The sequence below is a fragment of the Rothia koreensis genome, assembly GCF_004136575.1.
GTDB classification, from domain to species: domain Bacteria; phylum Actinomycetota; class Actinomycetes; order Actinomycetales; family Micrococcaceae; genus Rothia; species Rothia koreensis.
In genome coordinates this window covers 1-50,986 of record NZ_NOIQ01000017.1, presented here as the reverse complement: position 1 = coordinate 50,986, position 50,986 = coordinate 1, and the positions used below count along the sequence as shown (strand labels likewise).

General features: G+C 58.7%; 53 protein-coding genes and 7 pseudogenes. 21 read left to right on the top strand and 39 right to left on the bottom strand.

Translation table 11 applies throughout. The annotated features are described in order from the left end of the window. The 9 genes and pseudogenes from EWU68_RS10630 to EWU68_RS10600 all read right to left on the bottom strand — a co-directional run. Positions 1 to 284: pseudogene (locus EWU68_RS10630) on the bottom strand (polysaccharide deacetylase family protein); the annotation flags it as partial. A 296-nt stretch (positions 285 to 580) separates the two neighbouring features. Next, a complete protein-coding gene (locus EWU68_RS10625; protein WP_129316104.1) occupies positions 581 to 859 on the bottom strand; it encodes a hypothetical protein in 279 nt (92 codons plus the stop codon). Between the two features lie 188 nt (positions 860 to 1,047). Next, positions 1,048 to 1,320, bottom strand: a complete 273-nt coding sequence (locus EWU68_RS10620) for a hypothetical protein (protein ID WP_129316103.1) — start codon at positions 1,318 to 1,320, stop codon at positions 1,048 to 1,050. A gap of 97 nt (positions 1,321 to 1,417) precedes the next feature. Then, positions 1,418 to 1,810, bottom strand: a complete 393-nt coding sequence (locus tag EWU68_RS10615) for a hypothetical protein (protein WP_129316102.1) — start codon at positions 1,808 to 1,810, stop codon at positions 1,418 to 1,420. Between the two features lie 403 nt (positions 1,811 to 2,213). After that, positions 2,214 to 2,549 (bottom strand): histone-like nucleoid-structuring protein Lsr2, encoded by a 336-nt coding sequence (locus tag EWU68_RS10610; protein WP_129316101.1) that lies wholly within the window; start codon positions 2,547 to 2,549, stop codon positions 2,214 to 2,216. A gap of 86 nt (positions 2,550 to 2,635) precedes the next feature. Continuing rightward, positions 2,636 to 3,082 carry a hypothetical protein gene (locus tag EWU68_RS10605; RefSeq protein ID WP_129316100.1) on the bottom strand — a complete coding sequence of 149 codons (447 nt, stop codon included), beginning with the start codon at positions 3,080 to 3,082 and terminating at the stop codon, positions 2,636 to 2,638. 30 nt (positions 3,083 to 3,112) lie between these two features. Continuing rightward, complete coding sequence (locus EWU68_RS13065) at positions 3,113 to 3,265, bottom strand: hypothetical protein (protein ID WP_156265585.1); 153 nt, start codon at positions 3,263 to 3,265, stop codon at positions 3,113 to 3,115. An 85-nt stretch (positions 3,266 to 3,350) separates the two neighbouring features. Continuing rightward, on the bottom strand, positions 3,351 to 3,476 hold the full coding sequence (locus tag EWU68_RS13450; protein ID WP_274542748.1) for a hypothetical protein: 126 nt from the start codon (positions 3,474 to 3,476) through the stop codon (positions 3,351 to 3,353). Beyond that, a complete protein-coding gene (locus EWU68_RS10600) occupies positions 3,473 to 3,769 on the bottom strand; it encodes a MerR family transcriptional regulator (protein ID WP_129316099.1) in 297 nt (98 codons plus the stop codon). Before EWU68_RS10600 ends, EWU68_RS13450 begins: the two co-directional genes overlap by 4 nt. Before the next feature lie 139 nt (positions 3,770 to 3,908). On the opposite strand from EWU68_RS10600, the gene EWU68_RS10595 reads away from it, so the two are divergent. The 3 genes from EWU68_RS10595 (at position 3,909) to EWU68_RS13545 (ending at position 6,408) form a co-directional block, all read left to right on the top strand. Beyond that, positions 3,909 to 4,343: an Hsp20/alpha crystallin family protein gene (locus EWU68_RS10595; protein WP_129316098.1), complete on the top strand. Its 435-nt coding sequence runs from the start codon at positions 3,909 to 3,911 to the stop codon at positions 4,341 to 4,343. 637 nt (positions 4,344 to 4,980) lie between these two features. Continuing rightward, positions 4,981 to 5,874 carry an alpha/beta fold hydrolase gene (locus tag EWU68_RS10590; protein WP_129316097.1) on the top strand — a complete coding sequence of 298 codons (894 nt, stop codon included), beginning with the start codon at positions 4,981 to 4,983 and terminating at the stop codon, positions 5,872 to 5,874. A gap of 159 nt (positions 5,875 to 6,033) precedes the next feature. Then, positions 6,034 to 6,408, top strand: coding sequence for a DUF4190 domain-containing protein (locus tag EWU68_RS13545; protein ID WP_129316096.1), 375 nt, complete (start codon positions 6,034 to 6,036; stop codon positions 6,406 to 6,408). A 152-nt stretch (positions 6,409 to 6,560) separates the two neighbouring features. On the opposite strand, the gene EWU68_RS10580 is transcribed toward EWU68_RS13545, so the two are convergent. The 4 genes from EWU68_RS10580 to EWU68_RS10565 all read right to left on the bottom strand — a co-directional run bounded on the left by EWU68_RS10580 (position 6,561) and on the right by EWU68_RS10565 (position 10,391). Next, the gene (locus EWU68_RS10580) at positions 6,561 to 7,028 is read right to left on the bottom strand and encodes a hypothetical protein (RefSeq protein ID WP_129316095.1); all 468 of its coding nucleotides are present in this window, start codon (positions 7,026 to 7,028) and stop codon (positions 6,561 to 6,563) included. Between the two features lie 295 nt (positions 7,029 to 7,323). Then, complete coding sequence (locus tag EWU68_RS10575) at positions 7,324 to 7,890, bottom strand: recombinase family protein (RefSeq protein WP_129316094.1); 567 nt, start codon at positions 7,888 to 7,890, stop codon at positions 7,324 to 7,326. A 144-nt stretch (positions 7,891 to 8,034) separates the two neighbouring features. After that, positions 8,035 to 9,099 carry an ACR3 family arsenite efflux transporter gene (arsB, locus tag EWU68_RS10570; RefSeq protein WP_129316093.1) on the bottom strand — a complete coding sequence of 355 codons (1,065 nt, stop codon included), beginning with the start codon at positions 9,097 to 9,099 and terminating at the stop codon, positions 8,035 to 8,037. Continuing rightward, entirely contained in the window at positions 9,096 to 10,391 is a 1,296-nt protein-coding gene (locus EWU68_RS10565) for an NAD(P)-binding domain-containing protein (protein ID WP_238692432.1), read from the bottom strand. The genes arsB and EWU68_RS10565 overlap by 4 nt, the downstream gene beginning before the upstream one ends. A 75-nt stretch (positions 10,392 to 10,466) precedes the next feature. Between EWU68_RS10565 and EWU68_RS10560 the strand changes: the two genes are divergently transcribed. After that, entirely contained in the window at positions 10,467 to 10,790 is a 324-nt protein-coding gene (locus tag EWU68_RS10560) for an ArsR/SmtB family transcription factor (RefSeq protein ID WP_129316092.1), read from the top strand. 423 nt (positions 10,791 to 11,213) lie between these two features. Here the strand turns inward: EWU68_RS10560 and EWU68_RS10555 are convergent, their stop codons facing one another. Both EWU68_RS10555 and cmtR read right to left on the bottom strand, forming a co-directional pair. Further along, positions 11,214 to 11,816 (bottom strand): cadmium resistance transporter, encoded by a 603-nt coding sequence (locus EWU68_RS10555; RefSeq protein WP_129316091.1) that lies wholly within the window; start codon positions 11,814 to 11,816, stop codon positions 11,214 to 11,216. Beyond that, a complete protein-coding gene (cmtR, locus tag EWU68_RS10550) occupies positions 11,813 to 12,172 on the bottom strand; it encodes a Cd(II)/Pb(II)-sensing metalloregulatory transcriptional regulator CmtR (protein WP_006590980.1) in 360 nt (119 codons plus the stop codon). Before cmtR ends, EWU68_RS10555 begins: the two co-directional genes overlap by 4 nt. 144 nt (positions 12,173 to 12,316) lie before the next feature. Between cmtR and EWU68_RS10545 the strand changes: the two genes are divergently transcribed. Further along, on the top strand, positions 12,317 to 13,639 hold the full coding sequence (locus EWU68_RS10545) for an ISL3 family transposase (RefSeq protein ID WP_129316090.1): 1,323 nt from the start codon (positions 12,317 to 12,319) through the stop codon (positions 13,637 to 13,639). Positions 13,640 to 13,683: 44 nt separating this feature from the next. Here EWU68_RS10545 and EWU68_RS10540 read toward each other — a convergent pair whose 3' ends face one another. Further along, positions 13,684 to 14,265, bottom strand: coding sequence for a hypothetical protein (locus tag EWU68_RS10540; RefSeq protein ID WP_156265583.1), 582 nt, complete (start codon positions 14,263 to 14,265; stop codon positions 13,684 to 13,686). A 321-nt stretch (positions 14,266 to 14,586) separates the two neighbouring features. Between EWU68_RS10540 and EWU68_RS10535 the strand changes: the two are divergent. Beyond that, positions 14,587 to 15,225 (top strand): annotated as a pseudogene (locus EWU68_RS10535) (ISL3 family transposase); the annotation flags it as partial. Here the strand turns inward: EWU68_RS10535 and EWU68_RS13540 are convergent. The 3 genes from EWU68_RS13540 to EWU68_RS10520 form a co-directional block, all read right to left on the bottom strand. Continuing rightward, on the bottom strand, positions 15,162 to 15,497 hold the full coding sequence (locus EWU68_RS13540) for a single-stranded DNA-binding protein (RefSeq protein ID WP_420852881.1): 336 nt from the start codon (positions 15,495 to 15,497) through the stop codon (positions 15,162 to 15,164). The pseudogene EWU68_RS10535 and the gene EWU68_RS13540 overlap by 64 nt on opposite strands. Positions 15,498 to 15,623: 126 nt before the next feature. Then, complete coding sequence (locus tag EWU68_RS10525; protein ID WP_129316088.1) at positions 15,624 to 15,917, bottom strand: hypothetical protein; 294 nt, start codon at positions 15,915 to 15,917, stop codon at positions 15,624 to 15,626. Between the two features lie 23 nt (positions 15,918 to 15,940). Next, positions 15,941 to 16,588 carry an AAA family ATPase gene (locus EWU68_RS10520; RefSeq protein ID WP_162421516.1) on the bottom strand — a complete coding sequence of 216 codons (648 nt, stop codon included), beginning with the start codon at positions 16,586 to 16,588 and terminating at the stop codon, positions 15,941 to 15,943. A 559-nt stretch (positions 16,589 to 17,147) separates the two neighbouring features. Between EWU68_RS10520 and EWU68_RS13340 the strand changes: the two genes are divergently transcribed. After that, positions 17,148 to 17,291, top strand: coding sequence for a hypothetical protein (locus tag EWU68_RS13340; RefSeq protein ID WP_238692431.1), 144 nt, complete (start codon positions 17,148 to 17,150; stop codon positions 17,289 to 17,291). A gap of 579 nt (positions 17,292 to 17,870) precedes the next feature. Here EWU68_RS13340 and EWU68_RS13535 read toward each other — a convergent pair. The 3 genes and pseudogenes from EWU68_RS13535 to mobF form a co-directional block, all read right to left on the bottom strand. Then, positions 17,871 to 18,392: pseudogene (locus EWU68_RS13535) on the bottom strand (replication initiation protein); the annotation flags it as partial. A gap of 592 nt (positions 18,393 to 18,984) precedes the next feature. Continuing rightward, complete coding sequence (locus tag EWU68_RS10510; RefSeq protein WP_129316085.1) at positions 18,985 to 19,341, bottom strand: hypothetical protein; 357 nt, start codon at positions 19,339 to 19,341, stop codon at positions 18,985 to 18,987. Between the two features lie 161 nt (positions 19,342 to 19,502). Further along, positions 19,503 to 24,731, bottom strand: a complete 5,229-nt coding sequence (mobF, locus tag EWU68_RS10505; RefSeq protein ID WP_162421514.1) for a MobF family relaxase — start codon at positions 24,729 to 24,731, stop codon at positions 19,503 to 19,505. Between the two features lie 452 nt (positions 24,732 to 25,183). Here mobF and EWU68_RS10500 point away from each other — a divergent pair, with 452 nt between their 5' ends. Continuing rightward, the gene (locus tag EWU68_RS10500) at positions 25,184 to 25,627 is read left to right on the top strand and encodes an RNA polymerase sigma factor (protein WP_129316083.1); all 444 of its coding nucleotides are present in this window, start codon (positions 25,184 to 25,186) and stop codon (positions 25,625 to 25,627) included. Here the strand turns inward: EWU68_RS10500 and EWU68_RS10495 are convergent. Next, on the bottom strand, positions 25,592 to 26,077 hold the full coding sequence (locus tag EWU68_RS10495; RefSeq protein ID WP_129316082.1) for a hypothetical protein: 486 nt from the start codon (positions 26,075 to 26,077) through the stop codon (positions 25,592 to 25,594). The genes EWU68_RS10500 and EWU68_RS10495 overlap by 36 nt on opposite strands. 250 nt (positions 26,078 to 26,327) lie before the next feature. Between EWU68_RS10495 and EWU68_RS10490 the strand changes: the two are divergent. Beyond that, a pseudogene (locus EWU68_RS10490) lies at positions 26,328 to 26,456 on the top strand (IS5/IS1182 family transposase); the annotation flags it as partial. 23 nt (positions 26,457 to 26,479) lie between these two features. Here EWU68_RS10490 and EWU68_RS10485 read toward each other — a convergent pair. Together EWU68_RS10485 and EWU68_RS10480 are read right to left on the bottom strand one after the other, a co-directional pair. Further along, positions 26,480 to 27,604, bottom strand: a complete 1,125-nt coding sequence (locus EWU68_RS10485) for a phosphotriesterase family protein (RefSeq protein WP_129316080.1) — start codon at positions 27,602 to 27,604, stop codon at positions 26,480 to 26,482. Positions 27,605 to 28,256: 652 nt separating this feature from the next. After that, positions 28,257 to 28,814 (bottom strand): TetR/AcrR family transcriptional regulator, encoded by a 558-nt coding sequence (locus EWU68_RS10480; RefSeq protein ID WP_129316079.1) that lies wholly within the window; start codon positions 28,812 to 28,814, stop codon positions 28,257 to 28,259. Positions 28,815 to 28,915: 101 nt separating this feature from the next. On the opposite strand from EWU68_RS10480, the gene EWU68_RS10475 reads away from it, so the two are divergent. Both EWU68_RS10475 and EWU68_RS10470 read left to right on the top strand, forming a co-directional pair. Then, the gene (locus tag EWU68_RS10475) at positions 28,916 to 29,692 is read left to right on the top strand and encodes an SDR family oxidoreductase (RefSeq protein ID WP_129316078.1); all 777 of its coding nucleotides are present in this window, start codon (positions 28,916 to 28,918) and stop codon (positions 29,690 to 29,692) included. 29 nt (positions 29,693 to 29,721) lie between these two features. Continuing rightward, complete coding sequence (locus EWU68_RS10470) at positions 29,722 to 30,123, top strand: GlcG/HbpS family heme-binding protein (RefSeq protein ID WP_129316077.1); 402 nt, start codon at positions 29,722 to 29,724, stop codon at positions 30,121 to 30,123. Between the two features lie 220 nt (positions 30,124 to 30,343). Here EWU68_RS10470 and EWU68_RS10465 read toward each other — a convergent pair whose 3' ends face one another. From EWU68_RS10465 to EWU68_RS10455, 3 genes are all read right to left on the bottom strand, one after another. After that, positions 30,344 to 31,258: a tyrosine-type recombinase/integrase gene (locus EWU68_RS10465; RefSeq protein ID WP_129316076.1), complete on the bottom strand. Its 915-nt coding sequence runs from the start codon at positions 31,256 to 31,258 to the stop codon at positions 30,344 to 30,346. A gap of 535 nt (positions 31,259 to 31,793) precedes the next feature. Then, positions 31,794 to 32,363, bottom strand: coding sequence for a YdhK family protein (locus EWU68_RS10460; protein ID WP_156265582.1), 570 nt, complete (start codon positions 32,361 to 32,363; stop codon positions 31,794 to 31,796). A gap of 78 nt (positions 32,364 to 32,441) precedes the next feature. Next, on the bottom strand, positions 32,442 to 33,005 hold the full coding sequence (locus EWU68_RS10455) for a DUF4396 domain-containing protein (RefSeq protein ID WP_238692430.1): 564 nt from the start codon (positions 33,003 to 33,005) through the stop codon (positions 32,442 to 32,444). Between the two features lie 353 nt (positions 33,006 to 33,358). Here EWU68_RS10455 and EWU68_RS10450 point away from each other — a divergent pair, with 353 nt between their 5' ends. Next, positions 33,359 to 33,772, top strand: a complete 414-nt coding sequence (locus EWU68_RS10450; protein WP_129316074.1) for a hypothetical protein — start codon at positions 33,359 to 33,361, stop codon at positions 33,770 to 33,772. A 304-nt stretch (positions 33,773 to 34,076) separates the two neighbouring features. Here EWU68_RS10450 and EWU68_RS10445 read toward each other — a convergent pair whose 3' ends face one another. Next, complete coding sequence (locus EWU68_RS10445) at positions 34,077 to 35,135, bottom strand: LacI family DNA-binding transcriptional regulator (RefSeq protein ID WP_162421512.1); 1,059 nt, start codon at positions 35,133 to 35,135, stop codon at positions 34,077 to 34,079. Between the two features lie 170 nt (positions 35,136 to 35,305). Here EWU68_RS10445 and EWU68_RS10440 point away from each other — a divergent pair, with 170 nt between their 5' ends. Together EWU68_RS10440 and EWU68_RS10435 are read left to right on the top strand one after the other, a co-directional pair. Beyond that, positions 35,306 to 37,666 (top strand): FAD-dependent oxidoreductase, encoded by a 2,361-nt coding sequence (locus EWU68_RS10440; protein ID WP_129316072.1) that lies wholly within the window; start codon positions 35,306 to 35,308, stop codon positions 37,664 to 37,666. Positions 37,667 to 37,723: 57 nt separating this feature from the next. Beyond that, complete coding sequence (locus EWU68_RS10435) at positions 37,724 to 39,148, top strand: MFS transporter (protein ID WP_129316071.1); 1,425 nt, start codon at positions 37,724 to 37,726, stop codon at positions 39,146 to 39,148. Positions 39,149 to 39,320: 172 nt separating this feature from the next. Here EWU68_RS10435 and EWU68_RS10430 read toward each other — a convergent pair whose 3' ends face one another. Together EWU68_RS10430 and EWU68_RS10425 are read right to left on the bottom strand one after the other, a co-directional pair. Then, positions 39,321 to 39,695, bottom strand: a complete 375-nt coding sequence (locus EWU68_RS10430) for a hypothetical protein (protein WP_129316070.1) — start codon at positions 39,693 to 39,695, stop codon at positions 39,321 to 39,323. Then, the gene (locus tag EWU68_RS10425) at positions 39,692 to 39,907 is read right to left on the bottom strand and encodes a type II toxin-antitoxin system HicA family toxin (protein ID WP_129316069.1); all 216 of its coding nucleotides are present in this window, start codon (positions 39,905 to 39,907) and stop codon (positions 39,692 to 39,694) included. Before EWU68_RS10425 ends, EWU68_RS10430 begins: the two co-directional genes overlap by 4 nt. A 513-nt stretch (positions 39,908 to 40,420) precedes the next feature. On the opposite strand from EWU68_RS10425, the gene EWU68_RS10420 reads away from it, so the two are divergent. The 6 genes from EWU68_RS10420 to EWU68_RS10395 all read left to right on the top strand — a co-directional run bounded on the left by EWU68_RS10420 (position 40,421) and on the right by EWU68_RS10395 (position 47,237). Next, positions 40,421 to 40,948: a formaldehyde-activating enzyme gene (locus tag EWU68_RS10420; RefSeq protein ID WP_129316068.1), complete on the top strand. Its 528-nt coding sequence runs from the start codon at positions 40,421 to 40,423 to the stop codon at positions 40,946 to 40,948. A 293-nt stretch (positions 40,949 to 41,241) separates the two neighbouring features. Then, entirely contained in the window at positions 41,242 to 41,829 is a 588-nt protein-coding gene (locus EWU68_RS10415; protein ID WP_129316067.1) for a glycerol-3-phosphate responsive antiterminator, read from the top strand. Between the two features lie 234 nt (positions 41,830 to 42,063). Next, complete coding sequence (locus tag EWU68_RS10410) at positions 42,064 to 43,332, top strand: MFS transporter (RefSeq protein ID WP_129316066.1); 1,269 nt, start codon at positions 42,064 to 42,066, stop codon at positions 43,330 to 43,332. A 161-nt stretch (positions 43,333 to 43,493) separates the two neighbouring features. Further along, on the top strand, positions 43,494 to 44,213 hold the full coding sequence (locus tag EWU68_RS10405) for an SDR family oxidoreductase (RefSeq protein ID WP_238692428.1): 720 nt from the start codon (positions 43,494 to 43,496) through the stop codon (positions 44,211 to 44,213). A 52-nt stretch (positions 44,214 to 44,265) separates the two neighbouring features. Continuing rightward, complete coding sequence (locus EWU68_RS10400; protein ID WP_129316065.1) at positions 44,266 to 45,813, top strand: FAD-binding oxidoreductase; 1,548 nt, start codon at positions 44,266 to 44,268, stop codon at positions 45,811 to 45,813. Then, the gene (locus EWU68_RS10395) at positions 45,810 to 47,237 is read left to right on the top strand and encodes an FGGY-family carbohydrate kinase (protein WP_129316064.1); all 1,428 of its coding nucleotides are present in this window, start codon (positions 45,810 to 45,812) and stop codon (positions 47,235 to 47,237) included. Before EWU68_RS10400 ends, EWU68_RS10395 begins: the two co-directional genes overlap by 4 nt. A gap of 57 nt (positions 47,238 to 47,294) precedes the next feature. On the opposite strand, the pseudogene EWU68_RS13445 reads toward EWU68_RS10395, so the two are convergent. The 3 genes and pseudogenes from EWU68_RS13445 to EWU68_RS10380 form a co-directional block, all read right to left on the bottom strand. Then, positions 47,295 to 47,414 (bottom strand): annotated as a pseudogene (locus EWU68_RS13445) (recombinase family protein); the annotation flags it as partial. Continuing rightward, positions 47,414 to 47,659 carry a hypothetical protein gene (locus EWU68_RS13330; RefSeq protein WP_129316063.1) on the bottom strand — a complete coding sequence of 82 codons (246 nt, stop codon included), beginning with the start codon at positions 47,657 to 47,659 and terminating at the stop codon, positions 47,414 to 47,416. The pseudogene EWU68_RS13445 and the gene EWU68_RS13330, both read right to left, overlap by 1 nt. A gap of 124 nt (positions 47,660 to 47,783) precedes the next feature. After that, on the bottom strand, positions 47,784 to 48,227 hold the full coding sequence (locus tag EWU68_RS10380) for a MarR family winged helix-turn-helix transcriptional regulator (RefSeq protein WP_129316062.1): 444 nt from the start codon (positions 48,225 to 48,227) through the stop codon (positions 47,784 to 47,786). Positions 48,228 to 48,288: 61 nt separating this feature from the next. Here EWU68_RS10380 and EWU68_RS10375 point away from each other — a divergent pair, with 61 nt between their 5' ends. Beyond that, positions 48,289 to 48,660 carry a VOC family protein gene (locus EWU68_RS10375; RefSeq protein ID WP_129316061.1) on the top strand — a complete coding sequence of 124 codons (372 nt, stop codon included), beginning with the start codon at positions 48,289 to 48,291 and terminating at the stop codon, positions 48,658 to 48,660. Positions 48,661 to 48,758: 98 nt separating this feature from the next. Here EWU68_RS10375 and EWU68_RS10370 read toward each other — a convergent pair. The 5 genes and pseudogenes from EWU68_RS10370 to EWU68_RS13060 all read right to left on the bottom strand — a co-directional run. Continuing rightward, a pseudogene (locus EWU68_RS10370) lies at positions 48,759 to 49,154 on the bottom strand (recombinase family protein); the annotation flags it as partial. An 8-nt stretch (positions 49,155 to 49,162) separates the two neighbouring features. Further along, complete coding sequence (locus EWU68_RS10365; protein WP_129316059.1) at positions 49,163 to 49,561, bottom strand: hypothetical protein; 399 nt, start codon at positions 49,559 to 49,561, stop codon at positions 49,163 to 49,165. 12 nt (positions 49,562 to 49,573) lie between these two features. Further along, positions 49,574 to 49,774, bottom strand: a complete 201-nt coding sequence (locus tag EWU68_RS10360) for a type II toxin-antitoxin system HicA family toxin (RefSeq protein WP_129316058.1) — start codon at positions 49,772 to 49,774, stop codon at positions 49,574 to 49,576. A 52-nt stretch (positions 49,775 to 49,826) separates the two neighbouring features. Next, positions 49,827 to 50,114 carry a tyrosine-type recombinase/integrase gene (locus EWU68_RS10355; RefSeq protein WP_129316057.1) on the bottom strand — a complete coding sequence of 96 codons (288 nt, stop codon included), beginning with the start codon at positions 50,112 to 50,114 and terminating at the stop codon, positions 49,827 to 49,829. Positions 50,115 to 50,774: 660 nt separating this feature from the next. Then, positions 50,775 to 50,986 (bottom strand): annotated as a pseudogene (locus EWU68_RS13060) (polysaccharide deacetylase family protein); the annotation flags it as partial.

Below are 50,986 nucleotides of genomic sequence, written 5' to 3'. Positions count from 1 at the left end.
TAGCCCTTGGCCTCGTCGTCGCCGTCGAAGGCTCGTTTCGGGTCCGCGACCAGGGAGTGGAAGAACAGGTGCGAGACCATGGTGTTATCGGCCCAGGTGACCAAAGGACCCTGCGGAGACGCCGACGACGACGCAGACCCCGAGGCCGAACCCGAGGCACCCGACGAGGCGGAGGGCGAAGCATCATTGGCGGGTTCGGAATCCTTGGACCCGCACGCGGTCAGTATTGCGGCACCTGCGAACGTTGATGCGGAGATGACGGCGGTCCGGCGGCTGATCTTCACAAGCAATTCTCCTCGGAGCTAAACCAGGGCGGTACAGGCATGAGCCCATTGGAGGCTCACCCAGGGTGATACAGATTTATATACCAAGAGTACGTGCGAGAGCGCCACTTCACCACCGAACCACCGCGGTGGCCCAGTACGGCTTGGAGCAGAACCCGCGGGAATCCAACGCCACCGGGTCACCGACCGCGCACAACGTCGTGGAAACTGAGGCCATCGAAGGCGCAGGACGTTGAGAGCCTCTGCCGGCTCCATCAGCAGTGCTGGGGTCTTTCCGATAACGGTGTGTTGGTGGCTTACTGCCAGTCGCCTTCGGCCTGATCCTGAAGCCGCACGATGCGCTTCGAGGCTAGTCTCATGCCATTTTCGCCTCGATGGAGGTAGCCCAGGGTCTCTGCGATTCCCTTGTCTGCGACGGTACATAGAACCGGGTCGGCATCTGACCTGTCTTGGAGATACTCCCGTAGGATCTCCAGCTGCCGGATTTGCTGCTCATATTGGTCCATCAGCTCCGCCAATTCATCGGCTGCTTCCCCTAAAGCATCGATGACCCATGCATTGTCGTAACTGCCCATCGTCTCTCTCCTTGATCTCCATCGGCCTGAGAAAGCGCAAAGAACGATCTCCTCGCGTTGCGAAGCTTGTTCTACCCCTTCTTGGCGTCTCGTGATGAGGATATTCCACCCAGAGCCACCACAGGATCCGCTACCCCCCCGTTCTGGAGCCGACCGGGGCTGAGCCACAGAATGCAGCAGATAAGGGCTCAGTCGGGAGGAGGCAACGGGGACGGGAAACTGACCCGAGGCAGGTCTCCCCGTTGCTCTCGACGAACCAACAGCAGCCAGTGCAATCTGAATTCGACATCACGGAGTTCTTCCTCCAGAGCTTCGGCTTTGCTCTCCGAACGAGTCCTGATGAAGCGCTGTTCCAGGCTCACTCGTGTCTCCTCCAGCCGCTGTGCCTGGCTGATCACGTAGCCAGGGTCGAGGCGCTGTGCGTCGTCTTCGAGCGCTGGGTATTCATGCGGAAAGACCATCAACACTGCTAGTTCCGGTCGAGGGCGAACCTGTGGTTTCGAGACTCGCTTTCGACAAAACACGACAACCTTCCATCTTACGGTTCTCTGCTCGGGACTATTCGTTGGTTCGCATGTGGGTGTTTTCTGTGGCTATGACTTCCCATTGACCGGCGTTCTTTTCCAGATACACGATATCTTGGGCTCTCCCGCCTGGTGCTTTCTGCCCGTCATCACCTACCCATGTCCAGGTGATGTCTACCGTTCGTTGGGTTGTCTCGGCGTCGGTGCCAGCGTCCATACCGTCGCCGGCCGGGGATACTGTCACGTCGGTGACCCCGTTGAAGTGCGCGGCGGTGTCGAATTGTTCCTGGAAGGCATTGGGCGGCTTTGCTTCCGCCTGCGTATCTTTCCAGGGGCCAGAAGCCAGGGCCAGGGCTCGGGTCGTTGCTGCTTGAGCGCTCGGGTCCTTGGTGGAGTCCCAGCAGTAGGCGATGTTTTCGTAGGTCACGGCCACAGAGGTGGCATCAGCGCGGACCGCTTCATCCGGATTAGGACACTTCTCCAGCGCTTGTTCAGCTGTGTGGGCTGACAAGCTCGATGGTGACGCGGTGCTATTGGTAGCTTCGTTGCCCCGGTGACACCCGGTGCTCATCAGTGTCAGTAGCGCCAGGAGGGGAATGACAGATCGTCTGGCTATGCTCATCTGCGTATCCGTGTCTCTTTCATTGATTCAGGCGCTGCTTAGGATCCACGACTGCGCCGCTGTCACGGGGTGGGCAGTTGCATAAGAGGGGCGTCTCCCACCGTTGGGGAGCCTCATGGGACTGGTGACCCTCGAAGTCCAGACAGTCGGATGTTCTGCTCGTTGCATACTGTGGATCCGGATGGGTCATGGCCGCTGGAGGAATGGGCTAGTTCTTGGGGTTGGCCGCGTAGTATGCGTCCTTCACCTCGGCGTTGATGCTTCCGTGGTTGGCCACCGTGTAACCGTTATCCCGCGCCCACCGTCGAATTTTGGCTGTTTCCGGATTCCGGCGGGGAGACCTCTTCCCCGACTTGCCGGCATTGCGCTGGGTGTTTCGACGGGCAACGGCAATAAACGGCTGCAGCGTCGAACGCAACCAAGCGGCGTTGTCCGCAGAGAGGTCGATTTCGTAGTTTTTGCCTTCAAGACTGAAGCGGACGGTCTCGGCAGCTTCGGTCCCATCCAGATCATCGGTAAGGCGAACTTCAACGTGACGGGCCATGGGATACTCCTCAAGGGTAGGCCAACGCTGAATGCAGGTCGGCTTTGCAACTTGCGACTACCTTAACTCGATAGCTCGACTGGATCTCAGGTGCAGAGGAGCGTGTCATCAGTCCTCCGGGCTGAATCTGGATGTTGAAGCCGATGCAACTCGTCGAGGATCGCGCAGACCTGGTGGTCCACAAGCCGGACACCCAACAGGGGCCCGATCACCGTAGAGAATTCTTCGTCAGCCACTGAGTGGGCTCCGTGCTGGCCTAGGTGCTGGTTGTACTCAACCCAATACGTGTATAAAGCCTCAGCGGCCATCCATGCACCATGCCGGTAGAATAGTTCCCCGGCGATGACGATGCAGGTATCACTGATGATCTCGGAGCAGACAGCTGTTCTGGCGTGAGTCTGGGCCGTGGTCAGGGCCTCTGCCCTGATAATCCGCAGCAGGGAAGAAGTCGGTGTGCCGGCATACTGTTGTTCTGGTCTCAGAACAGACAAGAGCACTCCTCTCTGTACAATCCCTGTTCTCTCAAGCCTCATGACAAGCCCCTCCGCGAAGAGGCGGCACGGTCACGGGTCGACGCTGAGAGCTTCTATAGCGTCTTCGATCTGCGCAATGGACTGCTCGGTCACCACGAGACGCTGCTCCAAAGTAATGATCTGAGCTTGCATCGACTCGATGGCCTCCTTCAGCTCCGCGAAGTCTTTGTTAGTCTCTGCCATCGTTGCTCCTTCTCCGGCAAGGATGTTCAAGCCCTGCCCGACCATACGTGCGGGTGCAGTCGCGTTAGCCCAGGAATCCCCTGGGCTAGAAGATGTCGTCAATCATGTTCTGCCAGATCGTTCCCGAGGGCCGATTCACCGGCAGATCATCAACAACCGGGTAGTCGTATTCAGGAGCTTCGTAGTGTGGGTTCTTCGCCTGCGAGTTCATGATCGCGCCTCCTTGAGAGCTTGCTTTAACTGTTCGTTCTCATCTTCAAGGTCCATGACCTGGCTCACCCCGGCCAAGTTCAGTCCCTCTTCTAACAAAACGGTGATGCGGTGGACCCGGGCCAGATCCTGTCGACTGTAACGACGCGTACCACCACTGGTTCGTTGCGGGTCAAGCAGTCCGCGCTGCTCATACATGCGCAGAGTCTGGATTCCCGCACCGGTCAGTTCCGCCGCCACTGATATCCCATAGATGCCCTGGTGGGCCGGCGGACCCGTAGCGCTTCCTGCCATAAGGACTCCTTGTCTAGAGGGAGCTTGCCACAGTCAACATCTGGTGATAGACATTATCTACATCAGATGACATAGATTCAAGGTTGTCTGAGATCACTGGAAAGAACACGTGCTACTTGTTTGAGGAAGGTGATGACAGATGCTGTTGCGCACCGATCCATTCCGTGATCTGGAACGCCTTTCACAGCAGTTTTTCGGGTCGCAAGGAACCCTGGCGCATCCGACGATGATGCCGATGGATGCTTGGCGAGATGAGGACCAGTTCCACATTGAGCTGGATCTGCCAGGGGTCAGCGCAGAGTCCATTGACGTCGATGTCGAACAGAATATTCTCACGGTCGAAGCACGACGAGATGGGCCGGATGATTCCCGGGAGTTGACCACCGCAGAGAGGCCTCGAGGGGTCTTCCGCCGTCAATTGAGCCTGGGCCAAGGCTTGGATACCTCGAGGATTCAGGCCACTTATCAGAACGGTGTGCTGTCGTTGACGATTCCTGTTGCTGAGCAGGCTAAACCACGCAAAGTTGCAGTCCACCCCGGTGCAGGACAGAACCAGACCGCTATCAACGCATAGTTTCAAGCAGATATGAGGTGATGGGTCGTGCTGGTCAGAGACGCTACCTGCGATACCCACATCGGTCAGGTATCTGTGGAGAGGCAGTTCTGGCAGATCGTCCTGGCTGATCAACAGTTGCGCGAGCTTGAAGGCCTGGGCGACCCGGCAGGGACTTGCCGATCGTTGCTGTTTCGGCCGATTGCCACCGGTTTGACGGTCACCGGGCCTGCACCAGCAAAGACTGCGATGAGTTCGTCTCGATTCAGGGCAGGCTGTCGAAGTCGCCCGCCTGAACAGCCTGTGGCCGATCAACGCTCCCCTCCGTATAATTGAGCCTCAATCTATCGATTCCTCCTTTACTCAGGCATGGGCCCCTTCGTCGAGGGGGCCCGTGCCCTATTTTGTCTATCGGGCGTCGTGAGAGCACTCCACCCTTCAGGGTGGAGTGGAATCACAGCCTGTGGTCACAACGCGGGGACAAAACATTGTGTACTGTATCGTAGCTACAGTTCGTGGGCTCTAACCACGTAGTTAGCTGTCCTGTCAGTTCGAATGTTGTTATAGGAGCGCGTCCGTGTCGGGTGGTACCAGCCTCAAACGATCCCAGTTGCCTCGCCTTGCCCTTACTGGTATCGCTTCGATAACTTGCCTACTGATGGCTTCGTGCTCGGGCTCGGCTCCGGGTGCGGAACGAAAGCCTCTATCCATCGATGAGTCCTCTCTGGCCCAAGCACAAGCCCCGGTATCACAACGATCCGGCCCGGAGATCAGCAGAGTTCCATATCCGGTTGCAGGCAACGGGGATGCATCGCAGAACTGGGGCGATCTATATCTTCCTGCCGGTGTCCATAAGGCTGATTCCGTGCCCTTGGTGGTGCTCATTCATGGAGGTGCTTGGCACCGATCGATTGGAGCCGGAGACTTCAGCTATTTTGCACAAGACCTCGTCGGCCGCGGTGTAGCGGTGTATAACATCGAGTACCGCCGTGTCGGCTCCGGCGGTGGCTGGCCCACAACGTTTACCGATGTGGCATCCGCGCTGGGCCATATCCCCGATATCGTTGATCAGACCCCTGAACTATCCGGCAAGACCGAAGTCGTCGGCCATAGCGCCGGAGCCCAACTTGCTACGTGGGCAGGATCCCAAACAGCGCACCCCGAACACCAGCTAGGCAAGTACCCATCGTTTAAACCTGACCGGATCGTGGCCCTGTCCGGTCCACTGGACATGACCAACGCAACCAACCTCTCCGACCTCGACATGGTCAATGCCGTAGGCGGGACTCCCCTCACCGCAGCGAGCAGATACGAGGATGTCGACCCCATCCAAAACATCGACCCCAGCATCCCCGTGGTCGCTGTTCATGGCACAGCCGATACCACGGTGTCCTGGCAGAATTCCCAGCGATACATACAAGCACTGCTCCAGGCAGGCGGGAACGGTCGATTGGACCTGCTGTACGGGGACACCCATGGATCGTTGATCACTTCAGGAACCGTCCATTACCAGTACGTGATGGAAACCATTACGGATAGTTTACTGGAGTAACATCAAGGATGAGAATAGGATAGTGCGTGAGCTTGAAGTGACCCCATGGGGCTCTGTGGATTGGTTTTCATTAGAGGTATAATTCTAAAATACCCAGGTTATACGGACGAATATTACATGACCTACACCTGGTCAAGTAAATTCTGAAAGGATGTTCTCATGGAAAATCAAAACGACTCGACACAGCATCAGACACAGGGCTTCACCCCACAGCATAGCCAGAACCAGTCACAGAGCACCTTCCCTAGTCACATGACCCTAGTACAGGCTCCGTCGCAGCCAAAGGGGATGTCAATTGCATCTATGGTCATCGGGTTGGTAAATATCCTAATGGGGTGGACTATCATTCTCCCAATTATCGGTCTCATCTTTGGCATAGTTGGTCTCCGAAAAGAGCCCGCCGGCCGCGGGATGGCCATCACTGGTATTGTCCTATCGGGAGTTATTGTTGCTTTCTGGGCGTCCCTTACGATTGCTGGATTCGGCATACTCGGCAGCCTAATTGGAAGTGTCAGCACTGAAGGTAGCTACTAGTCGTAGTAAAGCTTATCATTCACTAGATAGTTGATCCTTCATCTCACTTTCAGGCGAGAGAAGGCATGAATGGCCCGACAAAGCAACCGGCGTCCATCCTAACTAGTCCACCCGTCCAGCGGAGGCGCCTCTTTTCCCCTGTGCTGGCCATCTCAGGGGTCCACGAGCACACACGAGGCGGTAGCTTTGTGAGGACCGAAGTGGCCGCCGGTGGTACATGTCTTCTTATTATCGGCGCGGGCCAGGTTCCATCTTCCGGTGTCATCAGCGTTGAGGCTGATCAAACCGAGTTCACGGGCCGCGGACCGTTTGGGGCGTTCGAAGGAAACCGCTCCATTATTACCGGGGGTGAGGTGGTCGTTATAGGTCGGACCGTCATCGCAGTCGATGACGATGTGCACTTTCTCGCCCGGATTCCAGGATCCTCCGCCAAGAAGATCGACCCCACATCCAGTACTGACTTCACCCACGCCAGTTTCATCCATAGACTCCTGGATGAGATGTGCCCTGCCCCATCGGGCGGAGCCGTGCACGAGGATGATGGCTACGATCACGACAATCACTAAGAGTATAAACAGCTGGGCGTGATGGTCTTTGGGGCGCGATTTCCCAGATTCCATCCACACCTTCCTTCGTGATGACCGCAGCCGCTCGGACAAGTAAGTCTTCGACAGTTGTTGGTACCTCGGATGAGGAAACCTCCAGAACCCCCGAGAATGGAGGAGCCCCTACTGGGAACTTACTCCTATGGCTAGAGTAACTGCTGTCTAGCCAGATTTCCTTGTTCGCTGACAAGGCTAGACACGGTGGGGTCCCCTGTTTTGTGGTTCGGCAGGGGGCCTCATCTCTTATGACCCCCTGCCTTCAGCGGATCGCACACTCAGACCTCGATGAGAGGGGGGGCATGTTTTCCGATCATGCTCCAGCGCGTTGCACGGCACGATATACCGTTGATCGGGCCACCCCGAATAACTCAGCAATCTCGGCCGTCGTATGCTCACCACCCCGATACAGAGAGACCAGATGCTTCTCCTGCGAAACAGACAACTTCGGCTTCTTGCCCCGCAGCCTGCCCTTGGTCTTAGCTACAGCCATGCCCTCACGGGTGCGCATGCGGATCAGGTCGGCTTCGAACTCGGCAACCATACCCAGCACATTGAACAACAACCGACCAATCGGGTCCTCAGGATCATAAACACTGCCACCGATATTGAGGGTTACCCCTTTGGTCGTCAGTTCGGCAGCGAGGTCACGGGCGTCCGGCAACGATCGAGCTAAGCGGTCCAGCTTGGTCACCACAAGGGTGTCTCCGGCACGGACGGCTGCCATCGCTTCCCTGAGTCCTGGGCGTGACCGGTTAGTGCCGGTCAGCCCGTGGTCGACGTACACGTCTGGCTCGGCCACACCGAGTCGTGCCAGACCGTCCTTTTGGGCGGTGAGGTCTTGTTCAGTCGTCGAGACTCGCGCGTAACCGATCAACATGTCAACAACTGTACCGTTTGACCCACCTTCACCGGGCTTTAATTCGGGCGGGGCTTATGGGAATCTGACAACCGCGGGAACTAGCGATCACTCGACCTAACCCGGAGCCTTCGTCAGGTGTCCCAGTGAGGGACCGGCAATCGGTCATGTGGGGACTTCCTGGTGGGGGTATCGACGTCGCAGGGCGAGGGATATATAAACCAGTCCGATGAGGACAGGTACCTCAATCAGGGGACCGATCACTCCAGCCAAGGCCTGACCGCTGGATACGCCGAAAGTCGCGATGGAGACAGCGATAGCCAGTTCGAAGTTGTTCCCCGCGGCGGTGAACGCCAGCGTCGTGGTGCGTTGATAGGAAAATCGCAGGGACCTGCCCGTCAGGTATCCAACACCCCACATGATCGCGAAATATGCCAGCAGAGGCACGGCTATACGTGCGACATCTGCCGGTTGGCGGGTGATCCGGTCACCTTGGAGAGCAAAAAGGATCACGATGGTAAACAGTAGACCGTACAAGGCCAGCGGACCGATTTTCGGCAGAAAAGATGTTTCGTAGGCTTGCCGGCCCCAATGGCGTTGGCCAAAACGTCTGGAGAAGAACCCGGCGGCTAGAGGAATTCCCAGGAATATCAGAACGGACCCGGCGATACTAGCCGCAGAGACTTCAAGGCGGGCCTGCGACAGCCCGAGCCATCCAGGGAGAAAATCGAGGTAAAACCAGCCCAGACCGGCGAAGGCAATGACTTGGAAGATGGAGTTGATAGCGACTAATACCGCGGCTGCTTCTCGATCGCCACAGGCGAGATCGTTCCAGATGATGACCATGGCAATACAACGAGCCAAACCGACAATGATCAACCCGGTCCGGTAGGCCGGAAGATCCGGCAAAAACACCCACGCCAGTATGAACATCACCGCTGGGCCAACCACCCAGTTCAGGATCAAAGATGACACCAACAGACGCTTATCCGAAGTAACGTGACCGAGCCGGTCGTAGCGAACTTTGGCTAGCACCGGGTACATCATCACCAAAAGCCCCAGCGCGATCGGCAGAGATACTCCTTGGATCTCGATTGCAGATAAGGCAGAGCCTAGACCGGGGGCAAGTCGCCCCACACCGAGTCCGACCAGCATGGCCAGGATGATCCACACCGGCAAGAACCGATCCAGGACAGACAGTTGCGAAGCCGCCGTTGCATCATTCCTCACGCAATGGCCTTCCCGTCGGAAGTGCTACAGCAGGGCCCTGACTGCGCATCGAAATCTCCAGATCCTCCGCACACTCCAGTCTCCGGGACATCTAATTGAAGGCTTCTGGCAGCCTGAAGGTCTCCTGCCAGGTATGCAGCGATAGAGCGGACTTGTTCGAAACCAATCATCGCCAGAAATGAGGGGGCCCGGCCGTAGGACTTGATCCCGGCGATAAACAAACCCATATCTGGTTGCTCCAAGGCTTGATACCCGTGGGCAGGCACTGACCCACACGAGTGCCAATTGGGGTCGATGTCTCCGGCAATGCCGGCGGGAGCTTCCAGTTGGTGGTCTAAATCCAGTCGGACTTCGGAGAGAAACGACAAGTCCGGACGGAACCCGGTTGCACATACAATACGGTCGAGCCCTTCGACCACCTCACCGTTCGAAGAAACCAGGCCCACTGTGCCCGCAGAACCCGAGCGTACTTCAGCAGCCCTGAAACGAGTCACGACCGTAATCCTGCCGTCGGCAACCGCGCGACGCACCTTATCCCCCAGCGCTGCCCGAGCGGGCAACTCATCGTTCTCCCCACCCCCGAGGGCCTGATCGGCAGAACCTCGTCGCAACACCCACAGCACCGATGCCGAAGCATTGGGGCCCTGACGAGTCAATGCCACCAGTGAAGTCAACGCCGAAGCTCCAGAACCGAGGACCGCTACCTTTTGCCCGGACCAGGTGGCATCAGTAGGATCCGGCATCGTGTGAACGATCTGGTCGGCATGGTAGTTTTCCCCGGTGACCGGGTAGCCTTCGGAGCCGAGCGGGTTCGGCCGTTGCCACGTTCCGGTCGCATCTACGACCGCGCGGGCCAGAACCCGCTCGATTGTTCCGTCAGGCCGATAGGTGTGCACTACATAGGGCTGTTCGGACCGACCTGATTCAACGACGAGGTCCCGATCCAGGCGGGCGACTCCGACAACGCGTCGGTCGAAGCGGATCCACGGGGATAGGGCTTGACCCAGTGGTTCCAGATAATCGCTAACCCATTGCCGACCAGTCGGATACACAGACTCTTTGGGCATGGTCCAATCCGATCCCAGTTGCCTGGCCACAGCCGCCGAGACGAGCTCGCTCCAGGGGGAGAACATACGTACATGCCCCCACTGGCGCACGCTTTCGGCAACGCGGTCCGATTTTTCAAGCACTAGAACGGCCTGGTCTCGGCCACGTAATTCAGCCGCGCACGTCAGACCAATGGGGCCAGCCCCCAGAACGATGACCGGCAAGTCCGCGGTGGGTGATTGCACAGAACGCCTCCTACTTTGATGCATATCGATATAGCGATTGTTGCCTCGTGATTCGATAGTTGTCAAACTAGGAGTATGTCCGCCTTACCAACTCCACCGCCACCCCGTCCTCCGTCCAATATCCCCGCCACAGAAGATCGGATCCGGGAGGCTGCCGAAATTTTCAAGGCATTAGCAGACCCGGTTCGATTGCGCTTGTATCTGGCAATCCGGGCGGCATGGCCTGGGGATGTTTGCGTCTGCGACCTGCCAGACCAGGAGGTTTCCCAGGCCACCGTCTCCCACCACCTGCGCAAACTCAGAGAATCAGGCTTAGTGACGGCCGCGCGCAAGGGGACCTGGGTTCATTATTGCGCCGTCAGAGACACCGAAATAGATGCGATCAGCATCATCAGGTAAATAGAGGCGTGACACCGGGTCGATCCTGCACCGCTCTCCGCTTCGACGAGGGTTCTACTACACGAAGGCCGGAATTCTGTGGATCGTTCTTCGCCGCGTTCCGTGCTTAATTCGGTGCATGTTCTATATGTGCAAGTTTACCGTCGGTTGATGAATTGTGCTACACCTGGTGCCCGAGCCCTATAACGGCGGCCGGGCCTACGATGATGAACAGCGTCGTCCCCAGGGCTTTAAGGTTCGGGTGTTGTGTCGCTTCGCGGGTGACCATAGGGCTGTGGCTTCGTTCGCTTGGTGGCGGGGTTTTTGCAGCGCTCCGTGGCGGTCTTGTTGCCGCGATCACGCAGGACTGGCTGCAGGTAGGTGTCGCGGTCTGAACCGAGAGGGGTGCGCCCGGTCGGGGCCGTTTGGATCGCTGCCGCTACGTCAGAGTCCGAAGGCTCCGCCGCTGACGAGGATCACGATGCCGAGGCCGATGAGAACGATGGGGAAGAGGATGTGCTCCCAGCGTTCGAGCACTTCGGCGATCGGGGAGCGGGTGGCGACGAACTTTGCCAGGGCCACCAGGACCGCGACGAGCGCGAGGAAGACGATGCAGTAGGCGACTACTGCGAGAGGTTCCACGCTGAGGAAGACAGGGGTGTAGACGCCGATGTTGTCGCCGCCGTTGGCAAGGGTGACGCCTGCGACTGTCCACACGCCGACCTTCTTGCCGGCAACCTTGGCCTCGTCGTCATCGTCGTCATCGTCTCCGCGCCAGGCCTGCCATGCGGCCCAGAGGCCGAGGCCCAGTGGGATGAGACCGAAGTACGGGATGGCTGCCGAGGGCAGGAATGCTCCGGCGCCGATGGTCACCAGGACCGCGGCACCGAGGATGCCGGCGAATCCGAGGTACTGGCCGGCCAGAATGCGGGCGGTAGTGCCGCGCTGGCCTGCCCCTCGCGCGAAGAAGAGGGAAAGCACGATGATGTCGTCGATGTTGGTCGCTGCGAACAGGCCCATCGCCTGCAAGACCGAGGTGAGGATCATGCGCCCTCCCCAGCTGCGTCGCATCCGGGAAGCGAGCAGGCGGGATCGATGCACGGGGCGTCTTCGTCCACTGCCAGGGTGGCATCGACCAGTGCCGTCAGCGCCTGCGCCAGGTGCGAATCGGCGATCTCATATCGTGTCCGACGACCCTCGGGCTCGGAGACGACGATCCCGCAATCGCGCAGGCATGCCAGGTGGTTGGACACGTTCGGGCGTGTCAGGTCCAGATCTCGGGCCAGTTCCGCCGGGTAAGCGGGATGGTCGAGCAGGGTCAAGATGATCCGGGATCGAGTGGGGTCGGCCAGTGCACGACCCAGGCGGTTCATCACGTCGAGACGCGAAGCAATAGTCAGCATGGAATGAACTATACAGCGCGAACTGAATACTCGGTCACAGGCGTCAGCCCAGATCGCATGCCCGTAAGGGGGTCGGTCCCCGGGTAGGGGTCGAGGTCTTCCGAAGATGAAGGTTCTGACGCCTGACATCTGGAAGACCTCGACGTGCCCGACGCTACCCCGCCGGCCGGCTTCGGCCGGCCTGACCTGACCATCTTCGCCCGACTCGACGGCCTCGGCCTGTCGGTGATCGGGCAGCGCCTCGAGCCCGATCGCGCGGTTCTATCCTGTCGGGTCGTCGAGCCCGACCGCTGGTGCCACGACTGCGGCGGAGAGGGTCTGGCACGTGACACCGTGATCCGGCGGCTCGCGCACGAGTCGCTCGGCTGGCGTCCCACCACACTCGAGGTCGCGGTGCGTCGCTACCGGTGCCGCGAATGCGGACACGTGTGGCGCCAAGACACCACCGCGGCGGCTGAACCGCGGGCCAAGCTCTCGCGCGGCGGGCTGAGGTGGGCGCTGGCCGGGATCGTGGTCCAGCACCTGACGGTGGCCCGCGTCGCCGAAGGGCTCGGGGTCGCTTGGGACACCGCCAACAACGCAGTCCTCGCCGAGGGCAAGCGCATGTTGATCAACGATCCGGCCCGGTTCGACGGCGTCGCCGTGATCGGGGTCGACGAGCACGTGTGGCGCCACACCCGCCGCGGGGACAAGTACGTCACCGTGATCATCGACCTCACCCCGGTGCGTGACGGCACCGGCCCAGCCAGGCTGCTCGACATGGTCGAGGGCCGCTCGAAGTCCGCGTTCAAGACCTGGCTCGCCGACCGGCCCGCAGCCTGGCGTGAGGCTGTGGAGGTGGTCGCGATGGACGGGTTCACCGGCTTCAAGACCGCCGCAGCCGAGGAGGTCCCCGAAGCGGTCGCGGTCATGGATCCCTTCCACGTCGTCCGGCTCGCTGGCGATGCCCTGGACCAGTGCCGGCGCCGGGTCCAGCTCGCGATCCACGGCCACCGCGGCCGCAAGGACGACCCGCTCTACAAGTGCCGACGCACCCTGGCCACCGGCGCCGACCTTCTCACCGACCGCCAAGCCGACCGGCTCAAGGCGCTGTTCGCCGACGACGGTCACGTCGAGGTCGAAGCGACCTGGGGCATCTACCAGCGCATGATCGCCGCCTACCGACATCAGGACCGCCGCCGTGGCCGGGAACTGATGGCCAAGCTCATCGCCGACCTCAGCGCCGGCGTCCCAAAGCCGCTGACCGAGCTGACCACGCTCGGCCGGACCTTGAAGAAGCGCGCCGCCGACGTGCTGGCCTACTTCGACCGTCCCAGCACCAGCAACGGCCCGACCGAGGCACTCAACGGCAGGCTCGAACACCTCCGAGGCTCCGCCCTCGGCTTCAGGAACCTGACGAACTACATCGCCAGATCGCTGCTCGAAACCGGAGGATTCAGACCGCAACTACACCCTCGATTCGGATGAGCCTCATAACCTGTCATGTTTCGCCGTGATAGAAAGGCCGACCATTACGGCCTGACAGATGTGCGTCTTCTGCGAGAGAATTTGTATGTGTCGAGGGCATCGTCGATTCGTCGGATCAAGTTTTGGCATGCAGCATGGTAGTCATCGATCTCCGCGCGTAGTTGGGTGATATCACTTTCAGTGCTCCCGTGTTGCGTCGAGGTAGCCAATACGTCGATGACATCGAGTTTCTCGGCAAGCTCGGCGATCGCGTCCATGACGTCGACAACGTCAGCACTCGCCGCGAGAAACGAAGACCATCTGCCGAGCACAGCAGCGACGCGATCTCGCTCATCCGAGGCTGCCTCGCGAAGATCTGCAAGTGAGCTTTGCGCGGTTTCCGGGGTCGGGAGCCGTCGCATTCCGGTCGTGACCTCAGGGATGTCCGCCGTGAGCATTCGTCGTAGATCACCGAGAGCAATCCTGGTCACCGGTGCCCACCTCTCATGGGTCGAACGCGCCACGACTCTATCCACGACGAGCGCAGTGAGCAGGAACGTCACGAGTCCACCGGCGAGACCGGAAATGATCGCATAGTCCTGCCAGATGCTCGTTGTGAGGTCGATCCAGAGGATGATCCCGATCACGGTGAGCGAGCCGATGAGGGTGCAAAAACGAAAAGCCAAAGAACTCATGATCCTCCCTTGACAGGCAGACCTTAGCAGTCATTGGGCCGCGTGCGGTACGGTCGCTCGTGGCAGCAGATCAGGGAGCGGACGAAGGGCTGGAACACGAAGCCCAGGTCGATCCAAAGCTAACCTGAGCCAAGTCGGGTCTGACCGACGGGCGATATCTCAATGAGACATCTGGGCTGAGCACCGGTGGCGCCACGCCCGTCGGGGCCGACCACCTCAGCTCATCGGTGAGACCTGTTGTCCCGCACGTAGCGTCACTCGCCGGGTTCGCCCGCCGTGATCGCTGCGGTCGCCATGGATGGGTTCGCGGGCTTCAAGACCGCCACCACCGAGGAGCTGCCGGACGCCGTCACGGTTATGGATCCCTTCCACGTCATCCGGTTGGCCGGGGACGCTCTCGATGAGTGCCGCCGCCGAGTCCAGCAGGAACTGCACGGACACCGCGGACGCAAGGGCGACCCGCTCTACACCGCGCGGCGGACCCTGCACACCGGGGCTGACCTGCTCACCGACCGCCAGCACGAGCGCCTTGACAAGCTCTTCGCTGGGGACCGGCACGTGCAAGTCGAGTGCACCTGGGGGATCTACCAGCGCATGATCTCCGCCTACCGTCACCCCGACCGGGCAGCCGGCCGCGTCGAGATGAGCTCCGTGATCGACGCCCTCGCCGACAGTGTGCCTGAGGCGTTGGTAGAACTGCGCAAGCTCGGCCGCACCCTGACCAGACGCGCCTGCGACGTCCTGGCCTACTTCGACCGGCCGCGCACGAGCAACGGACCTACCGAAGCCGTGAACGGTCGCCTCGAGCACCTGCGTGGCCTGGCCCTCGGCTTCCGCAACCTCACCAACTACATCGCCCGCGCACTCCTCGAAGCCGGCGGATTCAGACCACACCTACACCCCGAATTGTGAAGAGCCTCTTTGGCCTGGGTGACCAGATCACCGACGACAATCACATGATCCCCTCGGCGGAAGGTCTCCGCGAGCCGCTCAAGATATCCGTTGGCGGCTTCGCTGCCGCGGGAGGTGATCCAACACGGCATGAACGTCGTCTCTCCATCGACGTACTCCCGTTCGGCCTTGGAGTAGTAGCGTGGGGCGGAAGCCACCGTAAAGCGCAGAACTGCCTCTCCCCCACCTGGCCGGTATCTCAGTTCTGGATCTTTGGTGAGGTTGCCGACGATCGTCAGGGGGGGGGATCTCGTTGCTTATCAGTACTCCTCTGCATCAATTCCATACAGTATATGGAATGATATGATATGGAACCGTATGAAACAGGCTGATGTTGTATGGTGCGGTGTTATGCGGCATTATGCGGTATAGGGAACGTCGTCGCCATATTTATCTTCGAGGGTGACCAGCAGATAGCGGCGGACGATGTCCTGGGGTCGGCAGTCTTCCTGCTGGGCCGCATGATCGAGCAGTTCTTTCACGGATTCGTTACCCATGATGTTAAGGATGTTGTATCTCCGCCCGGTCTTGAAGCGTCCCTCGAGGCGTTCGGTCGCCTCGGTCGGCATCTGCCGAGTCCTGCGCTTTGCTCCACCTTGGGCGCCTTCGATGTAGTCATCGAGGCGTTGGTCTTTCGTCGTTCGGTCGCGCATCTTTGATCCTTTCGCGAGTGGTCTTAGTTAATAGTCAGGTGCGGGAGCAGTTCATCGGTCAATGATCGGAATTCGGTCCGAGCTTTCGAGGAACCAGCTTCGATGACTGAGCTACCGTCAGCTGCCGTAGTTCGGTAAATCTTCCTTTCATGGAGCTCCGTGGTGGCCAGAGGAAAATGACGTGTCAGGATCTCTCGCGCGCTGGAAGCTTCATCACCGAAGGGGTGAGTATCGACCTTGGTCAGGATGACCAGCTCCTTCAGGTCAGGGTTGAACTCTTCGGCCTGATCCAGGACATGACGCATCTCTGTGGTTGTGGTGTCCACGTCGAACTGGGACGGGAAGACCGGAACCAGCACCACGTCGGAGGCCAGGAGCGCGGTCCGCATCTCGGTGGAGTCGAAACCAGGGACATCGACGATTACGGCGTCGTAATCGTGACTGAGGGCTTTCAACTGTTTGGCAAGGTTCCCGGTCTTTTCCAAGACTGGGATGGTGTCCTGGCCCGTCTCCTGGCGGTCTTGCTCCCAACGCGAGACTGATTTCACTGAACTGTCTGCATCAATGAGCAGCACACGGTAATCACGGTGATGCAGTTCCACCGCGAGATTGATGGCCGAGGTGGACTTCATGCATCCGCCTTTGACGTTGGCAATGGTAATGACCGCCATCAGTACTCCTTCCATATTGTATTACTCCATACCGTATAGAATCGCATGACGTGATGCAATACAGAACGGCATAATATTATATTATGCTATGCGGTTTTATCCTTCTCCCGCACCGTTTGCTTCGTCATGCTGTTGCAAACAGTTCGGGGGGTCTAGCCGCTTGTTCACTACCGCATCGGATGATGCCTGCTTTCCTTCGGAGGGACACGTGGGTGGGTCTGTAAAGCAGACGAGATGATGGGAAACTGATGGCACTACATTCCCGCAAGCCCGAATTGCTTTGTCATCCCTCTCCGTAACGGAACCGGGGAACCGACAGTGGTGTGTGGAGCCGATGCGGAAGGGTGGTTTAGGGCATCGGGGGACAAGGGCCCCGATGTTGAAGTGTCATCTAGCCAGGGGAGAAGTCATGACACCGTAGCTGAGCTGGTGATGGATTTGCCGGAGATCGCATCGTGGAGGCCTGAGCGTCTCTCAGACTAGCGCAGTGGTGGTCGAGCCAGTGGACAAGGGTTCCCAATGGGAGCCCGCGGGGGACGCCCTTAACACCTGATGCTTTGTGAGTGTCACCCCTGTGGAGGGCGCGATCCAGCAGGAGAGCTTGGATACGGGCGGCCTCTTGCTGGAAGTAGCGCCGGATCGTTCGGAGGTGACACCCGAGGGCCTTAGCTATGGCTTCGGCGACTTCTCCTTGACGGCGTAGGCGGAGGGCCTCTTTTCTGCGTTCATTGCATCGACGAGATCGTTCCTCTCGCGCGGCTACCAGATTCGCAGTCACGGCGTTAATTTTCGGGAGTGTCCGGGCACGGCCGCCTCGGCGGCCCAATGCTGCCAGATAAGCGTTGGGTTCCTCTGCAGCGGCAGCACGGGGGCGGCCTCTGCCACGGTGGACCTGCCGAATCGCGGAAGCGGCGATTCCGTTGACCTCGCGGTCACTCAATGGCCTCGGTAGCTGGCTATTGATCTGGTGAGCGATGGCATGCGCGTGGTTTTCAATACGTTCTCCGCGGCTGTGTAGTTTCCAGAGCCGGATCCGGGTCGTATAGAAGATATGGCAGTTCCGGCCAAGGGAGTGGTCTCCAACGTGGTCGGTGAGGGCATGTTCCACCCGGGCGCAGGCACGGCCGGCGGGCACAGGGTTCCACATTTGGGGTTGTTCGTCCTGGTATCCCAAGGCTGCGAGGACGGGGTCGGTCCAGGTCGTCAGGTGAGATTTCAGCTCACCGAGCCGCCAAGGGGCAGTCCGGGAGGAGTATTCAACCGGCCCACTCGGGGACTCGGCGAAGGGATTGCGAACGATGTGGCCGGTGAAGTTGTGATCGCCGCCGACGGCGTTTGTCAGGGCAGTGGCCACGGCCCTGTAAAACAGGGCTGGGCCTAGTGTGGATTTGTTGCCGACATAAACGCTGTCGATCGCCCAACCAGCTTGGGCATGGCCGGTAGATGGATTGGTGATGATCCAGTCTGGTCTCGGGACGCCGGGGTAGAGCAACCGTTCGTAGGCATCAGAACGATCAACATCGACCACGATGAAATTTTTCCAGTCTGTTCCGTTGATCTGGATGAATGGGTATTGGCGGGGATCGCCTGAGGTGCGGAAACAGCGAGTCTTGCTGTGGCCTGCGTCGAAGCGTCTGATCCGATGGTGGTCCCGCAACCGCTGCTGTTGGTACGCAGCCTCGGGGAGGGACTGCTCCTTTGATGCCCCGATCTGCTCGGGGAGTGTGGAGCACGTGTCTGGCGTGGTGAACCAGACTCGCCTGCGAGGGGTGCTAATGGCGGTGGAGGTTGCTACACTAGACATAGCGCGCCTCCCTTGGCGGGGGTTGCAACATATAGATCGGCTCCTTGTTGATCACCAGAATCCCGTCAGGTCGCCAAACTAGAGCGGGATTCAGAGTCTTATAAGAAGAAGTGGTCCTCCCTTACTAGGGAGGGCCACTTCGCATTTAAGTGGTCTTCTTCGTGTTGGGCAGGTCATGCCCAGGCAGGCCTTTTTCCCGAGCTATCAGAAAACTGAGGTACCGGGCCTTTGTCGCCCCTGCCTCGGCTGCTAGCTCACTCAAGGCGTCTCGCACATCAGGATCGAAGCTAACGTGCATTGCAGGTTTCCTGCCTTGCCCGTTCGCGTTCCGTGCCTGCTGTGTTAATTTCATGCATTCACCGTACCAAAGAGTGGACAACGTGTGCTAGGTTCTCTGCTGCCGTGTTGCCGACATGCCCTTTATCAGGTGAGACGGATATAAATGGATGGGTTCAGGGCTCATGTTGCAAGGTCAGGTTTTCCCTGCGAGTCCTGAAAGTTCCACCTCGTCGTTGAGTGTCGCTGGAGCGCAGGGCTGAACTGTGTCGTGGGTTTTGGACCGTGGGCAGGCACAGTTGTACCTCTGAGCCATTTATCTGGCGAGGGGCGAGACTTTGACATCCTCCCCGCCCTGAGGGGCCGGGGGATTCCTACCACGCCGCTGTGCGGCGTCTCGATGGGTTCCTGTTTCCCGGTGGACGGGTGCTACCTGCCCAAAGCCGAAGTGCCTCGGCGGGAGGGCGATTTTGAGAATACGGGAGATAAGGTGCCTGCCCCTCCGGAAGGGACACCGGTCGAAGAATTGGATGGTGATCTGCTGCGCCGTGGCGATCAGCTTGTTCGTGTCCACGATCGGCATGTTCCCGGCGAACCCGTTGTCGCGTTCAATGACGGAAAACGTCTGCGGCTGATATACGAGGGTTTCTTCGGTGTCTCGGTAGCTACCCATGAGTTCACCGCCGGAGTACCGTGTGCCATCCGTCGAGGCACAGACGAGGTTGCCCGAACACAACCACCGGAGGACCAAGACTGAAAAACTACCGCCGTAGGGGCGCCGTCGCTGTCTTCTGACGGCGACGCCCCTACTGTGTTCTCATGTGGATGCTGCCCTCACAGTTTTCGGGACTGAGACTGCTTGGCCTCATCTTGCAAAGCTGCCGGACGCGCCGCATTGGTCCTGGTGGATGGATTGGCGGTTTTAGCCCGGGCCTGAGCGGACTGGACAAGGCTTCGGTTGTTCCGCATGGCATCCGTTGGACGAGTCCCCATTTGTAGCCGGGTCATGTCCTGGTTTCGCTGCCGGTCGAGCTTGTCCTGATTAACCTCTCCGTCCATACCCGGTCTCGCGACACGCGTGGCCGGGTTCTCTTCCCTGACCTCGGCGTAGGAATCATAGGCCTCTTGGGTGGACTGGTGGGCGGTCTCTAGCGCCTGCCCGGTCTCTTGAGCCCGCTGGTGGGCGGTCTCCAGTGCCTCGTCGGCTTCAGCCAGGGTGGTCTTCTGCGCGGAGTAGGTATCGTCCTTCTCGAGCCAGTCCTGGTTGTAGGCCGCGTCGGGATCATCGAAACCGTACTTGGTCTTGAATTTCTCGCGTTCTTCTTCCAGGTCCTTGGTCCGGGAGCCACGGGTAAAGAAGTTCGCTTCTTCCAGACCTTGTTCGGCACGGGCAACCGGGGCGTAGTCGCGGGTGACCTGGCCTTGCAGGTCCTCGGCGATGGTATCGAGCTTGTCTTTTTCTTCCTGGACCCGTTGCCGGGCTTCCTCGACGTGCTCTTCGGCCGTTTCGTGTTCGGTGCGTGCGGTTTCTTCCTGCTGCCATGCTGTGATGACCTCATCCCATTGGGTATCCATGTCCATCAGGGCCTCTTCCCACTTCTTCTCAGCGGCATCGGGTTGGGTGCCGATCTTGGTTTCGGCCTCGGTCGGTGTCTCGGCTGCCGATCGGGTGATGGCGGCTTCTTCGGCCACAACGTGGTTCTGGCCTTGACTGTGTCCGGTCCGGTTGGACAGTGCCCCGCGTTTGTGGACCTCGGTCACCTGAGCTTGCAGATACGCGCCTTCTTCGGAGCGGGCGTGCTGCTTCGGGATCGGGCGTTGCTCGGAGTCGGGGATGTTGTACTTCGCACGGTAGGCATCGACCTCACCGGCGACGCGGTGCCACTGGGCGGCGTTCTTCCGGTTGGCCGGTACTTCGCCCAGGGCCTCGGCCCAGGCAGGTTTCTCGGCCGCGATCTGTTTCCCACGCAACACGGTCAGCTCGCCGATGTCCTGGTGGTGGGCCTCCAGAATGGACCGGAAATCCTGGGGTGTGTGTTCATGGTTCATCCAGAACGTCGAGGCAGTATGCTCCGATACGCCGTGCGTCAGACTCTCGCCTGGTGCTTTCTCGTGCTGGTCCGTGGTGGGCAGCAGTGAGCCGCGGAGTTCCTTTTCCTGAACCAAGGCGTTCTGGATGGTGAAGTTGTGTCCGGAGCGGGGCCTTTCCCCGCGGGCGATTTCCTCAAACTGTTTTTGAGCGGGGGAGGACCACCGACGGCGCGATACTTCCGCGTCCATTTCTGCCATCAACCAGCGGTACTCCTGTTTGTCGTCATCACGCATGGTCTCGGCCAACCCGGTGCGCCTTCGGTTGAGCTGGTCAGTCGGTACCATGCCGAATTCGCGCTGATCCCAGTGGGGGTCTTCGAGCTGGTCCCGTTTCGAGTCGGTGTCCGTACTGGCCTTGGCGGTTTCGATGAGCCGGTCCAGGTGGTCATCGGTGATGTTCGCCAGCGGCCGCCCGGCGTGGGCATCCCGGATGTTCTCATGCCGGGCTCGTAGGTTCTTGATCCGGTAGTGCAGCACGGCCGCCTCGTCGTCGGCGTCATCGAAGCCGCGGGCATCGTGAGCGGTCTTGATCAATGCGGCCGGGTCCAGGCCGTGTTCGGTGGCATCGGCCAATTCATGAGCCAACGCACCCCAACCGTCGTTGGCCTTGAGCTCGTTCGCACGCGTCACGCCGAGTGCTTCCCCGGTTACATGCTCCATCGCCTTCTCCGAGGCGTGGACGCTCAAGTTGTTGTAGAGGTCGATCCGCTCGGCAGGGTTCCTGTTCTCGGCTCGAGCACGGGAGGCCAGTTCGTGGACGGAGAGATTCGTCTCGTAGGCCTGGCTGATGTTCTCGAGCACCTGGTCACGGGGCATCTCCGGGCCGGTTTCGACATAGGCGTGGTTGGCGTATTTTCCTCGCGACAAAGCGACGTAGGCATCAGAGCGTTCGGTGTTCTGGTCGACGACCGCTCGTGCTACATCGACCGTGGCACCCTGGGCCCGGTTGATGGTCGAGGCATACCCGAGTTCGACCCATTCGCTGACGTAGCTGGACGGCAAGGTGATTTTGCCGTGGTGGTTCCCGTGCTGGACGGTCAAACGGCCGTCGTCGTGGGTATCGAGGACGTTCCACAAGTCGCCGTTCTTGACGAAATCCTTGCCTCCGTTGAGGCCGAGCCTGTGGTTGTTGTTGCGGGTCAGCACCCGATCACCGGGATGGATAGTGACGTCGTTGTGGGTCGTGACTGTCCTGGACGGGTCCACGGCACCGGTGCGGATAGCGCGTGCCTGGGCGAGTTCGTTGAGCTCGGCGACGGTGGTGTTGGTCGGGGCCATCATCAACGACAGCTTCCCGGCCTCGGTATCGGTCACCCAGTCAGCGAAAACGGCTTGGACCATGGTCTCGTGCCCACCGGCCTGGACACGGTTGTTCTCGAGGTACCAGTCGAAGGGCTTATCCGGTCCCCGTTCTGGTGGTTCGCGTAAGGCCAGGGAAGCTGCTGCTTCCTCCAGGTTTGCTTCGGACGGGTTCTCCGGGTTGCGGAAGCGGTGGACCTGATCCAACCTCGTGCAACCGGCTTCCCGATCAATCAACCGCAGCGCACCACCAGCACCGATGGCACCGAGCTGCTGGTCGTCACCGATACCACGCACAACAGCCCCGCGCGCCTCAGCCAGGGAGACGAGTTCGGCCAGCTTCGGGGTGGAGACCATGCCTACTTCATCGACCAAGAACACATCGCCGGGGCGGATGGCGGCCGCGGTGGGGGAGTCTGTGGTCAGGAAGGAATCAATGGTGGTCGCGGTGATTCCTGCGTCTTTGCCCAGCACGTCGGCGGCGACGGCGGTCGGGGCCAGCCCGTGGACCGTGGCACCCTCGGTGGTCCAGGTGTTGACCATGATCTTCGAGGCGGTGGTCTTTCCGGCACCGGCCGGGCCGATGCCGAAGGCGACCAGTTTGTCACTGGTCGCCAGTTCACGTGCCAGGTTTTGTTGGCCCGCGTCGATCTCGTAGCCGTTGTCTCGGGCTGCCTGTTGAGCGGTTTCGAGGGCGGTGTCGAAAGCCTCGGCAGAGGCCGCGGGGATGACCTGACGCGAGACGGCCGCGTCGACCAAGTAGGCCTCGTTGGCGATAATCGCCTCGGAAGTGAACACCTCGCGGTTGGCCGGAAGGTAGATGCTGGTGCCATCTGAGCGGGTGAACTCTCGGCCCTGGGGCAAGGGAACATTCAGGGCCGGTGTCATCGACACGGACGTGTCGATGACCTGCTCAACGACCTGCTGCTTGAGGTCTGTGTCTACGGGGTGGCCGCCCATGATGTCGGTGAAATACCGGGTCGCCTCGGCGTTGATGTTCGAGACGCGCCACGTCGAGCGGGTTGATTCCAGCCGGTCCATGATGGCGTTGACGTGTTCCTGAGGTGTCATTGCCAACGACTCGGCCACCTGGACCGAGACCTCTCCGGCGCGTTGCGTGGATGCCTGTTTCAGGTGTGCGTGCAGGTTCTCACCGAGCGGCAAATCAGGAGTGACTGTCTTGGCTTTGGTGGCCCATTGCTGGTTCAGTTCTTCGAGTGAATGCGGGCCGTTCTTCTCGGGTCGGGTTGCCAGGGTGGCTTGTTGGGCGAGTTTGTTCCGCTGCGCCGGGGTCGGGGCGTGACCGTGGCGTTCAATGAACTCAGCCTCGACCGTATCGAGTGCTTCCTTGATCGAAACCGACCGTGCGGAGAACTTGGATACGTCGTCACGACTGATCCCGGCCAGCTCCCAAATCCTCTTCCCACGAACCTCAGTAGGGGTGAACTCGAGCCCCAACTTGGTGTTGATGTGGTGCATGATCCGGGCGTTGTACAGCTCGGACGCGGCCACACCATGCTGGTAGAGCAACCGCCCGTCCAGAGTGGACCACTTCCCGTCCGCGCCTTTGACCCGGTTGGCGATCACAAGATGATCGTGCAGATTCGGATCCCCGGACCGGGAGTCATAGTGCCGGAATTTGGTGGCCACCAGTCCCTTGTCGGTGTCGATTTGTTCGCGGCCGTGCTGACCACGGCGGGCGTAAATAGCGTGTTCATCGAGGTAGTCGATCACGTCGTTGATCGCTGCCTCATGTGCTGATTCGATCCCGGTTCGCAGACTCTCATCACCGAGCCCCCAAGCCATCGAGACTGACTTCGTGGGAGTAAAAACATGGTCGAAACCTGCCACCGACTGCTGCCGGGGCTTCGAATTGTTGGCGATGTAGGCGGCGATCTCCACCGCCGACCCGTCGCGGCCGTGCAACTGGCGGAACTGCTCTCCTGCCACACGATTGCGAATCTCCTTGCGCTCCTCAGCATTCGGGGGAGCGTCCTTGGTTTTGAAGTGACGACGATACTGCTCGTCCAGCTCACGCGTGAAGTCGTTGACCGGTTCTTGGTCGTATTCGCCAGGCTTTTTGCCCAGACGTGTGGCTTCCTTCCAGTCGTCGTTTCCATCAGCAACAGCCGATTTTGCTGCACTGGTTGCTGAGCGTTCTTCGGCTTTCGACATGACGTAATTGTCCAGGAAGAGGTGGTCATCGCCCGCGGCGATCGCCTGGTCAGCGCGTTCCAGGTTGCCGTTGGCTTCGTGTCTGGAGACCATGCGGTAGAGCGTGGAACGGTGGATCCCGAGGGAGCTCACGATCTGCGACTCACTGCCACCGTTGCGGTATGTCTTCAAGCCTTCAAGAGCTTGTGAGGCGTAGTGCGCTCGCTTGGATTCGTATGCTCTCCGGTAGGTCTCCGCGCGGTGTTCTGCGAGCTTTTCCGGGTCCAATGGTGTATATCCGGATCCGAACAGTGCATCCATTTGTTCCTCGGTCACGGCTTGCCCGGACAGGCCGAAATGCTCGGTCCCTGACCCAATCCACTGACCCGGAGGCATACCCGTGACCTGGTAATAATCACCAAGCTCACGGTCTGCTGCACGCAACTGATCCCCGGAGGCCACCTCGTTGGTGTAGTAGAGGTGCCCGTCCCCGGTGGAGAGCTTGTGCACGGTCATCATGACCCCAACAGTAGCCGAGAATCCGGCGATCATCGAGGCGATGTCGCACCCTGAGTCACTGAGTGCAAAAGGTGTGACGACAATCTGGAGGAAAAAGCGACCGAAGTATGAGGGAGACTTTTGACGATCTGTTGGGGTCCGGGCAGTTCTATGCTGGCCGCGATTTTGCACAAGAGGCCACGATTGTGGGCAGGTGCCGTGCACATGATCGGAGGAGGAACGGGGGAGAGCTTGTGTGCGGGAACTATCCAGCATTCGTGAGCTGTGCACATGAGATCAGCCTGCTCGACTGAGGGACGAAGAAGAATCTGGCAGGCTGATCTCATGTGCACAGCGTGCCGACTGTGTAAAATCGAAACCACCCCGCCGGGGCATGATGAAACCTTTTGCAGCCGTACCCCGGCGGGTCCTTGTTTTTCAGTGGTGAGCGCTAGGGATATGGGAGGTTCCACATGGCTGGGACGAAACGGAAGTCAGCGACGAAGACAGCTGCACGCGAACGAGCCAAAGCCGCCGCGGAAGCCTCCATCAAGAAGGAACGGCGGCTACTGGATAAGGCCGAAGCGTTCTTCTTGGAGACCTTCGACTTTGAGAAGAAACGCCAGGCTCTTAAGGACAAGATCGACAGGCTCCAGGGTGAGCTCGCTTCTCTGGATCCGGTCACCGCACGCGCAGGTCAACTTGTGCTGTCCATGAAAGACGAAGGCCTGACGAACAAAGAAATTGGTGAACGTCTGCAGCTCTCACCGCAAGAGGTGCGTTCGTTCCTGCTGGCCGGTGAACGCAACGCTGATGATGACAAGGGCGACACAGAACGACCGGGTCAGAACAACGACCAGCACACCACGAGCACCAGTGGTTCAGAAGAGGGTGCCTTGACCTCTGGCCAGTCCTAACATCATCGTTTTGATCGCTTGATGGTCATAGCCCTGGTCTCGGATCAGGTCACGTAGTGCCCGGGAGCGGCGGCCCCGATCGGCAGGTGTCTGGTGGCGGAAGAACGCTGCGGCGAACTGGAGATTATGCCGCCCCCGCGAAGCCCGATCGATCATGTTCGACTCCCTCGTCCCGAGATAAACATGCGAACCTCCGCCCGGTTCGACCCGGACACAGATCGGGTTATCACAGACATGGCAAGCCTCACGGTCGGCGATAGCATCCAGGCCACCATGAACCAGCCCGAGCGCGTAGCGGTGAGCGCGAATCATCTTCTGCCGCCCGACCTCCGGGGTGGTCCAGAATCTCCCGTAGCCGTCATCTCCGATGGCCCCGGTCCATATCCAACAATCGGCTGGATCCGGGCCTTTGGCGACCTTCGACCAGAAGCGCTTCTGTTCATCGCTCATGCCTCGACTCTAGCGGCACGTATGAGGGCGTCACAGGAGAGATTCTGGGAGCTATTTCTGAGGTGTGTCGCGTGAGGTGATCTCCGATGAGATCTGGCCCGTGATCGGTCCGCTGTTCCCGCCAGCGAAGACGAGAGGACGCCCGCCGGTCGATCGCCGGATCGTGGGGGAAGCGGTGGCGTGACGGTTCCGGACCGAAGCGCCGTGGCGAGACTCGCCTGAGCGGTTCGGCAACTGGAACACGGTGACCTACAACGGCCGCAACGTCGTTGAACGCTGCTTCGCCCTCGCCATACAATGGCGAGTTTTGGCCACCCGCTACGACAAGTTCGCCATCACCCACCGTGCTGCCGTGGTCATGTCAGCCCGAATCACCTGACATGACGTAGCGGCCGGGCTTGCTTATGGCTCTATCAAAGTGAGCAGCCTGCGGGGAGTATCGACCAGGATTTGGGTGATGTTTCGCTGATCTACGCCGCGTTGTCGGAGGGCTGGCACTGCGATTTCGTGTACCCCGAGCAGGCCGGCCCCGCCCCATTCTTGGAGGTCGAACTTGGTGAAGAGGTCGTGTGAGAGGAGTAGCTGATCGCCAAAACCGTCCTGCACCAGTGCCGCGACTGCGGACATCGTGGTCTCTAACGGCCATTCGCGCTTCCCGATCAGGTCGAACTCGAGAGTCACCCCTCGCTCCAAGAAGCTCGTGGCTGTGCTCCGCAGGATTTGCCAGTTGTCGTCGACGGCGGTTACGTGACCAACGATAACCCTCGTCAAGTCCGGTTGTTCTTCTGCAATGAGATCCAATGCCTGGTGCAGCTCGCCTGGGGCTCGTCGTCCGAAAGTGTCGGTATGCAGCGAGAGGGCCGCACCGGAAACGGCACTAGTTCGGGCCGCAGCGCGAAGTATGCGGGCGTTCGCATTCTCGGACCCGTTGGTGAAGAGCCGGTCAGCTGGCGTCTCACCGACGATCCCTGCCCGAATATCGGTGCCATCCATCCCCACTTGGATGTCGTCGAGCATCCTTCGATGCAGCGTTGCTGCGGAGCATTCGTCAATCTCGGGAGGATGCCACGCCTCGGTGTAGTACGAGGTTCCGACTATGATATTTAGCCCCGTAGCGCGTGCGAGCAAAGCCACCGCTCGCGGGTCCCGGCGTGGCTCGATCGGCGGAAAATCGACGACGGTGCCGCCGCTCGCGGAGGCGAACGCCCGCAGCTCGGGCAGAACATCTTCGGGGGATAGGGAATTAGCGTCCATGGTCCGCAGGGCCGAGGCCGGGGCGCGTAGTGTCTCCAGCGTCTCCGCTGTGACCGGAGCGTGCCACGTCGCCAGCTCGTCGGGCGTCGAAGGCGGCGTGCCGAGCCCGCCTCGACGCCATCGTTCACGGTCATGGAGATCAATCCAGGTGCGGAGTACCAGGTGCTCGTGCATGAGCGTCACGCCGAGGGCTTCGGGCGCGACTGGGCCGAGCACCGTGTTCACCTGCCCGGCGATGGGCTCTGAGAAGGTGGCGGAAGAGTGGGTTGTCATCTATGTTCTCCACGTTGGTAGCGCGCGGTAAGTGCACGTGGGTGTGCGAAACCGAACGAGTTTCCTTTCGAGCAGTTTCGCCCCGTGCTTTTGAGCTGCCTTGGCCCCGTCCGACTCCTACGTCATGAGTCGACTCTCTCATGACGTATTGTCTCGCTGCTCCGTAGCCCAGAGCAGTGTCGCTGCGAGGCAGAGCGCTGCGTGGTGGGCGTGTACATCTCCCACGGCTCCAAGCAGGATATCGGGGGACCAGAGCATTGGATCGGCTTCCCCTCTTATCCAGTCGACACGCGTTTCTCGGCTGAGGGCGTTGCGGGCACTTAAGCCGTCGATGCGCCGGCGATCGCTAAGGTCTAGCGCCTTTGCTCGCGACTCAAAAAGGTACGGGAAACCCATCGCTGTAGTTGCTACCGAGCTTCCTCACCGCAGGGAACATATTGCTCTTTGATCGCTGCCATTCTCCAGAATCAGACATCAGCAGGTTGCATACACCTGTTTGAGTAGGTTCTGGAGAACGGCGGTTGCCTGTGCTCACCGGGATAAGGGGACAGAACCGCTACGGTCTGCAGACGAAACCTATTAGCCTCGCCGGACGACCCGATCAGTAGGATAAGAGCCCGATATTCTGACCTAATATTCTGCGGCTACGACTCTATTCTGCAATGGTGACGAGGCTGGCAACTGAGGCAACAAGCATCGACCTATGCCGCTTCAACCGTTCAGGTGACCAGGGATCCTCCGGGGAATGGACCTTGAGCGCCGGAGAGGCATATTGCCATGCCGTGACTTGCCCCAATAGCAATGCGAGAACATCGACTGCCACGCCACCGAACCTCTCCGAGAGGGCTTCTATCTTCGGTTCGTACGCAGCGACCTCATCAGCGGAAGCATCTGGGCGTTCCAACCCAGCCCAGGAAGTCAGCCGCAGAACCTCTGGATGCTCAATTAGGTAGTCGAACAGCGATCCTGCGTACCCAGGGAGATCGTCGACAGTAAACGGGACAGCTTCTGCCATCTCGGACAGTGAAAGTGCCACCACGGTATCGAACAGTACATCCTTGGGCCCGAAGTGCATGTAGATCGACCGCTTGTTGATATTGCCTGCTTCGGCGATCCGGTCCACACGAGCACCCGCTAGGCCGTGCTCAGCAAACTCGTGCCGAGCGGCATCCAAGATCCTGCGCTTGGTATCGGCGGCGTTAGGAGGCATAAGCCCCATCCTAGCTGTAACCAACTAGTTATTGACAAGGGTCTTCATAGGTGTGACGATGACATGAATAAGTATCCAGATAGTTACCTTTAGGAGTTGTCATGCCGCAGAAAACACTCATAACCGGTGCCAGTAGCGGATTCGGACGTGGAACGGCACTTGAACTAGCCCGTCAGGGTCAAGAGGTCATCGCCGCGGCTGAAACCTGGCCACAAGTACGAAGCCTGCGCGAAGATGCACGCGCTGCTGAGGTTGATTTGACCGTGATCAAACTCAATCTGCGCGACGACATCGATATCTCACACGCCGCGAGTTTCGACGTCGACACACTCGTCCTCAATGCTGGTGTCATGGAAGGCGGAGCTGTCGTCGATATCCCCCTCCAGCGAGTTCGCGAGTCCTTCGATATCAACGTGTTCGGCCATCTCGATCTGGTACAAGCCATCGCCCCCAAGATGATTCAGCGTCGGCAGGGAAGAATCGTGTGGACTTCTTCAATGGGCGGTATCCTCGTCGTTCCGTTCCTCGGGGCGTACTGCGCCACCAAACACGCTATCGAAGCCCTTGCTGGATCAATGAAGGCCGAACTCGAACCCTTCGGAATCAAGGTAGCCACTGTGAACCCTGGCGTGTTCAACACCGGGTTCAATGACACCGGCGCTGAAAGCTACGTGCAGTGGTATGACGCCGAGACCGCGCAGATCCCCATGCCAGATTTTGGGCCATCACTGGCTGATCAAGCCGACCCGCAGGAAATGATTGATGCGATGGTCGAAACGATCGTGTCCGAGGACCCCGACTATCGGACCATGCGCCCGCAGGAAACTGTCGCCGCTGCCAAGCAGTGGCAGGAAACCGAGTGGACCCAGAAGGCCTAACCACTAGCGAGCACGAAGGAGCAGCAACTATGTCACAACCTACGATCCCCCTCGAATCAGCCACCCAAGTTGTCGAAGCAGGGAAACGCAAGGCCCACGAACTTGGACTGAGCGCAGTATTCGCAGTTCTCGATGCTGGCGCAAATCTCGTCTCTTTTGAGCGCATGGACGGAGCATGGCTTGCTTCCAATGATCTTGCTACAGCGAAAGCACGGACCTCGGTGATGTTCGAGATGCCGAGCGAAGCCCTGAACGCGCCCGTGCAGTTAGGTGAGCCCCTCACCCACTTCGATCACATCAACGGGGGCTTACTCCTCATGGGAGGAGGCGTGCCCATCACCGACGCGGAGGGGACCCTGCTTGGTGCACTCGGTGTCTCTGGCGGGACACCAGAACAGGACGCCGAGATAGCCCGCACGGCTGTGAGTTGATATATGGATTTATGTTGCTCTCGTGGACTCCGCGATAGGTTCACATCCCGCGGGCAAAGCCGTCTGCTGAGTACTCGTGCTGGTTGCTCCGGTCACGAATTCCGTGAGTAGCGGCAAATTTCCGGCGGACGATGGCGCCTTCGGTCGATTAAGCACTACCTTATGTGGTTTCACAGCCGAACTCCGCCTACACGGCAGGGTGCTGATGGCGCCATTGGCTTTAGGCGAAGAGTTCTCCGACCTGGTGGGCGCTGGAGTTGGCCAGTCGTTTCCTCGAATGGTCGTAACGACGGGTCGTGCGTGGGTCCGCATGGCCCAATGAGTCCTGCAAGTGATGCAAAGGTACTCCTAGCTCAAGAGCCAGCGTCGCGTGGGTGTGGCGTAGCACGTGGGAGCTGATGGGTTTGGTGATCCCGGCGGTTCGGGCCAGGCGTGCCAGAGTGGTGTGGACATTTGCCCGTGCCCAGGGGCGGCCGGTGCTGGTGGTAAAGATCACCCGCTCGGGTTCGGTTCCACGGGCGAGTTCGGTGCCGGTGGTCCCAGTCAGTACCCGCAGGGCGGCCACCGTGTGTTCAGGCAAATACACCAGGGCTTTTTTGCCGCCTTTACGGCGGATCACCAGCCGGTCTGCTCCGAGTCCGGAAACCCTGGTAGACAGGGCTTCGCTGACCCGCACTCCGGTGGTCAGTAGGAGATCAACTAGCGCGTAGGCCCGGACCGAGTCGGTCTCGGCGGTTTCCAGTAATCGCATGGCTTCGCGCCGGGACAAGGCGGTGGTGGTGGTCTGGTCCTGGTCGATGGACGGACGGCGAACGAATTCGGCCGGATTTTTTTCGAGGGCATCGACGGTCAGGGCGTATTTATACAGCGCCGAGATGGCTGCGATCCGCCGAGCCAAGGTGGTGTCCGCATCGCCGGCAGCTGTTCGGATCCGAGCGAAGACATCGATATGGGCTCGGGTCGCCGTCAGTAGATCCAGACCGGTCTCATCCAGGAAGGTGCAAAAAACTATCACGTCCCGCCGATACGACGCCTGCGTATTTGCTGAGGCGTAGGAGGCCAGCCAGGCACCCAGCAAGGTGCCGTGGCGGGTTGCGTTCGCCAGGGGCAGGTTTCTGGAGCTGATCGCACTCATCGCTGGCCTCCTCAACAGGGGCGTTCCGAAGACCCCAATTTATAACATAATATCTATTATGTTATAGACCAGAGGTTCGGATACCATCATCACCCGGGAGGCCCGAGTTGAGCCAGGTTGACTCCAGAAGCTAGAGCGGATCGAACAACCCATCGAATGGTTCGACTCTGCTACTGAGTGAGGAATCCAAGCGGTTGACCTAGCGGTCTACATGTATCGACGTGTCGCCGAACCAGGCCCAAAGGAAAACCCGAGGGCTAAACGAGCAGCTCGAACAATCATGCGAGAGCTGGGGCCACTGTATTCGGCGCGAAAATGGGTGCCTTAAAAAGCTCAGAGGCCCTATCGAGGCCTCCGGCAGACAACGCACCGGGAACCGGTTCGTCGTACTTCCATGATACTGACCGTCAGGGAATAATGTCCAGGCGGCCCGAAAGAGGGCCCCGGTCCGGGGGGTCATGACCCTGTTTACGAATGCGCCCATGGAAGATTAGCTTTGGGGCGAGAAAGTACCATCATAACGACTTCCGCTGAGCTACTCAGCTTTGAGCTCATCTTCAACGACCCATTTATGGTTAGTCATGGTCATCCCGTCGCTGGTGTAGGTGACCATATAAACCGTCTGATCCGTGGACGAGGCGATATTGCCTTTCGCACCGGCCATGCCCTTCATGTGATCGGCTTCAATCGTGACTGGAGTCCCGTCGGGCAAGCGTTCTGATCCAGCATCCTGGAGTTCTTGCTGTACGACCCACTTATGGTCTTTGACCATCGACCCGCCGTCAGTGGGCTGGTAGTCCACCGCGTACGTGTTAGTCGCAAAGGCCCCGGTGATCTCTGCTTCAGCGTCTTTCATCCCAGACATGTGATCCGCGGTGAGAATGACATGACTACCCACCGGAAAACGCGGATTTTCCGCTGAGGCAAGACCAGCAGGAGCAGGTCCGCCGTCCATGTCATGCATACCGTCCATATTCCCGCTGGAACTGGCAGAGGCAGAGGGTGAAGCGGAGGAAGAGTCGTCTGTGTTTGCAGAAGAACATGCCGTGGCTGATGCCAGGACGAGGACTGCCAGAGAGCCGACAACGGTGACGGAATGGCGCATGATTGCGTCCTTTCTTATCTGGATGTGCAGGGAACTTCCCTGCTGTATCGGCGAAAGTTCTGGGGTCCGAAGTCTTGTCTAGATCCAGGCTCCGAGAGAGGCGATCAGCCCGCCTAGTAGAAAAGCTGAGATGGCATAAGCCAGCGGTCTGTTATCCATCGGCCCGCCCCCGGTGGCGTGATGGGTGATGGCATGGCCCTTGCCGCGAGCCAGCAAGACCTTGTTGACCGGGAAAGCTGCGGCATAGGCGATGATCAAGGACAACGTCATCGAAGCCCAGAACAACGTGTCGACCAGCCCGGCGTTCATCGCTCCGGGCACAACCCACATGACAAGATTGTCCACAATCTCCATTGTGGCGATAGAGACCGTATCGGCGGCAAGTACCAGCTTGAACGCAGTCCGGGCAGGTACTCGGGCCCGCAGCAATGGCGTTGCCGAGAGCGTGTAGCCGAACACGAATGACAAGACGATCGCCATGATTGTGCTCGCTGTGTTGCCCCACCCGGCGGCAGTGGCCCAAATCAGTCCTGCGAGCTCACCGATGGAACAACCAGTCAGGCAATGAAGGGTAGCACTGGCAGCCATCGAGGACATGTCATGCCCTGAATCATGGTTTCGATGCTCCAAATCGGCGTGCATAATCACACCATACTATACCCTCTGGGGGTATACGAAGGTGTCAGTTTCAGAAGCTGGCTGCACAACCCGCGCCACGACTGGTGTCGAAGTGCAGTCGCCTTCTGAAACTGACAGACGCGACCTGATCCGGAGTCTTCGTCAGGTGTCCCAGTGAGGGATCCTCATACGGGCATCACGACACCGATAGACACTAAACAGCTCCTCCGCCACGTCGATAGAATCCTCAAGTACCTAACTACACCCCTCGTTCCCATGTCTTTGTTAATGAGTCCAGGAGCAACGAGTACTACATCGTCGCCAGTGCCGTGGCTCCGGACAATGTGACCGAGGCTCGCAAGTTCGTGCGAGGACTCATGCTGCCAGGACAGAAACGTCTCCACTTCACCGATGAGAAGGACTCACGACGCAAACAGTTACTCAAGAGCTTCTCCGACCTTGATGTCGAGGGTTCGGTATACATAGCGAACGGCTGCAAAGACAAAGAAGCTAGGCCGCTGTGTCTGGCTGTGCTAGCAAAGGACCTCGCAGAATCTGGGGTCAACTGGCTATACCTAGAGCAAGACGCCTCCACCCTTGTGGCCGACAAGAAGGTCTTGGGGAATACGTTCGCCGGATACCCCCATGGCCCTAGCTACGATTTCCCCAGAGCCTCGGAGGAACCACTACTGTGGATTGCAGATGCTGTGGCTTGGTGCTACCAGAGACGCGGCCATTGGATCCAGCAAGCGGCACCACTCGTGGACGGCCGGGTCAGAAAAGTCGTCTGACACTTCCCGTTAAATACGGGATCCAGGCTCGTCGAACCGTCCGGATGACTGCCTGGCTTACTTCTCAGGGCTACTGCCCTTCGCATTCCCTATGGTACCTGTTGGAAGACACGGATGCCACTGATCGGAAGGACCAGTTCGGCCAATCATGCGCCATCGGCAAGTGTCAGCCACCGAGGGCCCTCATAAGGTTCTTGTGCGATGCGTTTTGAGGATTCGAGGCGTTTCGCAGCCTGTTCAGCTAGCGACCAGTTGCCCGTCGCTTTGGTGGGATACTTGCGGATCTGTCCGAGGTCTTTCAGTATCATTCCCTGCTGGCGCATGAGTTGGGCTGCTTCCCTCGATTATGCTGCGGCCCGGTTGTGGAACGGTGAATCAGCTGTGGAGCCGACTTGTACTCGGTCCTCGTTGAGTTCGGATCCTTGATCAGAGTCAAGGTTCTGCGCAGTGCCTGACAAGCTAGATCCTCACGATCCTGAGAAACTGTAGTGAGGTCGATATAAGCGATCCTAGAGGCTCGACTATCGTCACAACCGACGACTGAAAGATCGTCTGGCACGGAATATCCTAGCTTCCGGGCTTCTGTCATGGCCCCAATAGCGCACGCATCGTTATAGGCGATAACTGCTGTCGGGGCACTCCCTAAGAGGAACACTTGGGCCGCTTCGACGCCAGCCTCTTCTGTCTGCCCACCTTCGATGATGCGGATTTCTTTATCAAGTCCTGCACCACGCATGGCGATCTCGTAGCCTGTTTTCCGTTCGCTGCTGCTGTATCCCGACCCACCAGTCACGTGGCAAATATCTGTGTGCCCAAGCTTGACTAGGTGGTCGACGGCCAATTTCATGGCGAGGCGGTCATCAATATGAACAGAGCTGACCCCTTGCCGATTTTCGGGAATAGCGCCGATGGCCAGTACGGGGATGCGTGAGGAGATCTTTGAAAGACACTCTTCAGGGTTCTGCGGGCCTACGGCAATGATGGCTTCACAACTGTTCGCCGCGAGCATCTCAAGCGATGCCTGCAGAGAGTGGGACGGTGTAGTCGCACCGATCACCAGCTCGTACCCGAGGCGCTCTGCCTCTACGTAGAGGTGGTCCACGATATCCGCGTCGAGATCACGGTCAAGAAAACAGGTCACCCCCAGGAGGCGGGGATGTTCCCGGGCCAGAAGGCTTGCCGTTGCGTTACCACGGTACTGCAACTCCTCAGCCGCAGCGAGGACCATCCGGCGGGTATTCTCACTGGGGCCGTTCACGCCACGCAACGCCATTGAGGCTAGGCCCGATGAAACTCCTGCGAGGGCCGCGACGTCTTTGAGGGTCGGGTGGGGGATCCGAGAGCGTGAGCTATGTGTCGCCATGAACATCCTTCATACAGCCAAGAGGACACGGTAACCCTATAACGCGCCGACTCTCGGAGGCCTTGACGTACGAGACGCCTCTATGTAGTGTAGCGCACATTCCCTCGACTTGAAGCGCTTCAATTGAGATGCCAAGCCCCTATGAAATCACCGAAGAACGGATGAGACTTGTGAACTATGAAGAAAAGACCTACGACGTTGTCGTTGTCGGAGGCGGGCTTGCAGGCGTAAGCGCCGCAATCGCTTCAGCCCGACATGGCGCTGCAACCTGCCTCATCCAAGACAGACCAGTTCTGGGCGGGAACTCCTCCTCCGAGGTCCGTGTGACTCCCCACGGGGCGGCCGCTTTTCATGGATACGCTCGGGAGACGGGCATCGTATCCGAAGCACTCATTGAAGAGCGGGCAACCAACCACGAGAGGATCACGGAGAACGGTTGGACCAACAGCGTCTGGGATCTCACTCTTTACGACATGGCCGTACGAACAACAGGCTTGGATCTCATGCTCAACACGACCGTGGAAGACGTGGCAGTTGATGCTGACAACGCAATTTCCTCGGTCGACGCGCGAGTCGGCAATGCTGAGAAGAACTACCGCCTAACTGCGGAAATCTTCATCGACTCCACGGGTGACGGTACCGTGGCAGCACTTGCCGGAAACGGCTGGACCAGCGGCACAGAGTCCCACGAGGCCTTTGGAGAACCCCATGCCCCTGAAGAAGCATCGCCAGACGTCATGGGAAGTTCTCTGCACTTCAAGACCGTGGATACTGGGCAAGAAATCGAGTTCCATGCCCCCGATTGGGCAGTGAAATACGAGGACCCGAGGTTCTTCTATGAGGGCGGCCGGGTGCCCAAGACTCTCGAGAGCGGATACTGGTGGATCGAGCTCGGCCCGCCGTTCGACACAATTCACGATAACGAAACCATTCGTCACGAACTCACACGCCATGTCCTCGGCATCTGGGACTACATCAAGAACCGAGACGAGACGTGGAGGGAGAAGGCCAAAACCCTGGCCCTCGACTGGGTGGGGCAGGTCCCTGGTAAAAGAGAGAGCCGGCGGCTGCATGGCAGGAGCCTCGTCAACGAAAACGAGTTCCTCGAGCGTAAGGCTTTCGACGACGAGGTGGCCTTTGGTGGTTGGTACGTGGATCTCCACACCCTCGGTGGGCTCTTGGCGGACACTAGCGAGCCACTCAATGCTAGAGAACTCGACCCGACTTCACAGTACGGTGCCAGTACCAACATCGGCCCCTTTGGCATTCCTCTCAGCATCCTGATCGCCGGCCAAGTCCCTAATCTTTTGATGGCCGGGCGCAACGTCAGTGCCACACATGCTGCTATGGGCTCGATCCGGGTCATGAGCACCTGTGCCCTGATGGGACAGGCCACCGGGACAGCAGCGGCCCTAGCCCATGCCACAGGTTCGTCCGTGAACGAGATTGTCGAGGAGCGGATCGTCGAACTCCAGCAAGAGCTCCTCAGGGATGGCGTCTTCCTGCCAAATAAGAAGAATGAGGATCCTAAGGACCTCGCCCTCCAAGCAACTCCTTCTGCAAGCTCAGAAGAGGCCTTGCAAGGTGTTGGCCCCAGCAGCGCCGACTGGCTTAACAACCTCGGCCAGTGGACCGATCACCCGGTCTTCCCAAGCACCGGCCGCCTGGAACACCGCACGGCGCAATGGATTGCTCTCGGGGACCAGCGGGATCTCGAAAGTATCCAACTATGCCTCAGCAAACTCAGCGATGAGAACCAGCAGGTACGAGCACAGCTCCACACAGTCGAAGATATCTGGGATTACCGTGTCGAGGCCGGCGAACCCCTCGCAACGACGACGCTCGCGGTCGACTCGCTGGAACCAACCTGGGTCCCCTGGAACCTGGGTCAGCAAATAGACGCCTCCGCTCTGCCACGCCACGGCTATATCCGCGTCTCCCTCGAGGCAAACCCGGCAGTGGAATGGCATATAGCCGGGACTGTCCAGCCAGGAAACATTGCGACCTATGAGGCATCCCCCGGACGATACCGCCGTTTCGGCGGCGGAACCACCCTCAGCTTCATGGTCGACCCTCCGCAAAGGTGCTACCCGGCCGATAACGTTATTAACGGTGTGACGCGTCCTCACCGCTTCACCAACGCCTGGCGCTCCGATCCGGTCAAGCCGCTGCCGCAGTCGCTGACTCTGTCCTGGGAGCAACCAGAAACGATTTCCCAGGTGCAGCTCACCTTCGCGGGGCATCTACTGCGCGAATACCACGCCTACCCTCCACAGTATCGTGATCCACAGACCCCACGGGACTATTCCCTTCAAGTCCTGGAGGTCTCAGGAGAGTGGAAGACCATTTTCTCGGTCACTGGTAACTACACAACCAGGAATGTACACACCCTCGAAAAGCCTGTCCGGGCCACGGCTCTGCGCACGGTCGTGACAGCGACCAACGGAGATCCATCGGCCTCGATCTATGAGATCCGCTGTTATACCGATACTCCATGCAAGCAACCGTCCTTCAATCCGCAGAGTACGTAAGCATGCTTACCGTAACGCCGCACTGCGTCGGAGAACGAGACCTGAGAGGTGACTGTGATGGCTGATATCACCCTGCATAGCCGGAACGACATTATCGATTACGTCAACACCCACCCTAGGGCCTCGAAGCGCGTGATAATACTGTTCATCACTGCGTTGGCTTCGATATTCGCCGACAATTACGATTTCTCCAGCATGAGCGTGGGCCTGTCGACACTAACGGCAGACTTTGGACTGAATGAAACGCAGACTGGAATTGCTACCTCTATTACAGGTGTGGGTGCGCTCATCAGCTCTCTACTCGGCGGGATTCTCGCGGACAAGACGGGTCGCTACCGGCTATTTATCATCTGCGGATTCCTCCTAGTCGCTGCCCCCTTGGGAATCGCCTTCGCTCAAGGGTTCCTCTCCCTGCTGTTCTGGAGATTCGTCATGGGCGTAGCGGTCGGACTTGATTTGCCTGTCGCGCTCAGTTTCATGGCCGAGATCCTAAGCAGTTCGGCCAATGCCAAGGCCCGATGGATCAATCTGTGGCAACCGGTCGCCTCTATCGCTACGATCGCAGGCGTAGCGATCGCCCTACCCTTCGCACTGCAAGGCATCACGGACCACCTGTGGAGGATCGTTATTGGCTGCGGAGCGATCCCGGCCGCATTCTCCTTGATCCTCCGTCTCATTTATTCCGAAGAGAGCCCCCTCTGGGCAGCCAAGCACCAAAGCATTGATAAAGCTGCCCACGTATTCTCCTCGGTATATGGGGTTCGTGTATCTATAGCTGATGATTTTTCGGACGAATTGCAAAAGGGAGGCTCCGCCAAGTTCGGGGTGCGTGAGCTATTCACACATGTCTTCGCTTCACGGACTGTCCTGGTGACGATCACCGCTTTTGTTCAGTCTTTTCAGTATTATGCCATAGGCTTTTATATTCCGATCATCGCAGGTCTAGTGTTCGGAACCGACCTGGTGTCGACCATAGTGGCTACCATCGTGGCGCATCTGTGTGCGTTCCTTGCGGGGATTCTACAGTCGTATCTGACGGCCAGGTTCGGCACTGTCTCCCTGGGCAAGATCGGATACGTCATGGTTATCATAGCAATTGCGGCTCTCGGGGTACTCGGCATTAGCTCCGAAGGTGATGTCTCCCTTGTACCTATTTTCTTGGTCGCGCTGATGATGTTCGGCCACCATTTTGGGCCGGGCCCGATGAGTAAGACCCTTGCCGCGATTTCTTATCCGACCGAGTTGCGCGGTGTAGGTACCGGATGGGCCGAAACTATGGTTCGTTGCGGATCCATCTGTGGGTTGTTTCTATTCCCCATAATGCTCTCAACTCTCGGCGTAAGGACGACGATGTTCGTTATTGTGGCGTTCCCGGTCGTCGCGCTCATTACGTTGTTTACGACGTCCTGGGACCCCGGATCCAATAATCAGGCTACCCGCCGTATAGAACAACCTCAGCGGAGGCCCTCCTCTAATGACTAATGATGGCTATGGAGGGTCGGCAGCCCTGGAGGGCTTGGCCCCATGACAACAGAGCTCGATTACGGTCTCGCGAGCCTATGGGTCTACCGGCCGTCGTGATTCACCTCCACCCTGAACGGTGGAGCACTCTCACGCCACCCGGTAGCCGTCTCTCCTTGCCCCGTCGCGTCGACTAACCAGCAACCAGCTGTCCGGCACGTTGATGCGACACGTGCAAAACCTGCCCAATATCTTTCAGCGTCATCCCCTGCTCGCGCATCAGCCGAGCAGCTTCTCGCGATTTCGCTGCCGCCAACGTAGATGCATGTTCTGCTTCAGCACGGTACTTACTGGCCTCTTCCTGAACTTCACGGATCTGCTCCGGGACCCGGACGGTAATTTCCACCCGCACCTGATCCAGGTCTTGCCCGGTCAGAATCGAGATCAGTTCCTTGACCATCACCTCGGCCTCAGTCAGGTTCCGGGCCTGAGTACCCTGAGACAGACCCTCTACTTCCAGATGCCAATACCGCCCTGAGCGCTGAGCAGTTACTGCGTAGGTAGTCATTTCCACCACTTCTCTCCTAGCTTGGTCTCCGCGGCCTTATAGATGCTGACCGCTGTCAGCTCGTTGATATCTCGATGACGAGGAACCACGATCATCACACCGTCCAGATCGTAGATATCGTGGTTACCGCCGGAGCGCGAGAACTCGAAGGTGTACCCGGCCGACCTGGCCGCTTTGCGGAGCTTCTTCAAAATCTCTTGCTGCCTCGTCATAACAATATTCTACCCCGCCTAGAACCGCTCTGCAATAGGAGGTAGCGCATCGTTGGCACGATCGCTCGGCGTAGATACGCTGGGCTTCCCGTGGCTTCTCATTTTTGGGGTAACGTCCCGGTCCTAGCTTCGCCCAGCCGGCCTGGCACGCATCGATGATCTCCGGGGTCCATCCTGAAATCTCGTCTATATGAGCATCCGCCGGTGGCATCCCGCGCTTGATCAGACCCTGGACTGAGACGCTGCATCGTGCGGCGGCTTCCTTTATGCTCGGTCACCGTCTGCCGAAGCATGGCACCGCCCATGGCGGTGTATGTCGGAGCGGGCCTCCTCGATCGGTACGTGTACCGACTCCTTCGGAACGTCGGAGGCGTCTTTTTGGCCCCTGAAACCGCAGGGAAGAACCTCCGCCTAACCGGTAGCCGCGCCAACACAGACCGACAGAAAGCCGTGAGCCACAGATAAAAAGCCACAGCTACTGCGTACACACCCAAACAAGAAAAGGAGAAAACCATGTCAACGTCAGACATCGACGGAAAGCTCTCGCAAGGATGGGGAGGCAAGACACCCAACGGTTGCCACGTCAACGTCCTGCTCGCCCGGCGGGGATCGCCCACGGCGGCTGGAATCGCCCAGGTCTTTACATCGCCAACGTCCGGGTTCACGCCGATCTTGGCCTGCCTGGGGCCGGATCAGCCCTCCTATGTCACGGTTAATCCACCGACCGTGATTCTGAACAAGACCCCCGCGGTGACCGACCTCGAGCAATCGCTCGTTTCCGGAGCTGCCCAGGTCGGGATATCACAGGGAGTACTCGATGCGGTCGCCGAAGACCTGCTTGGGGCTGACCAGGAGACCGTGGTCCTGGTGTCCTTGTGGCTCGATCCGGAAGCCGCGGACGAAACCGAAGTGCGCCACTCAAGTCGCGAAGCGACTTTGTCCGCGCTCCGTGAGGCCATAGATGGACAAGGCCAAGAAGCTCGTCTTGGCCTTGTGGGCTCCCGTGAATCCGTGACCCACCCCTTCTATAATGGCGACTAATCGCCCGCACTGTGCCTACCCCGCGTGTTCTCGCATCAGCGGGGTAGACACAGCAGTTTAAAGGCGACGGACGGGCACGACCCGGTATCAAGGCAAATCCGCTGGCTGCCTCTCAACTGTCCACATGCCGGGACGATCCGAGATTCCAAACGTCAAGGATCTTCCGGTGTCCAGTAAGAGCAGACATCAGCAGTACAAGTGGTCGTTCTCTATACGACAAGCTTCAGACGCTGGGAGATATACCTGCCGAGGAGATCTGTAGACTCCCCCTAGGCAACATCAGAGGAGAAAACGTGAAGCCCAACGGCAAGGGTAATGCCGCAAACCTCTTGGCCTCCCTCGAGGCCGACCCCGTTATCGCTAGCATCAAAGACGAGAAGTCACTTTCCGCGGCCCTACGTTCCGAACGCGAAGTGTTCTTCATACTTTATGGAACACTCATCGACATCGCTGGAATCGTGGATCGGGTCAAAAACGCGGGCAAGCTGGCCCTGGTCAATATCGACTTCATAGAAGGAATCTCCTCGCACGACGAAGCCGTCCGTTGGTTCGCTTCTACGACAGACACCGATGGGATCCTGACCTCAAAACCAACAGTCGTACGCGCCGCTCGAAAAGCTGGACTGATCGGTATACAGCGATCGTTCCTCGTCGACTCGATCTCCTATCGTCAGCTGCCTCGCACGTTGAAACAGGGAGAGCCCGACTTCGTGGAAATCCTGCCGGGTTGTGTTCCTCGAGTCATCGAGTGGCTACGCGATGACTTTTCAACCCCGATCATTGCTGGCGGACTAGTCTGTGAAAGGCGGGAAGTCAACGCCGCGCTCGAAGCCGGCGCACTGGCCATCGCAACCTCGGACCAAAAAGTGTGGAAGATGTGAGGGACTCCAACGGCGCAGCTGGACATCTTTCCTCCTCGCCTGCTACGCTTGCATAAAATTTCATAAGCCAGGATCTTCCTGGCCGTCACGTTAGAGAACAAGAGATCAGTGGCGTCAGTCCGTTCGCGGAATGACTACGCCCCCTGGTCTCTTTTTTTGTACCTTCTCGTGGCTGCTGTCGCCATACAACACGCGCCCGACGGACGTATAGGTCTTCCACAAAGGAGTGGTCCCATGACTCAATCCAGCAGGATGATCAGCTTTGTCATCCTCGCCATGACGGGAGGTGTCATCTTCCAAGTCGCTTACCTGCGATTTCTGTTCCTCGAGGATGGTGCCAAGGCTTTCGAACTCACGCTTCAGCAATATGGATCCGTGACCTCTGTTTTCGGGACTGTAGCGGTCGTTATGTATTTCGTTGGGGGCTGGTTTGCTGACAAATTCTCGCCCAAAATGCTCATTGTCGTGGCCCTGCTGGGAACCGGTGTCCTGGACCTCTACGCCTCGACTGCACCCGGCTACTGGCCTGTACTAGTGGTTCATATTCTGTTCGCAGTACTCGGGACAGGCTTGTACTGGCCCGCCTTGGTCAAATCCGTCAGTCTTCTGGGTTCAGAGGGCCAACAAGGTCGGCTCTTTGGTTTTCTCGAGGGCATCCGTGGCCTGACCACCACAGTCATCGGACTGATCGGATCCGCGATCGTCGCCAAAGCCGTCGTTGCCAGCGCGGGAGTAGTTACTCTGATTCGCATATACGGGTTGCTGTGCCTAGTGCTCGCGGTATGCGTTTACCTGGTTGTCCGCCAGGGCAAGGACCAACTTGATAAGGCGGAACGCCAAGCGGTCACGCTGCGAGAACTACTCGCCGCGGCCACGAACAAATACACCTGGCTCATCGGTGGAACCGTCATGATGATGTATTGCTTCTACACCCTCATGGGCTACCTGACTCCTCTGTTGCAAGACGGGTTCGGTGTTGCGACGGGTCTCATCGGAGTGATCGGCGTCCTTCGCACATACGTCTTCCAATTTGTAGCCGGTCCGATCGGTGGAGTCCTCGTGGATAAAGTGTTCCGGTCCACTCCACGATTCTTGTTACTGACCTTTGTAGTTGTCGGTTTGACCGCCATCGGCTACATGGTCTTGCCGCAGCACAATAGTCTGGTATGGGTCGCGGTGGCTCTGATGATCGTCATGAGCTTGGCCGTATTCGCTGCTCGTGGTGTCTACTGGGCGTCGATCGGTGAGCTCGGCGTATCCGTCGAGCAACGCGGTGGCGTCATTGGCCTTGCCTCCGGACTCGCGTACCTGCCCGATGCTTTCTTGCCAGCTTTGGCCTCATGGTGGATCGGCGATGCATCCAACCATGTCCCTAGTCACGGCGGTTTCACCGCAATGTTCCTCGTACTCGTCGTTGCCGCAGCCGTAGGCGTATTGCTGTGTGTGCTCACATTGCGAACATATCACCGCGAGCTCACTTCCGGCATCTCGGCGCCCGCGTAAACAGTGCCCCGTACCAGCTGGGTAAACCAACCCTGACGAATATCTTGCGCTGTGCATTATCGAATACATACAAACCCGGCCCCTGCAATCCAAAGGACCTCACCATGGAAATAACTGATTTCTCCCTCGACCACTTTTCTCTTCAGGGAAAGGTCGCTCTCGTGACCGGAGGCAACTCCGGTCTGGGACAAGCTTTCTCCCTCGCACTGGCCAAAGCAGGAGCAGACATTTTCGTACCAAGCATCGTCGATGACGATGGCACGACCCGACACCTCATCGAGGAAACCGGGAAAAAATATGAGTTTTTCGAAATCGACATAACATCCAATAAAGCACCAGAGCAGATAATCTCTACCGCGATCGACCGTCTGGGCGGTCTGGATATCATTGTCAATTCAGCTGGAATCTCCAAGTTGGGAAACGTCGAGAACTTTGATCGCTCACAATGGGATCCGATGCTTGATATCAATCTGACGGCCCCCTTCGCCCTTTCCCACGCGGCCATCGAACATTTCACTGCACAGAAATCCGGCAAGATCATCAACATCGCCTCACTGTTCGCTTTTCTCGGCGGCCAGGGGTCCCCGGCCTACGCGGCAACTAAGCACGGAATCGTGGGGTTCACCAAGGCATACTGTGATGAACTTGCCGGATACGGCATTCAAGTTAACGCGATCGCACCCGGCTACTTCGCGACCGCCATCACCACCGCAACCCGGGCCGACCCCGAGGCCAGTCGTCGCGTTCTTGAGCACATTCCAGCAGGTCGGTGGGGTGAGGTTGCCGATCTGATGGGGACCGTCGTCTTCCTCGCGTCGCGAGCGTCCAATTACGTCAACGGCCACGTTCTGACCGTCGACGGCGGCTACCTCGTCCGCTGAATGTTCCAGACTAACACATCTATTCCCCACACCAAGAAAGGTCCACTAGATCATGATCGACTCGCGCTCTCCCCTCAGCCGTCAGGAAATTCTTGCTGAACTTGGCAATTGTCTCCCGTCCGAACGCATTGAAACGAACGAAACCGCTCTCAAAGAAGCCAGCATTGACCGGTTCAAGAAGTACCAATCTGTACACGAGATCTTCAATGCTCCGCTGCCGGTTGCCATCGCTTATGCGACCTCTACCGAGGACGTCGTCGCCATTCTTGAGCTGGCGGACAGGTACCTGATTAATATCGTACCCCGCAGTGGGCGCACTGGAACCGAAGGCGGCCTCGAAACCAGCGTTTCGGACACCATAGTCCTCGATATTTCCAGGATGAACCAGGTGCTTTCGGTGGATCCGGAAAACATGCAGGTTACGGTCGAAGCCGGTGTCCAACTCCAAACGCTTGAAGACCAACTCCGTGCGCAGGGGCTGACGACAGGACATTCGCCTCAGTCCAAACCTTTGGCTCAGTACGGCGGTCTGGTCGCAACTCGAAGCATCGGCCAGTTCTCAACCCTGTACGGAGCCATTGAAGACATGGTCATGGGCCTTGAAGCCGTATTCCCGGGTGGGCACACTGCCCGGATCAAGTCCGTTCCGCGTCGAGCCGCTGGCCCTGATATTCGCCACGTGCTGATCGGCAACGAGGGCGCGTTGGCAGTGATCACCGAAGTGACTCTCAAAGTATTCCGCTATTTTCCGGAAAACGATGAATTTCACGGAGCTCTCGTCGATGACATGCGCACCGGTGTGGCAATCCTGCGCGAAGTCATCACTAACGGCTTCCGGCCGTCTGTAGCCCGTTTGTACTCGCCAGAGGACGCCAACCAGCACTTCCCCCACTTCAGCGAAGGCAAATGCGTCGTCATATTCGTAGCTGAAGGCCCCAAGAGCATCGTCGAGGCAACCAGTACGGAGATTAGAAGAGTTCTGGGACAACACGTTCACCAAGACGTGGACCCAGACCTTATCGAGGATTGGTTCCAAAACCTCAACTGGGGCCCGGACAAGATCGAAGCCGAGAAGAAGGCGATGCTTGATAATCAGCACCTTGGATACACGACGGAAGTATCAGCCAGCTGGTCCCAGGTCACTGACCTTTACGATGCGGTAATCCGTCGCATCCGAACCGAGTACCCCTATGCCAAGGATTTAACCATGCTCGGTGGTCATTCCTCGCATAGCTACCAGACTGGTACCAACATGTACTTTGTCTACGACTACCACATCGATGCATCGCCCGAAGAGGAGATCGAAAAATACCACATTCCTCTCAACGCCATCATCGTTGAGGAAGCACTTCGCCATGGTGGATCGATCGTCCATCATCACGGCATCGGCAAATATCGTTCGCCATGGACCCAGCAAGAGCATGGAAGTGCGTACCAGATCCTTACGGCTATCAAAAACGCGTTCGACCCAAATGGTGTCATGAATTCGGGGACCATTATTCCCGTCGAGGGCGCTATTCAGGCAGCAGCAGCGCACCCTGACCAACAACTGGACCAGTGGGCATCAGAGAACCGAGGCCGCGAGGATTCAGCTTCATGACTTGCTACATAATGGGAATAGACAACGGTTCGCAGTCATCAAAAGTAACGATCTATGCCGAAGACGGCAGGCCTTGCGCGGAAGGTAGAGTGCCGCTTTCTGCGACCGATTCGCCTCGCCCGGGAACTGTTGAATACCCTGACGACGTTTTGTGGGATTCCATTGCAGAAGCCAGCCGGCGTGCCGTCGCTGGATTTGAAGGTGACCTGAAGGAGATCAAGGGAATCGGTCTGTGCACGATTCGCTTTTGTCGCGTTGTCCTGCAGGCCAACGGATCTCTTGCCCAGCCAGTTATGAGTTGGATGGACGAACGTGTCAGCCGTCCCTACCACCGAGAATCCAATGACGCCGCGTACGTCACCACCTCGTCGGGCTACATAACGCACCGCATGACTGGGAATTTTAAGGATACGTCGGCAAATTACCAGGGGATGTGGCCGATCGACACCGACACCTGGGACTGGACCGGCGACGAGTCGGAGTACGAGGCGACTGGTATCCCGCGAAACATGCTTTTTGAACTGGTTCAGCCGGGTGAGGAACTCGGCCGGCTGACGGAGGCTGCGGCAACGGCGATGAACCTTCCTTCAGGAATACCAGTCATCGCCACCGCCAACGACAAAGCGGTAGAAGCGCTGGGAGCCGGCCTCCGCGATCCATCAGATCTGGTGATTTCGACTGGTACGTATATTGCTTCGATGGCAGTCGGTACCGATAATGTCAAGAAGCCGGAGTCATTTTGGACGAATTTTGCTTCGGAACCTGGGCTTTATTTATATGAAAGCAATGGCATCCGCCGTGGCATGTGGACTGTAAGTTGGATGCGCGACTTATTGGGGCCTGAAGCCGCTCATACCGCGACTGCTCGTGGAGAATCCGTTGAGCAGATGCTGGGACGTGAAGCCGCAGCAGTCTCACCGGGGTCCGACGGGCTCTTGACGGTACTTGATTGGCTCGCCCCAGTGGATGAGCCTTACCGTAAGGGGTCGATGCTCGGTTTCGATGCACGGCACGGCCGAGGACACATGTTCCGATCAATTCTTGAAGGCATCGCAATGACCATGAAGCAGCGGGCAGACGAAATGTCCGAAGAACTCGATAGGGGGTTCCAGCGCATTGTCCTGACTGGCGGCGGGTCTTCTTCTGATTTACTGACCCAGATCATTGCGGATGTCTTCGGTCTACCGACTGTGCGCATGACTGGGGCGAGTGCCGCCAGCAGAGGCGCCGCGATCTGTGCCGTGGTCGGTACTGGACTCGCAAAATCATTTGATGCCGCGACAAAACAGCTCACAATCACCGCGGATGAAGTCCTTCCGAATCGAGATAACGCCCAGACATATCACGAGCTCGGTAGGGTGTATCGAGATATTCGTGCCGCAACGGATCCTCTGTACGACAGAACTTCCAACCTCTTCGGATGACGGCCTCATGCCAGTCGTTTTTGAGTGGGGTCCATATTTGGATAGCCGGTCGAATTTCACTCCGTTGGCGGTGTCTTCAAAGACTCGCTGGCACCCATCAGCCTGTAGGGTCCCGCGCTGGGTAGTCAGGGATTCCTGCTGTGCTTCCGTGGAGACACGGGCGTAGCCGACCTTCATCAGATCATCACCTGGTACTCGACTACCGCGACTGCGTAAAACCGGCCCACCTCATCGACATGGACCGTATGAGACATCGACGTGGCATGAACAGAAAAGGACTTACCATCCACAAAATCGCTGTACTCTTCTGCGACCTCCAACCGGTCCGTGTTGATCTCATACGCCAACTCCTCAGCAGCACCAGTAGGCGTGAGCGACGGACTCGTACTGACCGCCTGAGCTTTGGTCCCCACAACAGTCATTACGCTCGCCTTCTGCCAACTGCCTCAGGCACATACTTCTCAACCGCCATTGACTTCCTCCTCCCCATGAACGGGGAGGAGGAAGTCAATGTGCGGGTTCGGTCCATCATGCACCATAGGCAGGTCAGTCGCCGAGGTTCTCCATACATCGACTCAAACCCGCAAGAAGCATCTGACGTTGCCCCTCATCCAAACCACGGGCCATGCGTTCCTCAACCTCAGCAACAGCGACACCTGCCCGCTGGACCATCTCCTCACCCGCAGATGTCAGGCAGGTCGGACGAGATCTCCCACTTTCAACGGTCGAGGGCCGTCGAACCAGACCGCGCTTCTGGAGCCCACGCAGTACAAGATTCATGGACTGCCGGGACACAAAAGCATCTCGGGCCAGATCGGCGTTGGACAGGCCCGATTTCTGGGCAATGAGTTCAAGACACGCGTACTGCGAGACCGTCAGCCCCATAGGCCGCAGAACTTCATCCATGGAGACTCTCAGCAGTGCTTCAACTTGTTTCAGACGGTAACCAATGGCCTGATCCAGGGGGTTCGCGGAGGGATCTTGCTTCATGTCAATAGTCTGACATATGGTCAATGTCAGCACATTGACATATCAACTGAGGAGGATCCCCATGTCCGTCACCGGCCCTGACTTCGTAGCTTTGCAGGTCAACGACATAGAACAATCCGCGAAGTTCTACGAGAAGTATCTCGGCCTCAAACGCGCACCCCACAGCCCGGAAGGTGCTGCAGTCTTCGCCAGCGAACCCATTCCTTTTGCCGTGCGCGAGCCGCTTCCTGGGGTTGATCTCAGCGCAGCAAAACCACGACCGGGCATCGGCGTAGCTCTTTGGCTTCACGCCGAAGATTCCCAAGACGTCCACGACACGCTGTCGGAGGCAGGTATCCAGATCGTAGCGGCCCCGACCAATGGACCCTTCGGGCGCACCTTCAGCTTTAGTGACCCAGATGGCTATGTGATCACGGTCCACGACAAAGCCTGACCATACGATCCGCAACGAAGGGGCCCGTCAATCAGTCCGGGCCGCTTTATTGCTGCCCCCTGTAAGCCAGCGGGTTGGCCAGAAGATATTGCCCGATACTATCCACGCACGCCGGCTCGTTGGATGGCGCGGTATACCGTTGATCGAGCCACCCCGAACAACTCCGCGATCTCGGCCGTCGTATGCTCACCACCCCGATACAACGAGACCAGGTGTTTCTCTTGAGACACCGAGAGCTTCGGCTTCTTCCCCCGCAACCTGCCCTTAGCTTTAGCAACAGCCATCCCTTCGCGGGTGCGCATCCGAATTAGATCAGCTTCGAACTCCGCCACCATGCCCAGCACATTGAACAGCAACCGGACAATCGGATCCTCAGGATCATAAACACTGCCGCCAATATTCTGCGTCACGCCATTGGACGTCAGCTCAGCCGCGAGATCACGAAAATCCGGCAAGGACCATGCCAGCCTGTCCAGCTTGGTCACCACCAGGGTGGCTTCTGTCAGGCGGCTTGTTGGTGGTCTTCCAGCAACTGGTAAACGCGGCCGCGACTTAGCCCGAGCGATCGGGCGATGTCGGCTGCTGAGAGTCCGTAGTCTGTCCGTAGGCGTCGTACCGCCTCGCGGCGGATTTGGGCGGCCTGGGCCTTGACCTGTTGAGCTGAGGTTTCCAGCTCGACGGCTTCACCGAGCTGGTCCACGACGGCGGCCGGTGGTTGAACATCGATGTCGAGGGCGAAGCTGTCCTCATCGGCCCCCGTGGCTCCGGCGACCAGATCGCGGGCCATTTCATCGACCTCCGTCAATGATCGGGCCTGGGTCCGATAATCCACTCCGGGGACATCGACAATCCACCATTTGCCCTCGCGAGTGACGGATACGCTGTAGGTTTCGCGTGTCATGGTCTTACTCCTTTACTTCCAGGCATCCGGTACGTGCCCGATGGTCTTTTCAATATCGCGCAGGACTCCGGCGGAAATCTTGGTGTGCCTCGGCAGCGGAATCGACCTGGCTCCTGCTTTGACCCACCACGTGTGCCTCCCCTTATCTCGCCCGACCTGGTAGCCCTGCTGCTTGAGGAAATTCTCCACGTCGCGTCGTTTCGCATCCTTCATACATACAGTATACCCTAGCATATAATAGCATGTCTAGGGCGGGGTATGCATTTTAGAGTTGTGCGATGGTCAGTGCCGAGGACCGTTCCAGGCGTTCGCGGGCGCGGTTGTAGCGCTGGGTCGTGGCGGGGGATGCGTGGCCAAAGGAATCTTGCAGCCGATCCAAGGGCACTCCGGCATCGAGGGCGTGGGTCGCGTGGGAATGCCGGAAGACATGCGCAGAGATCCGGCCGTATCCGGCCTCGCGCCCGAGCCGGGCGATGACCCGTGCCGCACCCGAGCTGGTCCAGCCTCGTCCGGTCCGGGTCCGGAGGCGGTGTCTTCGAAGACTCGCTGGCATCCGTCGGCCTGTAGGGCCGCACGCTGGGCAGTCAAGGATTCCTGCATCACCAGGTCCGGGGATGGCGAGTCAAAGCCTCGCACTCTCTTCACAGGCCTTTATCAGGTGCACAAGCCTCGCAGCGGCCATAATGTTCACAACTACGTCACCGTCGTCCTGCCCCCCCCCAATCGGGTCTCACACCCTCAGGGCCCGTCCCGCATCAGGAGGTTGCCATGAGCATCATCGACCGAATCCGAAAATTCATCAGTAGCGAGAAGGGAGACCAGGCCATTCAGAAGGCCTCTGCGTATGCCTCCGCCAAGTCTGGAGGCCGATACGATCGATGGATTGATAAATTCATCGCAGCCCTCCGCAAGAAACTCCGATAGGCCCGGGCAGGAGCCCAGACCGTCGTGATTCATCTCCGCCCTGAAGGATGGGCCCCCTGGCACTCGGTGAAACCATGGGGCCGGACAAGCCACTCATGTCCGAGGTGGCTCATACTGGACTGGACGCTGACCTGTCCCCGGGCTGCTTCCAGCGATGCCGCTAGCCCGTGGCAAATCGTACCCGTCTCGGGACTGTATAAGCACGCATTGACTCTTAATGCCGGGGCAAGGACCCGGCCGATTTCGTCCGCCGCCCGGGCATAGACCAGGACCCAGACGTTAACTCGCCTCAGCTGTCGGTTCCGGAGATTGATTTGGGGCGTTGGGGATCCAGGACCGTGTGCGGGTCGAAGAACTCATTCAACGTCTGCGAAGTCCCCTCGATCGCGTGCTTCAACGAAATCCCGTCCACATTGATCCGAGCCTGACGCAGATACTTGCCCCCGGCCTGACCCCAGGCCGGGACCGAGGCATCCACATTGAAAAACGCGTTGAACCCCT

Coding starts and splice junctions, on each gene's coding strand:
- EWU68_RS10430 (WP_129316070.1), bottom strand. CDS start 39,695: ATGACTACCTACGCAGTAACTGCTCAGCGCTCAGGGCGGTATTGGCAT.
- EWU68_RS13545 (WP_129316096.1), top strand. CDS start 6,034: ATGGAAAATCAAAACGACTCGACACAGCATCAGACACAGGGCTTCACC.
- EWU68_RS10460 (WP_156265582.1), bottom strand. CDS start 32,363: ATGCGCCATTCCGTCACCGTTGTCGGCTCTCTGGCAGTCCTCGTCCTG.
- EWU68_RS10375 (WP_129316061.1), top strand. CDS start 48,289: ATGTCCGTCACCGGCCCTGACTTCGTAGCTTTGCAGGTCAACGACATA.
- EWU68_RS10400 (WP_129316065.1), top strand. CDS start 44,266: ATGATCGACTCGCGCTCTCCCCTCAGCCGTCAGGAAATTCTTGCTGAA.
- EWU68_RS10595 (WP_129316098.1), top strand. CDS start 3,909: ATGCTGTTGCGCACCGATCCATTCCGTGATCTGGAACGCCTTTCACAG.
- EWU68_RS10580 (WP_129316095.1), bottom strand. CDS start 7,028: ATGGAATCTGGGAAATCGCGCCCCAAAGACCATCACGCCCAGCTGTTT.
- EWU68_RS10610 (WP_129316101.1), bottom strand. CDS start 2,549: ATGGCCCGTCACGTTGAAGTTCGCCTTACCGATGATCTGGATGGGACC.
- EWU68_RS10500 (WP_129316083.1), top strand. CDS start 25,184: ATGGCTGGGACGAAACGGAAGTCAGCGACGAAGACAGCTGCACGCGAA.
- cmtR (WP_006590980.1), bottom strand. CDS start 12,172: ATGCTGACTATTGCTTCGCGTCTCGACGTGATGAACCGCCTGGGTCGT.
- EWU68_RS10555 (WP_129316091.1), bottom strand. CDS start 11,816: ATGATCCTCACCTCGGTCTTGCAGGCGATGGGCCTGTTCGCAGCGACC.
- EWU68_RS10455 (WP_238692430.1), bottom strand. CDS start 33,005: ATGCACGCCGATTTGGAGCATCGAAACCATGATTCAGGGCATGACATG.
- EWU68_RS10395 (WP_129316064.1), top strand. CDS start 45,810: ATGACTTGCTACATAATGGGAATAGACAACGGTTCGCAGTCATCAAAA.
- EWU68_RS10360 (WP_129316058.1), bottom strand. CDS start 49,774: ATGAAGGATGCGAAACGACGCGACGTGGAGAATTTCCTCAAGCAGCAG.
- EWU68_RS10625 (WP_129316104.1), bottom strand. CDS start 859: ATGGGCAGTTACGACAATGCATGGGTCATCGATGCTTTAGGGGAAGCA.
- EWU68_RS10485 (WP_129316080.1), bottom strand. CDS start 27,604: ATGACAACCCACTCTTCCGCCACCTTCTCAGAGCCCATCGCCGGGCAG.
- EWU68_RS10365 (WP_129316059.1), bottom strand. CDS start 49,561: ATGACACGCGAAACCTACAGCGTATCCGTCACTCGCGAGGGCAAATGG.
- EWU68_RS10510 (WP_129316085.1), bottom strand. CDS start 19,341: ATGGGTAGCTACCGAGACACCGAAGAAACCCTCGTATATCAGCCGCAG.
- EWU68_RS10590 (WP_129316097.1), top strand. CDS start 4,981: ATGGCTTCGTGCTCGGGCTCGGCTCCGGGTGCGGAACGAAAGCCTCTA.
- EWU68_RS10450 (WP_129316074.1), top strand. CDS start 33,359: ATGCTGCCAGGACAGAAACGTCTCCACTTCACCGATGAGAAGGACTCA.
- EWU68_RS13330 (WP_129316063.1), bottom strand. CDS start 47,659: ATGACTGTTGTGGGGACCAAAGCTCAGGCGGTCAGTACGAGTCCGTCG.
- EWU68_RS10425 (WP_129316069.1), bottom strand. CDS start 39,907: ATGACGAGGCAGCAAGAGATTTTGAAGAAGCTCCGCAAAGCGGCCAGG.
- EWU68_RS10420 (WP_129316068.1), top strand. CDS start 40,421: ATGTCAACGTCAGACATCGACGGAAAGCTCTCGCAAGGATGGGGAGGC.
- mobF (WP_162421514.1), bottom strand. CDS start 24,731: ATGATGACCGTGCACAAGCTCTCCACCGGGGACGGGCACCTCTACTAC.
- EWU68_RS10480 (WP_129316079.1), bottom strand. CDS start 28,814: ATGCCTCCTAACGCCGCCGATACCAAGCGCAGGATCTTGGATGCCGCT.
- EWU68_RS10355 (WP_129316057.1), bottom strand. CDS start 50,114: ATGCCAGCGAGTCTTCGAAGACACCGCCTCCGGACCCGGACCGGACGA.
- EWU68_RS10600 (WP_129316099.1), bottom strand. CDS start 3,769: ATGGCAGGAAGCGCTACGGGTCCGCCGGCCCACCAGGGCATCTATGGG.
- EWU68_RS10435 (WP_129316071.1), top strand. CDS start 37,724: ATGGCTGATATCACCCTGCATAGCCGGAACGACATTATCGATTACGTC.
- EWU68_RS13065 (WP_156265585.1), bottom strand. CDS start 3,265: ATGGCAGAGACTAACAAAGACTTCGCGGAGCTGAAGGAGGCCATCGAG.
- EWU68_RS10605 (WP_129316100.1), bottom strand. CDS start 3,082: ATGAGGCTTGAGAGAACAGGGATTGTACAGAGAGGAGTGCTCTTGTCT.
- EWU68_RS10465 (WP_129316076.1), bottom strand. CDS start 31,258: ATGAGTGCGATCAGCTCCAGAAACCTGCCCCTGGCGAACGCAACCCGC.
- EWU68_RS10445 (WP_162421512.1), bottom strand. CDS start 35,135: ATGGCGACACATAGCTCACGCTCTCGGATCCCCCACCCGACCCTCAAA.
- EWU68_RS10525 (WP_129316088.1), bottom strand. CDS start 15,917: ATGCGCGACCGAACGACGAAAGACCAACGCCTCGATGACTACATCGAA.
- EWU68_RS10575 (WP_129316094.1), bottom strand. CDS start 7,890: ATGTTGATCGGTTACGCGCGAGTCTCGACGACTGAACAAGACCTCACC.
- EWU68_RS10470 (WP_129316077.1), top strand. CDS start 29,722: ATGTCACAACCTACGATCCCCCTCGAATCAGCCACCCAAGTTGTCGAA.
- EWU68_RS10560 (WP_129316092.1), top strand. CDS start 10,467: ATGTCCGCCTTACCAACTCCACCGCCACCCCGTCCTCCGTCCAATATC.
- EWU68_RS10410 (WP_129316066.1), top strand. CDS start 42,064: ATGACTCAATCCAGCAGGATGATCAGCTTTGTCATCCTCGCCATGACG.
- EWU68_RS13450 (WP_274542748.1), bottom strand. CDS start 3,476: ATGAACTCGCAGGCGAAGAACCCACACTACGAAGCTCCTGAATACGAC.
- EWU68_RS10620 (WP_129316103.1), bottom strand. CDS start 1,320: ATGGTCTTTCCGCATGAATACCCAGCGCTCGAAGACGACGCACAGCGC.
- EWU68_RS10495 (WP_129316082.1), bottom strand. CDS start 26,077: ATGAGCGATGAACAGAAGCGCTTCTGGTCGAAGGTCGCCAAAGGCCCG.
- EWU68_RS10520 (WP_162421516.1), bottom strand. CDS start 16,588: ATGGCGGTCATTACCATTGCCAACGTCAAAGGCGGATGCATGAAGTCC.
- EWU68_RS10475 (WP_129316078.1), top strand. CDS start 28,916: ATGCCGCAGAAAACACTCATAACCGGTGCCAGTAGCGGATTCGGACGT.
- EWU68_RS10380 (WP_129316062.1), bottom strand. CDS start 48,227: ATGAAGCAAGATCCCTCCGCGAACCCCCTGGATCAGGCCATTGGTTAC.